The 57,671-nt window shown below is 44.5% G+C and carries 40 protein-coding genes (2 of these 40 cut by a window edge); 18 read left to right on the top strand and 22 right to left on the bottom strand.

Annotated elements, in window-relative coordinates:
• Positions 1 to 291, top strand: partial view of an RluA family pseudouridine synthase gene (locus V7Q33_RS03670; protein ID WP_333818941.1) — the 3' end only. 738 nt of this gene lie to the left of the window's left edge; 291 of the gene's 1,029 nt are visible here — the last part of the coding sequence; its start codon lies beyond the left edge, outside the window; the stop codon is at positions 289 to 291.
• A 315-nt stretch (positions 292 to 606) separates the two neighbouring features.
• On the opposite strand, the gene V7Q33_RS03665 is transcribed toward V7Q33_RS03670, so the two are convergent.
• The 5 genes from V7Q33_RS03665 to V7Q33_RS03645 all read right to left on the bottom strand — a co-directional run bounded on the left by V7Q33_RS03665 (position 607) and on the right by V7Q33_RS03645 (position 6,826).
• Entirely contained in the window at positions 607 to 810 is a 204-nt protein-coding gene (locus V7Q33_RS03665; protein ID WP_331983955.1) for a hypothetical protein, read from the bottom strand.
• Positions 811 to 975: 165 nt separating this feature from the next.
• A complete protein-coding gene (locus V7Q33_RS03660) occupies positions 976 to 2,169 on the bottom strand; it encodes a homogentisate 1,2-dioxygenase (RefSeq protein ID WP_333818940.1) in 1,194 nt (397 codons plus the stop codon).
• Between the two features lie 163 nt (positions 2,170 to 2,332).
• Positions 2,333 to 3,670 carry a Gfo/Idh/MocA family protein gene (locus V7Q33_RS03655; RefSeq protein ID WP_331983959.1) on the bottom strand — a complete coding sequence of 446 codons (1,338 nt, stop codon included), beginning with the start codon at positions 3,668 to 3,670 and terminating at the stop codon, positions 2,333 to 2,335.
• A 61-nt stretch (positions 3,671 to 3,731) separates the two neighbouring features.
• The gene (locus V7Q33_RS03650; RefSeq protein WP_333818938.1) at positions 3,732 to 5,087 is read right to left on the bottom strand and encodes a 3-keto-disaccharide hydrolase; all 1,356 of its coding nucleotides are present in this window, start codon (positions 5,085 to 5,087) and stop codon (positions 3,732 to 3,734) included.
• A gap of 44 nt (positions 5,088 to 5,131) precedes the next feature.
• Positions 5,132 to 6,826 (bottom strand): GMC family oxidoreductase, encoded by a 1,695-nt coding sequence (locus V7Q33_RS03645; protein WP_333818937.1) that lies wholly within the window; start codon positions 6,824 to 6,826, stop codon positions 5,132 to 5,134.
• 231 nt (positions 6,827 to 7,057) lie between these two features.
• Between V7Q33_RS03645 and carB the strand changes: the two genes are divergently transcribed.
• The 6 genes from carB to V7Q33_RS03615 all read left to right on the top strand — a co-directional run bounded on the left by carB (position 7,058) and on the right by V7Q33_RS03615 (position 17,743).
• Positions 7,058 to 9,874 (top strand): carbamoyl-phosphate synthase large subunit, encoded by a 2,817-nt coding sequence (gene carB / locus V7Q33_RS03640; protein ID WP_331983965.1) that lies wholly within the window; start codon positions 7,058 to 7,060, stop codon positions 9,872 to 9,874.
• A 193-nt stretch (positions 9,875 to 10,067) separates the two neighbouring features.
• A complete protein-coding gene (locus V7Q33_RS03635; RefSeq protein ID WP_331983967.1) occupies positions 10,068 to 10,256 on the top strand; it encodes a hypothetical protein in 189 nt (62 codons plus the stop codon).
• A gap of 58 nt (positions 10,257 to 10,314) precedes the next feature.
• On the top strand, positions 10,315 to 11,088 hold the full coding sequence (dapF, locus tag V7Q33_RS03630) for a diaminopimelate epimerase (protein WP_331983969.1): 774 nt from the start codon (positions 10,315 to 10,317) through the stop codon (positions 11,086 to 11,088).
• A gap of 135 nt (positions 11,089 to 11,223) precedes the next feature.
• Positions 11,224 to 14,592 (top strand): preprotein translocase subunit SecA, encoded by a 3,369-nt coding sequence (gene secA, locus V7Q33_RS03625; RefSeq protein WP_331983971.1) that lies wholly within the window; start codon positions 11,224 to 11,226, stop codon positions 14,590 to 14,592.
• 1 nt (position 14,593) lies between these two features.
• Positions 14,594 to 15,112, top strand: a complete 519-nt coding sequence (locus V7Q33_RS03620) for a hypothetical protein (RefSeq protein WP_331983973.1) — start codon at positions 14,594 to 14,596, stop codon at positions 15,110 to 15,112.
• 132 nt (positions 15,113 to 15,244) lie between these two features.
• Positions 15,245 to 17,743: an AsmA-like C-terminal region-containing protein gene (locus V7Q33_RS03615; protein WP_333818936.1), complete on the top strand. Its 2,499-nt coding sequence runs from the start codon at positions 15,245 to 15,247 to the stop codon at positions 17,741 to 17,743.
• Between the two features lie 42 nt (positions 17,744 to 17,785).
• On the opposite strand, the gene V7Q33_RS03610 is transcribed toward V7Q33_RS03615, so the two are convergent.
• The 5 genes from V7Q33_RS03610 to hemE form a co-directional block, all read right to left on the bottom strand.
• The gene (locus tag V7Q33_RS03610; protein WP_333818935.1) at positions 17,786 to 20,263 is read right to left on the bottom strand and encodes a leucine-rich repeat domain-containing protein; all 2,478 of its coding nucleotides are present in this window, start codon (positions 20,261 to 20,263) and stop codon (positions 17,786 to 17,788) included.
• The gene (locus V7Q33_RS03605; RefSeq protein WP_331983979.1) at positions 20,217 to 21,047 is read right to left on the bottom strand and encodes a hypothetical protein; all 831 of its coding nucleotides are present in this window, start codon (positions 21,045 to 21,047) and stop codon (positions 20,217 to 20,219) included. The genes V7Q33_RS03610 and V7Q33_RS03605 overlap by 47 nt, the downstream gene beginning before the upstream one ends.
• Entirely contained in the window at positions 21,044 to 21,622 is a 579-nt protein-coding gene (locus V7Q33_RS03600) for a hypothetical protein (RefSeq protein ID WP_331983981.1), read from the bottom strand. The genes V7Q33_RS03605 and V7Q33_RS03600 overlap by 4 nt, the downstream gene beginning before the upstream one ends.
• A 22-nt stretch (positions 21,623 to 21,644) precedes the next feature.
• Positions 21,645 to 22,181, bottom strand: coding sequence for a nucleoid-structuring protein H-NS (locus V7Q33_RS03595; RefSeq protein ID WP_331983983.1), 537 nt, complete (start codon positions 22,179 to 22,181; stop codon positions 21,645 to 21,647).
• 393 nt (positions 22,182 to 22,574) lie between these two features.
• Entirely contained in the window at positions 22,575 to 23,597 is a 1,023-nt protein-coding gene (gene hemE / locus V7Q33_RS03590; protein WP_333818934.1) for a uroporphyrinogen decarboxylase, read from the bottom strand.
• Between the two features lie 130 nt (positions 23,598 to 23,727).
• Here hemE and V7Q33_RS03585 point away from each other — a divergent pair, with 130 nt between their 5' ends.
• On the top strand, positions 23,728 to 26,409 hold the full coding sequence (locus V7Q33_RS03585; RefSeq protein WP_333818933.1) for an alpha/beta fold hydrolase: 2,682 nt from the start codon (positions 23,728 to 23,730) through the stop codon (positions 26,407 to 26,409).
• A 73-nt stretch (positions 26,410 to 26,482) separates the two neighbouring features.
• On the opposite strand, the gene V7Q33_RS03580 is transcribed toward V7Q33_RS03585, so the two are convergent.
• Positions 26,483 to 27,358: a DMT family transporter gene (locus V7Q33_RS03580; protein ID WP_331981707.1), complete on the bottom strand. Its 876-nt coding sequence runs from the start codon at positions 27,356 to 27,358 to the stop codon at positions 26,483 to 26,485.
• A gap of 96 nt (positions 27,359 to 27,454) precedes the next feature.
• Positions 27,455 to 28,450, bottom strand: coding sequence for a tRNA dihydrouridine synthase DusB (dusB, locus tag V7Q33_RS03575; protein ID WP_333818932.1), 996 nt, complete (start codon positions 28,448 to 28,450; stop codon positions 27,455 to 27,457).
• Positions 28,451 to 28,476: 26 nt separating this feature from the next.
• Here dusB and V7Q33_RS03570 point away from each other — a divergent pair, with 26 nt between their 5' ends.
• A complete protein-coding gene (locus V7Q33_RS03570) occupies positions 28,477 to 29,397 on the top strand; it encodes a CPBP family intramembrane glutamic endopeptidase (protein WP_333818931.1) in 921 nt (306 codons plus the stop codon).
• An 80-nt stretch (positions 29,398 to 29,477) separates the two neighbouring features.
• On the top strand, positions 29,478 to 30,314 hold the full coding sequence (locus tag V7Q33_RS03565) for a phosphatidate cytidylyltransferase (RefSeq protein WP_331981699.1): 837 nt from the start codon (positions 29,478 to 29,480) through the stop codon (positions 30,312 to 30,314).
• Positions 30,315 to 30,319: 5 nt separating this feature from the next.
• Here V7Q33_RS03565 and V7Q33_RS03560 read toward each other — a convergent pair whose 3' ends face one another.
• Positions 30,320 to 31,735, bottom strand: coding sequence for a N,N-dimethylformamidase beta subunit family domain-containing protein (locus V7Q33_RS03560; protein ID WP_333818930.1), 1,416 nt, complete (start codon positions 31,733 to 31,735; stop codon positions 30,320 to 30,322).
• Between the two features lie 116 nt (positions 31,736 to 31,851).
• Here V7Q33_RS03560 and V7Q33_RS03555 point away from each other — a divergent pair, with 116 nt between their 5' ends.
• The gene (locus V7Q33_RS03555; protein ID WP_331981693.1) at positions 31,852 to 32,487 is read left to right on the top strand and encodes a WbqC family protein; all 636 of its coding nucleotides are present in this window, start codon (positions 31,852 to 31,854) and stop codon (positions 32,485 to 32,487) included.
• A 100-nt stretch (positions 32,488 to 32,587) separates the two neighbouring features.
• Positions 32,588 to 35,131 (top strand): ATP-dependent Clp protease ATP-binding subunit, encoded by a 2,544-nt coding sequence (locus V7Q33_RS03550; RefSeq protein ID WP_331981690.1) that lies wholly within the window; start codon positions 32,588 to 32,590, stop codon positions 35,129 to 35,131.
• An 86-nt stretch (positions 35,132 to 35,217) separates the two neighbouring features.
• Here the strand turns inward: V7Q33_RS03550 and V7Q33_RS03545 are convergent, their stop codons facing one another.
• On the bottom strand, positions 35,218 to 36,570 hold the full coding sequence (locus V7Q33_RS03545; RefSeq protein WP_333818929.1) for a N,N-dimethylformamidase beta subunit family domain-containing protein: 1,353 nt from the start codon (positions 36,568 to 36,570) through the stop codon (positions 35,218 to 35,220).
• A 356-nt stretch (positions 36,571 to 36,926) separates the two neighbouring features.
• On the opposite strand from V7Q33_RS03545, the gene V7Q33_RS03540 reads away from it, so the two are divergent.
• A complete protein-coding gene (locus V7Q33_RS03540) occupies positions 36,927 to 40,430 on the top strand; it encodes a two-component regulator propeller domain-containing protein (RefSeq protein ID WP_333818928.1) in 3,504 nt (1,167 codons plus the stop codon).
• Between the two features lie 68 nt (positions 40,431 to 40,498).
• Here V7Q33_RS03540 and V7Q33_RS03535 read toward each other — a convergent pair whose 3' ends face one another.
• Both V7Q33_RS03535 and V7Q33_RS03530 read right to left on the bottom strand, forming a co-directional pair.
• Positions 40,499 to 43,066: a phosphoenolpyruvate carboxylase gene (locus V7Q33_RS03535; RefSeq protein ID WP_333818927.1), complete on the bottom strand. Its 2,568-nt coding sequence runs from the start codon at positions 43,064 to 43,066 to the stop codon at positions 40,499 to 40,501.
• A 154-nt stretch (positions 43,067 to 43,220) separates the two neighbouring features.
• Positions 43,221 to 43,883, bottom strand: coding sequence for a 3-hydroxyacyl-CoA dehydrogenase family protein (locus tag V7Q33_RS03530; RefSeq protein ID WP_333818925.1), 663 nt, complete (start codon positions 43,881 to 43,883; stop codon positions 43,221 to 43,223).
• A 71-nt stretch (positions 43,884 to 43,954) separates the two neighbouring features.
• Between V7Q33_RS03530 and V7Q33_RS03525 the strand changes: the two genes are divergently transcribed.
• From V7Q33_RS03525 to V7Q33_RS03505, 5 genes are all read left to right on the top strand, one after another.
• The gene (locus tag V7Q33_RS03525) at positions 43,955 to 44,335 is read left to right on the top strand and encodes a RidA family protein (protein WP_331981677.1); all 381 of its coding nucleotides are present in this window, start codon (positions 43,955 to 43,957) and stop codon (positions 44,333 to 44,335) included.
• A gap of 133 nt (positions 44,336 to 44,468) precedes the next feature.
• Positions 44,469 to 46,004: a glutamate--tRNA ligase gene (gene gltX, locus V7Q33_RS03520; protein ID WP_333818924.1), complete on the top strand. Its 1,536-nt coding sequence runs from the start codon at positions 44,469 to 44,471 to the stop codon at positions 46,002 to 46,004.
• Between the two features lie 105 nt (positions 46,005 to 46,109).
• Positions 46,110 to 46,334, top strand: coding sequence for a hypothetical protein (locus V7Q33_RS03515; RefSeq protein ID WP_331962252.1), 225 nt, complete (start codon positions 46,110 to 46,112; stop codon positions 46,332 to 46,334).
• 110 nt (positions 46,335 to 46,444) lie between these two features.
• The gene (locus V7Q33_RS03510; RefSeq protein ID WP_333818923.1) at positions 46,445 to 48,064 is read left to right on the top strand and encodes a M14 family metallopeptidase; all 1,620 of its coding nucleotides are present in this window, start codon (positions 46,445 to 46,447) and stop codon (positions 48,062 to 48,064) included.
• A 5-nt stretch (positions 48,065 to 48,069) separates the two neighbouring features.
• Positions 48,070 to 48,843, top strand: a complete 774-nt coding sequence (locus V7Q33_RS03505) for a TIGR00266 family protein (RefSeq protein WP_331981671.1) — start codon at positions 48,070 to 48,072, stop codon at positions 48,841 to 48,843.
• Between the two features lie 88 nt (positions 48,844 to 48,931).
• Here the strand turns inward: V7Q33_RS03505 and V7Q33_RS03500 are convergent, their stop codons facing one another.
• The 6 genes from V7Q33_RS03500 to V7Q33_RS03475 form a co-directional block, all read right to left on the bottom strand.
• On the bottom strand, positions 48,932 to 52,522 hold the full coding sequence (locus tag V7Q33_RS03500; RefSeq protein ID WP_333818922.1) for a S8 family serine peptidase: 3,591 nt from the start codon (positions 52,520 to 52,522) through the stop codon (positions 48,932 to 48,934).
• Positions 52,523 to 52,685: 163 nt separating this feature from the next.
• A complete protein-coding gene (locus V7Q33_RS03495; RefSeq protein WP_331981666.1) occupies positions 52,686 to 53,981 on the bottom strand; it encodes a DUF58 domain-containing protein in 1,296 nt (431 codons plus the stop codon).
• A gap of 36 nt (positions 53,982 to 54,017) precedes the next feature.
• Positions 54,018 to 54,995, bottom strand: coding sequence for an AAA family ATPase (locus V7Q33_RS03490; protein ID WP_331981664.1), 978 nt, complete (start codon positions 54,993 to 54,995; stop codon positions 54,018 to 54,020).
• Between the two features lie 53 nt (positions 54,996 to 55,048).
• A complete protein-coding gene (locus V7Q33_RS03485; protein ID WP_333818921.1) occupies positions 55,049 to 56,248 on the bottom strand; it encodes a DUF4350 domain-containing protein in 1,200 nt (399 codons plus the stop codon).
• Positions 56,245 to 57,021 carry a DUF4129 domain-containing protein gene (locus tag V7Q33_RS03480; protein WP_333818920.1) on the bottom strand — a complete coding sequence of 259 codons (777 nt, stop codon included), beginning with the start codon at positions 57,019 to 57,021 and terminating at the stop codon, positions 56,245 to 56,247. Before V7Q33_RS03480 ends, V7Q33_RS03485 begins: the two co-directional genes overlap by 4 nt.
• Positions 57,008 to 57,671, bottom strand: partial view of a hypothetical protein gene (locus V7Q33_RS03475; RefSeq protein ID WP_333818919.1) — the 3' portion only. Its footprint extends 344 nt past the window's final position; 664 of the gene's 1,008 nt are visible here — the last part of the coding sequence; its start codon lies off the right edge, out of view; it ends in the stop codon at positions 57,008 to 57,010. The genes V7Q33_RS03480 and V7Q33_RS03475 overlap by 14 nt, the downstream gene beginning before the upstream one ends.

The following is a 57,671-nucleotide window of genomic DNA, read 5'->3' as shown; positions in this document are numbered from 1 at the left end:
CTTGAAACCGGGCGAACACACCAGATACGGGCGCACATGAAATATATAGGCCACCCGCTGTTTAATGATGCTACTTATGGTGGCGATCAGATATTGAAAGGCACTACCTTTTCAAAATACAAGCAATTTGTGGAGAACTGCTTCGAGGCTATTCCTCGGCAGGCGCTGCATGCCAAAACACTGGGTTTCATTCACCCGGTAACCAAACAATTCCTCCAATTTGATTCAGCCCTGCCTCAGGATTTTATGGATGTATTGGATAAGTGGGAGAACTATGTGAAGTATAATTGAGATGGCTGCTGGCCACTAGCTGCAGGAAGTGTGAGAGTGAGATGTTGTTAACTTCAAAGTCCGTTAGCCGATGTTCCTTGTTCAATTTACAAGGAAGGTGCGGAAGATGTACTACTATATCTTTGTGTAACTTTGTGCCTTCTTCGTGCACTTTGTGTAGCTGGATTTGATTTTCCGAGAACGTATAACGGCCAACGGTCACTCCAGAAAGTAAAAGACACTGTTCGATGTGTAGACACATCAACAGGAAAGAAGCAACATGTCTAACCTTGTCAGTTTAGAATATCGCTATAGTTCTTTAGCTTAAAGCGGCCTTTAAAAAGCCGGTCTTAGCTTGCGGTTATTACCCAGCGCCTGACTAATCTCCTTCAGCGCTTCGCGTTTAAATTTCTGGTAACTGGCTTCATCGAGTGTGGTGTAGCGGAGGCCTTGTATATACTCCAGTACTTTCTCGGTTTGTACCTGATCAAGAGAAGCAAGCGACTCCATGATCTGATTTTTTTTACTTGCGGTTGTCATACATGTATGTGGTTGTTGACTATACAAATAACGTAAATCATGAACAGGATGTTCAATTGCTATATGGTCTATTAACAGTAATACAACACGGTGGTAATATTTAGGCGGAAAAAGTTAAAAATCATATATAGTTAAATACTTATCCTAGTCTATCAACCTGAAAAATTAGGGAGTATTTACTTCATGATATCCCCCGGTATTGTTGTCTGTCCAACTCATGGGGTAATTGTGATCAACAAATTCCAGCGAATCTTCGGTCAGGTATAGCGGGTGGAATGTATCAACCATTACGGCCAGTTCATGCGTTTCTTTCGCTCCTATACTTTTCTCTACGGTGCCTGGATGCGGGCCGTGTGGCAACCCTCCGGGATGAAGGGTGAACGACCCGCGTTCAATGCCCCGGCGGCTCATAAAATTGCCTTCTGCATAGTATAGAACTTCGTCAGAATCGATGTTGCTGTGGTTATAGGGTGCAGGTATAGCCTGTGGGTGATAATCAAACAGACGCGGCACAAACGAGCATATCACAAAATTATGTCCCTGAAACGTTTGATGCACCGGAGGTGGCTGATGAATGCGACCTGTGATAGGCTCGAAGTCGTGAATAGAAAAAGCGTAGGGCCACAGAAACCCATCCCATCCGACAAGATCAAGCGGGCTGTAATCGTATATATACTGATGCAGATACCCCTGCTTTTTTATTTTCATCAAAAATTCACCGCGTGTTGCATCGGTAACAAGTTCGTGCGGAGGACGGATGTCGCGCTCGCAGTAGGGTGAATGTTCGAGCAATTGGCCGAGCTGATTTCGGTAACGCTTTACTGTTTCTACCGGAGAAGCCGATTCAATGATCAACAATCGCAGTGGCCCTTCTTCAAACTCAAGTCGGTATATAACCGTGCGTGGTATAACTACGTAGTCGCCCTGGTGAATTTCGAGCTTACCAAAAGGAGAAATGAGCGTACCCTTGCCATCGTGTACAAACAGTACTTCATCGCCTTCGGCATTTTTATAAAAGTAATCCATGCTGCGCTTGCGCGGAGAACAGATGGAAATTTTACAGTCGTTGTTCATGAACAGTGTTTTACGCGCATCGAGGTAGTCATCGCCGGTAGTACCCACGTTGGAAGTGTTAAGGTGTGTATGGCGCAGCGCATAATCATCAATCTTTTTGGGCCCATACGGCACAGGGTCTTTCAACTGTTTAATGCGTGTAGGCGGGTAGATGTGATACAGGGTAGAATATATACCAGAGAAGCCTTCTGAGCTCACGAGTTCTTCCTTATACAGACTTCCATCAGGTTGACGAAACTGTGTATGGCGCTTGGGTGGAATATTGCCGAGTCGATAATAGTACATACCAGTGAAATTGATTTACGATAAAATTACGCAATCGACTGGAGCCAATATCGTGTTCCAAAGCCTCTTTGGTAAAATCAACTTTTGCAAAATAAAAAACTCCTCTGCACGCACCAGGCGAACAGAGGAGCTATTACTTATTTGGGAGTATATCTCGGTGCGATCAGTATTTGAATACTTTGCCGTTGGCCATTACTTCCTGCGTCTTCTCATCGAAGGTAACTTTTGCTCCGGTATGTACGGCAGCATTGGTCATGATGGTAGCAATAGAGTGCATATAACCTGCTTCCACCGGTGCATTCGGCTGCTGGCGACTGCGCACACATTCCATCCAGTTGCGCATGTGCGCGGATGTGAGCGCATCACCACCGGTGTTGGCAGATGCTACTACCTTCTCTGCATTCTGGGCGATATCAAGTTCAGGCAAAAGATTGGCCTGCATGTTCATGGCCTTGGCGTGGTTTTCACGAAGCCCGCCCTTGGGTGAAAGTTTATTGGTGTTTAGATTCAACTCGCCTCCGTTGGAATAATATATCTCAGCAGGACTTTCATCACCGTTCATCATGCGCGATGTAAACTGTACCTGGAATCCTTGCTTGTCATCACCGTAATCAAATACGGCTGTAGTGGTGTCCCAATTCTTACGGCCGTCTTTCCAGAAATATACACCACCGTTGGCTACCACACTGCGTGGATGTTTAAGACCGCTGAACCAATGCACTGTATCGATCTGGTGACTCATCCACTGACCCGGCATACCGGAAGAGTATGGCCAGAATAAACGATACTCCAGGTATTTACGCGGATCGAAATTCTCGAACGGGCGGTTCATCAGGAAGCGCTTCCAGTCTGTATCCTGCTCGCGCAGTTCGGCTACCAGGGCAGGTCTTCTCCAACGGCCGGGCTGGTTCACATTCCAGCTAAGCTCTACCATTACAATCGGACCAAATTTACCGCTCTGTATATATTCTGCAGCTGCATGATAGTTAGCACCGCTTCGGCGCTGAGATCCGATCTGTACAATCTGTTTCGACTCTTTTACCGCCTTTAATGCCGCACGGTTATCTTCCATTGTTTCGGCAAAAGGTTTTTCGGTATAAGTATCGCAGCCTGCCCTTACGGCTTCAATAGTATGCAACGCATGTTGAAAGTCGGCCGTGCTGATGATTACAGCATCCAGGTCTTTAATCTTGTAGAGCTCGTCATTGTTAATACAAGCCTGTATGTCGTGACCCATTTTTTCTTTGAGAAAGGCTTGTCCTTCTTCTCTTCTTTTTTTCCACAGATCCGATACGGCTATAATATCGAAATTCAATTCCTGGCAGTGATTTTGAAAGGCGGGGAAGAGCGACTGACGGAAACGATCGGAAAAGCCGACAATCCCTACGCGAACGCGATCATTCGCCCCTATAATATTAGCATAACTTTTAGCCGAAAACGCCAATGCTCCAAGCGATGCGGCTGCCGTTTTCTTAATAAATGTTCTTCTCGAGGTTTTCATATTAACGTATGGTTTAGATCTGAGTCATTTCCTCGTGCCCTGCATGAGCCGGAAGTATATATTATTTTAATTCTTTGATCTTGATGCTTCGGAACGAAACATAGTCGCCATGGTCCTGCAGCAGAATGTGGCCTTGCTCGGCCATACCAAAATTATCCCACTGCGCATATTTGCTGCGTGCCACCAATGCCCTGTAGATATTATTTCCGCGGATATATTCCACTACTTTATAGCCATTGAGCCAGTGTTCTACGTGGTTATCGGGATATACAATTACGCGACCCTGGTTCCATTCGCCAATCTTTTTTATACCTCTTGGATTTTTGTCGGCCGGTATCAGATCATAAAGTGATCCCAATGTACGGTTGCCTACAGCACCAAGCTTTGCGTCCGGATGTTTCTCATCATCCAGAATCTGAAATTCAAGTCCTATAGCAGAACCCTGGTTGTTCTCTTTTTCAGTAACGAAATACTTTACTCCGCTGTTGGCACCTTCACTTAATCTGAATTCAAATTGAAGATCGAAAGCTCTAAATTCAGGTACCGTTACTATATCACCACCGTTTTGCGATTCCCCACCGGCAGACTTGATTACGCTGAGCGTGCCATCTTTGATCTCCCATCCTTTTTCCGGAAATTTATCTTTATAAGCACCGCGCCAGCCTTGTGTTGTTTTGCCGTCCCACAGAAAAGCATAACCATTCTTTTTTTCTTGTGTGGTGAGTGTATTCGGAACAAGATTTACTACATATATAGCATCATCCGGTGAAGGCGTGAGGTTTTCGGTTTTAATGCGAATGTTTTTGAACCAAACATGTTTGCCTGCTTCTTCCGGTTTGCCGATTGCGTGTACCTGCAATGCAATGAAACCTTTCAGCGTCATATCATCCACCACATTGGCGCAGGGTATATTATTTACCCACGTACGAAGCGAATTGCCGATTGCTTCAATGCGCATGGTGTTCCACTCGTTGTTGCGATAGGCATTTTTAGCGAGTGTATTTAATTCAAGCGGGTATAGCCACAGTCTTCTCGATTCATCATATATACCGCCACACCACTTGCGTGAAGAAGGGTCTATATCCAGCTGGTACCCAAAGACTTTTCCATCAAGATAATCCGGCTTGCTTTCACTGCGAAACTGCACACCTGAGTTGGTGCCATCGTCCATTTTAAAATCCAGCTCCAATATAAAATCACCAAAGGTTTCTTCGGTAACAAGAAACGAATTGGGAGAGTCCTGTATAGTAGTGCCTACAATCATTCCGTTCTCTACAGTATAAGGTGCTTTGCCATTTATCTGCTTCCAGCCTGTAAGATCTTTCCCGTTAAAAAGTTTACGCCAGCCTTTATCGGCCTTCTGTGCATGGCTCAGAAGAGATGCGAAAACAAATAGGAGTGTAACGATTCTTTTCATGATGCGTGTGAAAAAAGTTTAAAGTTTAGTTGCTATTGCGTTAACTATATATTTAATCGGTTAAGTTCTTTTACGGCATGGTCGCACGCCCGTGCCGTGAGTGCCATATAGGTGAGCGATGGATTAACACTGGCATTGGAAGTCATGCATGCACCATCGGTAACAAAAACATTTTTTGCTGCGTGCACCTGGTTGAAGGCATTCAATACGGATGTTTTCGGATCGCGGCCCATGCGCGCTGTACCCATCTCGTGATTTGCATTGCCCGGGAAAGAAGTATTTACATACGGCCGTACATTTTTATACCCCACCGCTTCCAGCATTTCCGCAGCCGAGTTAGCCATGTCTTGTTGCATAGCCAGTTCGTTGGCTCTAAACGCGCAATCAATCGAAAGCGTGTTGCGTCCGTATTTATCTTTCTGTGAAGTGTTCAAGGTTACGCGGTTATCCTGGTAAGGAAGGCATTCACCGAAAGCGCCCAGCCACATGCTCCATGGCCCAGGGGTCTGTACGGCTTCTTTCAATGCCTCTCCAATATTATCAGACTCCAAATAGCTCTTCCAACCCTGACGCGAGGCCCCGCCCATGATGCCAAAACCTCGTATATAATTCATTTCAGTTTTGTGAAGGTTGCGAAAACGAGGTATATAAATACCGTTTGGCTTTCGCCCGATGTAGTATTGGTCTTCAAATCCTTCAATGGTGGCGTTGGCCCCTGCAAATTTGTGATGGTCCATCAGGTTGCGGCCCAACTGGTCGCTATCATTTCCAAATCCGTTCGGGAACCGGTTTGAGATGGAGTTTAGCAGAATGAAGGTAGTGCCCAGTGTAGAAGCATTCAGAAAAATGATGCGGGCATAGTACTCGGTCACTTCATTCGTTACAGCATCTGTAACTTCTACTCCGGTTGCTTTGCCTTTTTGTTCATCGTAAAGTACTTTGTTTACAAGCGAGTTGGCGCGCAGCGTGAGATTGCCCGTAGCAAATGCAGCAGGTAATGTGCTTGAGTTACTGCTAAAGTATGCTCCATACGGACACCCGCGATGACACAAGTCTCTGGTTTGACAGGCACCTCTCCCTTTTTTTGGCTGCGTGAGATTCGCTACACGCCCGGGAGTAATTCTTCGATCCGGAAAGATTTTTTCGGCAGTTTCCTTGAAATGTTTCTCCACGCAGTTCAATTCCATCGGAGGTTGATATTTCCCATCCGGGAAATGCGAGATTCCTTCTGCCTGTCCATTCACACCAATAAATGTTTCTACATGATCGTACCATGGAGCGAGATCTTTATAGCGTATCGGCCAGTCTACACCATGGCCATCTTTAAGGTTGGCTTCAAAATCAAGATCGCCCCACCGATAACAGTGTCGCCCCCAAAGAACAGAGCGGCCACCCACTATATTTCCCCGAATCCAGTCGAAGCGTTTCACTTCGGTATAGGGGTTTTCTACGTCATTGATGTAGTAATGCTTATTATCGGCCCGAAAAGAATAATGTCGTGTTTGGATGAATGAATTTTTCCGATCCTGTTGCGTAAGCACTCCGCCATGATCAATCTGCCAGGGATCTTTTGTTGCTGTCGGGTAATGAGGATGCACCAGCTCCGTGCCCCGTTCCAGCATCAACACTTTCAATCCCTTTTCGCAAAGTTCTTTGGCTGCCCAGCCTCCACTAATTCCGGAGCCAACAACAATTGCATCGAATGTGTTTTGCTCACGGGCTTTTCCGTTCAGGTTCATGTACTTCAATTTCGTACTCTAAAATTCTAAAATCCTGGTTACAGGAGAAATAAGTTTTTCAAACGGTAACGGGATCGGTCACAACGTGCTATAAGCCCCTCTGTGCATTGCCTGCGAATAGCCTATCAGATGTAAGTATTTTTAAATCGAATTAAATTTTTCCATTTCCTTTAGCATTCGACCTCATGTTATATTTTTGCGCAATTTTGTACATACCACTCCACTACGAAAATGCCAAGAGACAGAAGTATTCGCTCCGTACTGATCATCGGTAGCGGCCCCATTATTATTGGTCAGGCTTGTGAATTCGATTATTCCGGTTCGCAGGCTGCACGCTCACTACGTGAAGAAGGAATTGAAGTCGTGCTGATCAATTCTAATCCGGCTACGATCATGACCGACAAAGTCACGGCCGATCACGTGTACCTGAAGCCGCTCACAAAGAAGTCGATCCGGGAAATTCTGGAGAAACATCACATCGATGCGGTACTGCCCACCATGGGTGGACAAACTGCTTTGAACCTTTGCATTGATTGCGACAAAGCAGGTATCTGGCAACACTACGGTGTTCGCATTATAGGAGTTGATATCAAAGCGATTGAAACCACGGAAGACCGCGAGAAATTCCGCCTCAAAATGCTGGAGCTTGGCGTGGGTGTTTGTAAAGGCGGAACAGCCTCTTCATTCCTTCAGGGAAAAGAGATAGCGCAGGAAATTGGCTTCCCGCTGGTGATTCGTCCTTCCTATACACTCGGTGGAACGGGTGGAGCTTTTGTAAATGATCCGGAAGATTTTGACGAGGCGCTTAACCGTGGCTTGCATGCTTCGCCTATTCACGAAGTGCTGGTGGAGCAAAGTATCATGGGCTGGAAAGAATACGAGCTTGAATTGCTGCGCGATAGCATTGGCAACGTGATCATCATCTGCTCGATCGAAAATTTCGATCCCATGGGTATACATACCGGAGATTCGATCACCGTGGCTCCTGCCATGACGCTGCCCGATACGGTATACCAAAAGATGCGCGACCTCGCCATCAAAATGATGAATGGTATTGGTCAGTTTGCCGGTGGATGTAATGTGCAGTTCTCACTCAATCCGGATAATGACGATGACATTATCGGTATCGAGATCAACCCGCGTGTGTCGCGCTCTTCTGCGCTGGCATCAAAGGCAACGGGTTATCCTATCGCCAAGATTGCTGCCAAACTGGCCATTGGCTACAACCTCGATGAATTGAAGAATGCAATTACCGGAACCACTACTGCATACTTTGAACCTGCTATTGATTATGTAATCGTAAAAATACCGCGTTGGAACTTCGATAAATTTCACGGTGCAGACCGCAGGCTTGGTTTGCAAATGAAATCCGTAGGAGAAGCGATGGGTATCGGAAGAAATTTCCAGGAAGCTTTGCAGAAAGCTTGTCAGTCGCTCGAGATCAGAAGAAACGGTCTGGGTGCCGATGGAAAGTCGCTCACCAAGCAGGATGAAATTTTATACAGCCTCGAGAATCCATCCTGGAATCGCATCTTCCATATATACGATGCACTGAAGCTCGGTATACCGATGAAGACGGTTCAGAAATTGACGAAGATTGACCGCTGGTTTTTGAAACAGATCGAAGAACTGATCGAACTCGAAAAAGAAATTGAGAAGCATACCATTGAAAATATACCGGCATCACTGATTCGCATCGCGAAAGAAAAAGGATATGCCGATCGCCAGATCGCACACCTGCTCGATTGCTACGAAAGTGAAGTTCACAAGAAGCGCATGGATCTCGGCATCAAGCGCGTGTACAAGCTGGTAGATACCTGTGCTGCTGAGTTCGAAGCAAAAACTCCATACTACTATTCAACATTCGATTCTGAAAACGAATCGCAGGTTTCAAACAAGAAGAAAGTAGTGGTGTTAGGTTCAGGCCCTAACCGCATTGGGCAAGGTATAGAGTTCGACTACTCTTGTGTGCATGGTGTACTCGCTGCCAAGGAGTGCGGCTACGAAACGATCATGATCAACTGTAACCCGGAAACAGTTTCTACAGACTTTGATATTGCTGATAAACTATATTTCGAACCGGTATTCTGGGAACATATATACGACATCATTCAGCATGAAAAGCCCGAGGGTGTAATCGTTCAGCTTGGTGGACAAACCGCGTTGAAGCTGGCAGAGAAACTCGAGAAGTACGGTGTGAAAATAATCGGGACATCATTCGAGGCACTTGATCTGGCCGAAGACCGGGGCCGATTCTCTACGCTGCTGAAGGAACTCGGTATACCCTATCCTGAATTTGGTGTTGCAAAGAATGCGGATGAAGCGCTTGAAGTCTGCAAAACGATAGGCTTCCCGTTGCTGGTGCGCCCTTCGTATGTACTCGGCGGACAGAGTATGAAGATTGTGATCAACGAGCAGGAGCTTGAGCATCACATCCTCGACATCTGGAAACACTTGCCGGATAACAAAGTGCTGCTCGACCACTTCCTCGATGGTGCAATTGAAGCCGAAGCCGATGCAATCTGCGATGGTGAAAATGTATATATCATCGGCATCATGCAGCATATAGAGCCCGCCGGTATACACTCAGGCGATTCGTATGCTGTGCTGCCCCCGTATAACCTGGGCGATCTGGTGATCAAACAAATTGAGCACTATACACAGAAGATCGCCGTAGCGCTGAAGACCGTTGGTCTGATCAACATTCAATTCGCGATCAAGAACGATAAAGTATATATCATTGAAGCAAACCCGCGTGCGTCCAGAACGGTACCGTTCATCTGCAAAGCATACGATGAGCCGTATGTAAACTATGCTACCAAGGTGATGTTGCGCGAGAAGAAGGTGACCGACTTCACATTCAATCCTACCCGCAAAGGATACGCGATTAAAGAACCGGTGTTCTCTTTCCACAAATTCCCGGAAGTAAACAAGGAGCTCGGTCCTGAAATGAAGTCAACCGGTGAAGCCATTTATTTCATCGATGACCTGATGGACGACTACTTTATGAAAATATATTCAGAACGAAATCTGTATCTGAGCCGTTAAACAGACGTGACTTATTGGTGATACTTCATGGCCCTGAAAATTTTTTTCAGGGCCTATTTTTTGGGTAGGCGGAATCAAATTCCTGAATTTTGCAACGCTGCGTAAAGCCATGATTACATCAACTTTACCCAATTGCTAATTCCCCGCGAACCTCTACCTTTGTATTCCTGTTTAGGGTTAAAACAAGCGCGCTATGTTACGATTCCTCATCATACTTGGTCTTATCGTATATGTCTTTTACAAAGTCGGTTCTTTCTTCTTTCGCGCAGGAGCAGCATCGCAGGAACTGAAGGCCTACAAGCAGCGTGAAAAAGCTGCCACACAAACCAAAAAAGGCAAGGTTAAAGGTGGCGAGTATGTTGATTATGAAGAAATAAAATAATCCCCCGGCTATTCGCTCGCGTTATCCCTTCATCTTTTGATTTTTATTTTCTTTCTGCATGAAATTCCATTTTTATAAATACCAGGCAACCGGCAACGACTTTGTAGTGATCGACAATCGCGACAACAAATTGTCTTTTACCCGCGAGCAGATCGAACGCATCTGTCATCGTAAGTTTGGTGTTGGGGCCGATGGTCTCATGCTGATCGAGGAACATCCTTCTCTCAATTTCAACCTGGAATATTTTAATAGCGATGGCTCCCAAAGTCTCTGTGGCAACGGCAGTCGTGCGGCGGTGCATTTTGCATCGCAGCTGGGTTTGGTAAACGGCCACTCCAGCTTTCAGGCTTATGATGGGCCGCATGTGGCAGACTTGTTGCCATCGGGCATAATCCGGTTAAAAATGAATGATGTGTCTGAAATTAAAACAATGGGCAACGATCACTTTTTAAATACCGGCTCCCCGCACTACATACGCTTTGTCGAAAATATCCATCAATACCCGGTGGTGGAGGAAGGCAGAAAAATCCGGTATAGCGATGCATTCAAACCGGGCGGCACCAATGTGAATTTTGTAGAGCGCCTGTCTGACAACACCATTTTTGTTAGAACCTATGAACGTGGCGTAGAAGATGAGACGCTTTCTTGTGGCACGGGTGTTACGGCAGCTGCGTTAGCCGCATCTTTATCAGGATATTCTTCGCCAGTTAACATTAAAGTAATGGGGGGAGAACTCTCGGTTGAATTTAAATCCAGCCAGTCCGGCACATTCTCCGAAATTTACCTCATCGGTCCTGCCAAAATGGTCTTCGAAGGCGACTTGGAATTATAGTTGATAGTCGTCTTTCTTGTGGCCGGAGAAATATTTCCCACGACAAACAATTTACTAACTTTGACGCCCCTGAGTCCTGCTGCAGGCTTTTTGACCTGTTCAATACTCCGGTGTTTTTTAACCATTTATTAGCTCATGCTGAAACTCATTGCCAAATTATTCGGAACCAAGTCGGAGAAAGACATCAAGCGCATGATGCCGCTGGTGGAACAGACCAAGCAGGAAGGCGAAAAACTGAAGTCACTAAGTCACGATGATCTTCGTCTGGAAACGAAAAAGATCCAGGACTTTATCAACGAAGAACTCAAAGATATAGATGATCAGATAGCATCCCTCCATAAAAAGATTGCTGATAATCCTGACCTCGAGATAAATGATAAAGACGCCATCTTCCAGGAGATCGATAAGATTGAAGAAGACCGTAACAAGGAGCTCGAGAAAGTGCTGATGAAGGTTCTGCCAAAGGCCTTCGCAATAGTACGAGAAACTGCAAGGCGTTTCAAGGAAAATGAATACCTGGAAGTTTCTGTGCAAGACTACGATCGCCAGTTTGCAGTAGGGCGTGAGAATATCAGGATCGAAGGCGACAAAGCGCGCTGGTATAATAAATGGATGGCTGCCGGCAACATGATTACCTGGGACATGGTGCATTACGATGTGCAGGTAATTGGTGGTATTGCCCTCCACGAAGGTAAAATTGCTGAAATGGCGACCGGTGAAGGTAAAACCCTGGTGGCTACATTACCGGCTTTCCTCAACGCACTGGCCAAGCGTGGCGTTCACATCGTAACGGTAAACAACTATCTGGCCACCCGCGACAGCGAGTGGATGGCTCCCATCTTCCAGTTCCACGGCATCAGCATCGATTGTATTGACAAGCATGAGCCGAATTCTACAGCGCGCAGAAATGCGTATCGTGCCGATATTACGTATGGAACCAACAATGAATTTGGTTTTGATTACTTGCGCGATAACATGGCGCGCGATCCTGAAGAGCTTGTGCAGCGTTCGCACCACTATGCCATGGTGGATGAGGTTGACTCTGTATTGATCGATGAAGCCCGTACACCCCTCATTATTTCCGGACCAGTTCCGCGCGGAGATCAGCATGAATTTTACGATCTCAAGCCACGCATCTATAAACTCGTGGAGGCTCAGAAGAAGTTGGTGAATGATTATCTCACCGCTGCCAAAAAACAATTATCGGAAGGCAACGAAAAAGATGGCGGACTTTCATTGTTCCGTGCTCATCGTGCAATGCCGAAATATAAACCGCTGATTAAATTCCTTAGTGAGGCAGGAAGTAAAGCTGTTCTTCAAAAAACCGAGAACTATTACCTGCAGGACAACAAGCGCAATATGCCTGAGGCCGACAAGCCTTTGTATTTTGTGATCGATGAAAAAGATAACAGCGTTGAACTGACTGAAAAAGGTATAGATCTGATTACTGGTGAAGGCGAGGATCATAACTTCTTTATACTTCCTGAAATTGGTACAGAGCTGAGCAAGCTGGAAAAAGATACATCATTGGATGATGCTGCAAAATTCCATAAGAAAGAAGAGCTTATTCGCGATTATCAGGTGAAGTCGCAGCGCATTCATAGCGTAAACCAACTGTTGAAAGCCTATACATTGTTCGAAAAAGATACCGAGTACATCATTGTAGATGGCAAGGTAAAGATTGTAGACGAACAAACGGGTCGTGTGCTGGATGGAAGACGTTATTCAGATGGCTTGCATCAGGCCATTGAAGCAAAGGAAAATGTGAAAGTGGAGGATGCAACACAAACATACGCAACCATCACATTACAAAACTACTTCCGTATGTATCACAAGCTTGCAGGTATGACCGGTACGGCAGAAACGGAAGCAGGTGAATTGTGGGACATATACAAACTTGATGTAGTAGTAATCCCTACGAATAAGCCGGCCGTTCGTAAAGATTATGATGACCTCGTGTATAAAACCATGCGCGAGAAATTCAATGCTGTTATCGATGAGGTTGTAAAACTTACCGGCGAAGGACGCCCGGTGCTGGTGGGTACTACTTCAGTAGAAATATCCGAGATCGTAAGTCGCATGCTGCAGATGCGCAAGATCAAGCACCAGGTATTGAACGCCAAGCAACACCAGCGCGAAGCGGAGATTGTAGCGGAAGCAGGTAAGCCCGGAACAGTAACGATCGCTACCAACATGGCGGGTCGTGGTACCGATATTAAACTTACACCTGAATCAAGAGCTGCCGGTGGCTTGGCCATTATCGGTACAGAGCGTCACGAGTCAAGGCGGGTAGACCGCCAGTTGCGTGGTCGTTCCGGCCGCCAGGGAGATCCGGGAACTTCACAGTTCTATGTATCACTGGAAGATAACCTGATGCGTTTGTTCATGCCCGAGCGTATAGCTCGTATCATGGATAAACTTGGCCTTAAAGAAGGCGAAGAGATACAGCACTCGATGGTAACAAGCTCTATCGAGCGTGCTCAGAAAAAAGTAGAGGAAAACAACTTCGGCATACGCAAGCGCCTGCTGGAATACGACAACGTAATGAACTCGCAGCGCGAAGTAATATACAAGCGCAGAAAGAATGCATTGTTTGGCGAGCGCCTGGAGCTGGATATTCTCACCATGCTGAACGATACGTGTGAAGACATGGTGATCAACGCAAAAAATGGTAACGACTATGAGAGCCTGCGCCTGAATGCATTGAGCGTACTCGGCCTTGATTATGAGATTACCCGTGAGACTTTCGAGAAGCTCGATCAGGATAAACTCTCAGACGATCTATACCATAAAGCGCTGGAGCATTACCATAGGAAGAACAAACTGGTTGCTGAAAAAGCACTCCCGGTAGTTCGTGAAATATCCAAGACGCGTGGCGCTACGGTAGAAAATATACTGGTGCCTTTCGGCGATGGTCAAAAGCAGATTGGAGTAGCAGCAAGTTTGCAGAAATGTGTAGAGACCAACAATGCAGAGCTGATTAAGTCGATGGAGAAGATGATCACACTCGCGATCATCGACCAACTCTGGAAAGAGCACTTGCGTGAGATGGACGATTTGAAACAGTCCGTACAAAATGCAGTATACGAACAGAAAGATCCGCTGTTGATCTATAAGTTCGAAGGCTTCGAGCTCTTCAAACGCTTTATCGCGAAAGTAAATGAAGACACCATCTCTTTCCTGCTGAAGGCTGATATACCGGTGCAGGAAGCTGAAGATGTGCAGGAGGCGCGTGTTACCCGTTCGCGTGTAAGACTCAATGAGCAGAAAGAAGAATCAAGATCGTTGCTCAGCGGTGGTAGTTCAGGCGATGGAGGTGGCAACCAGCAGGCGCAGCCGAACCGTCCGCCACAGGAGAAAGTGATGCCCGTGAAATCTGAGAAAATTGCCAATCGTAATGACAAGGTAAGTGTTCAGTACCCCGATGGTCGCGTGCTTCGCGATGTGAAGTATAAGAAGGTTGAGGACGATATCATGAACAATCGCTGTGTCATAATCGACTAACATGTTATTGAGAAATTCACTTTATATAATCGTTGCTATATCCCTGCTGGGAAGTTGTGCTACTCAAAAGAAGACATCCACAACTTCCCAGGGGAGTAAATATTCTGAAGACCTGTCGGTGTGGCGTCCCAAAGTGGAGGCTCCTGCGGAAACGACAATCAATACTTCTGTCAATACCAATAAGCCAGCCGCTCCAGTAAATGTAGAGCCCAGGCTTGCTGTGAATAAAAAGCTGGACGCAGTGCTCGACAGCATTGATCATATTAATCTGAGCCGCAAGTTTGTGGAGGGATATACCATTCAGGTATATTCTGGCAGACGCGAGGAGGCTCTCAGTGCCAAGAAACAGATCGCCATGTCTCTTCCCGGCCTGGATGCTGAAGTACAGTTTACGGAACCAATTTTTCGCGTGAAGGTGGGCAAATACTATAGTCGCATGGATGCCCAGGAAGACTATGCTGCCGTAAAGCGCTACTTCCCGGCTGCTATACTTATCCCGGAGAAGATTGCTATTAATTAGGCCCTGTTTGCCGTATATCGACTATATACCATGGCTTAAAATATAGCGAAAGCCTTCAATAAGCTTAAAAATCCAACATCATCGCGTAGGTTCGATTTTTGACGCGTATTTTTGGTAAATCATTTTTTAAGCTTGAAAACTTTTAAGAAGATACTTTTTTACACCGGGCTCACGCTTGCAGTCATGTTCGTGTCGGTGGTGGTATCCGTGTTCCTTTTCAGGGATAAGATTATTAATCAGTTCGTTCAGCAAGCCAATAAAAGCCTTAATACACCGGTTAATATTGGCAAGATGGACGTTTCCATCTTCGAGAAATTCCCCCAGTTGTCTATTGTATTTACCGATGTATACGTGGAAGACAGTCACCCTGGTAAATATCCGTTGCTTACTGCCAAGACCATCTCTTTCCAGTTAAACCCGGTAGAGGTATGGAAAGGTATATATACCATACGGGGTTTACAGATTCGCGATTGCGAAGCCAGCCTGAAGATTGATGCGCAGGGCCGGAATAATTATACTATCCTGAAAGAAACTACAGACGATAAACAAGCGTCATCCGGAACGGTGAATTTTGAGCTCAAGAATGTTGGTCTGAAAAACATAAAAGTACACTATGGAAATATAGCGGCTTCAGAAGATCTTACTTTTACCAGCGAAGCACTCACCGCCTCCATCACTACTTCTCATAATGTATATACGATCAATGCAGACGGACAGCTGACTACCGAAAAAATCAATATTGATGGCAATGCATACCTGGGACGTAAATCCTTTGACATAGCCAGTACGCTGGTATACAATGATCCAAACCGGAACCTTACTATCAATCCATCTACATTAAAATTAAAGCAATCGTCCTTTATTGTGAGTGGTACCTATAGCTGGAAGGGCGAGAATGTTATTGATCTTCGAACAGAAGGACAAGATACCGACATCCAGACTATATTTTCGTTGCTGCCGGAATCGGCCGTTAAAAACCTTGAAAAATATCAGAGTAAAGGTGATGTATACTTTAAGGCTAAGCTGAAAGGCGAGATAAGCAAACGCAGGAGCCCTTCTTTTTCCGTAGACTTTGGGTTTAAGGATGCCACTATCTTTCATCCTGATTTCAAAACCAGAATTGAGCGCGCAAGCCTTGAAGGATCGTTTGCCAGCAGCGAAATTTCTAACCTTCGCATGGCTACGCTGGTGTTAAAGAATATAAAGGGCGATTTAAATGGCGAGTCTTTTACTGCCAATTTTGTAATGCAAAACTTTAAAGATCCGGAAGTAATCTGCGATTTTAAAGGACGCATGGATGCAGCATCGGTGTTGGACTTTTACCCTGTACAAGCGATCAGGAATGTATCCGGATCATTGCTTGCCGATGTATCGTTTGAAGGGAAGATATCTTTTCTGAAAAAGCGTACTACTGCGCAGCGCGTTTCTACACAAGGTAATATTGAGCTGCAGGATATAAATTTAGTATATGGCGATGATAAGGTGCCGCTGCAGCATTTAAAGGGAAGCTTACAATTCAGTAACAACGATCTGGCTTTAAGTAACGTGAGCTGCAAGTTGGGCAACAGCGATTTTCTGCTCAATGGTTTTTTTAAAAATGTAATTACCTTCCTGTTGTTTGAAGATCAACCCATCGGTATAGAAACCGATTTGAAATCCGATTACCTCGATCTTAATCAATTGTTTGCTATCGGTTTTGGTAATCCGGCATCCGGTAAAGATCAGCAGTATGCATTCAATATATCACGAAACATTAATCTGAACTTTAATTGCGATGTAAAGTCATTACGGTATAAGCGCTTTCATGGGCGAAACCTGAAAGGTGATCTGTTGGTGAAAAATGAAATGGCTGTTTCGCGCAACATTACTCTCCATACCATGGGCGGAGATCTTACGCTCTCTGGTATATTAGATGATAAGAATAAGAAAGCTATTGATGTAGTAACTACGCTCAAGCTTAATGGCATTCATGTTGATAGTGTATTCTATGTGTTTGAAAACTTTCATCAGGACTTTATACAAGATAAACATTTAAAAGGCGAAGCTTTTGCAGATGTAAACCTGGAAATGGTATTGAAGCCCGATCTTCACCTTTTCTCCGAAACGTTAATAGCCGATATTGGTGCGGTGATCAGGCATGGTGAGCTCAATGACTTTGAGCCGATGCAAAAACTGAAACGCTATATAAAAGACGATGGACTGAACCATCTCCGCTTCTCTGATCTGAAGAATGAAATACACATCGAGAAGAAAACGATCTATATACCTCAGATGGAAATTCGTACAAATGTTACCAGCCTGAAAATAAGTGGCACGCATACGTTTGACCAACAGATAGACTATAGAATCATTACACCGCTACGGCAAACCAAACCAGTTGACCTGGAAGCCAAGGATGCGATTGAAGATGATGGCACGGGAAGTAAGCTATATTTGAAAATAGTAGGAACGACAGACAACTATCGCATTCAATATGATACTGAAGCTGTAAAGAAGAAGATTGTAAACGACCTCAAGAACGAGGTTAAGGAACTTCGCGAAGCTTTTAAGAATAAAGGCACGCAAAAGAAAAAGGAAGTGGAGCTGCAGAAAGACGAATACTTTGAGTGGGATGAGCAGCCGCAAAATTGAAAGATATATATAATAGCAAAAGATAATTGCAGGAGTGCCATGCTAGTAGTAAACTATATGGCACTCCGGCTTTTTCTTTTTAAAGCTTGCTATACTTTTGCCGGATATTTTAGTGTTGTAGCACTTTAATGTTTTAAGCGGAAGATTTTCCAGTGGAGTAACTTTTTTTACTCTGGTGTTGGAGCAGTCTATATAGTCTAAAACCTGTAGGTTTTCCAGCGGCGACAGATCATCCACCTGGGTGCCGGAACAGTTTAGCTTCTTGAGGTTCTCCAGGGTTGACAGTGGCTTTAGCGCTTCCACCGGCGTACCGGAGATATCGAGTTCTTCTATTGTAGTGAGCCCGGCCAGTGGGTCAAGCTTTCGCACAGGGCTGTTGGTAATGTGTAAAGACTTGAGTGTTTTTATAGCAGTTAGCGGTGTAAGATCGCTTACCGCGGTGCCGGCGAGATGTAATTCTTTTAATCGCACAAATGGCTGAAGCGAAGATAGATTGCTGATGGCTGCATCATTAAAATGCAAGGCCTCCAATTCTATCAGACGGTGAAGATCATCGCGTTCCGATGTTGCATCGATTTTTACCTGTACTTTAAATATACTCTTCCATTCGTCCGATAGTCCATTCCACCACTGTTGCAGACTATCGCTTTTATAAACCACCAGGCATTTTGGGTTTTCTCTGAGGAACTCCTGAATATTTTCAGTATCAATTTGCGTGTGATCTACCGACAGCTTTTTTAAAACTGTGTTGCCCGAGAGCGGAGCAATGCTTTGAATTTTAGTATTATCTGCCTGCAATACCTGTAATTTCTGAAAGTGCTCGATCGTAGCTATATTTTCTATCGGGTTATCGCTGATGTTCAGTATACGAACTTCTTTCAGATCACGAATAGGCGACAGGTCTTTGATAGATGTTTTATTTGCGATGATCACTTGGAGTTTTATCAATTTGCGAAGCGGCTCAAGGTCGTGCAGATAATTTCCTGACAAATTTATTGAGTCAAGATTAGTGACTTTAGCAAGCTCTTCTTTTGTAGGATTAGCGCTGGTCTTTATAGCGGCACTCAAAATATTTTTCCATTTATCCGAAAGTGCATCCCACCAGGTTTTTAAATCTTCGGTATCGAAAATAACAAGTACGTTGGGATGAGCTGCCATGAACGCATCCGCCTGCACCCGATCGATTTGTGTACGATCGCAATACACCCGTTCCAATGTTGTTAATTTCTGCAGTGCATTCAGATTGGTTATAGCGGTATAGTTGGCATATAGAATTTTTAGTTTTTCCAGGTTTGCCAACGCATTTATATCAGCGATGCCGGTGCTGTCAATGTGAAGTATAGTTAAGTTCTTTAAGTTGCTTAGCGGAGTGAGGTCGGCAACCATTGTTCCGGAGAGGTCCAGTTCGCTTAGCTTGTTTAGCGTGCTGATAGGCGTTACTGTAGCAACACGACAACGCTTTGCATTCAAATACTCCAGTTCGGTTGAAGTGCCAAGTGAGGCAAGATCCGTAACACCCGTATTGTTCATGTCGAGTTGCACAAGTCGTGGCATCATTTGAACTACTTCTATAGTATTTACGGCAGTATTGCTGATGTTGAGCTTAGCAAGTTTTTCCGCATAGCGCAATGGAGCCAGGTCGATAACTTTTGTGTTTGCGATGTTCAGCTCCTGTAGTTCGGTGAGATTCCGTAGAGGGCTAAGGTCAGCGATTGATGTGTACGATAGATTGAGCGATCGTAGATTGGTAAGTTGTGTGAGCGGCTCTATATCCTGTATATAGCGGTTGTGGCTGAGATCGAGTCTGTCGATGGCAATGATATCTTGTATATCTTCAAGGTCAACGCTGTCGGCAATGTTCATCTGTTTTTCCAATATAGATTGCCATTCGTACGACAATTCATTCCACCATTGAGCCAATGCTTCTTTCTCGTTAAACACTTTGGTATAAATGCTTACGATTTTCAGGTCCTGGTCTTTCGGATCATAGTTGATCTCAATATACCGCGGAATGGTGTTGCTGATCGTTTTACCTTCAGAAGTGGTTCCTTTCATGTTGCGCAGCAGCGATACTTTATAGAAAAGTGTATTGTTCGCATTCGTGCGCCCTTGTATGTCTTTTATGGTAAACTCAAACTTTACGTTTTCAAAGAAGAAATCAACGTCTTTCAGGTAAGCCCGTACATCTTTGTTAGTGATCACGTTTCTTTTCTCTACGAGATCGTCTTCAATTTGAACTTTGGCATCTCGGAATATTTTGGTATAGCTCTGGGTGATCAATACATCTTTGTCGCGCATAGGCGTACTACTGCTGCCCAACGTATTGAGCACGTATTCCAGGAAGGCAACCATATCTTTTACTTTTTGTTGATGCTCTGCTGTTGCGTCCGGCTTGGCCTGTACCTTTTGCTTCTTTGCCTGGCTGAGCCCTGAAGTATACAGGCAGAGTAAAAGAGAGAGTACAAGCAACAGCTTACTTCCCTTCGTAGTAGAGATATTTTTTGAGAAGATTTTTTTCATTCTCGTTATTTACTTTAACCAGATTTGAAATAAGCCATCCTGTATTATACCCGGGCCGATTAAATTGGGAGAGTTCAAAATACCATCCATCAATCTGAAAGAAATGAAACTTCACTTCCTCTACCGTCTTGAACTTCAGGGTTCCTTTCTTCACTTCGTACAGGAACAACGAGAGATGGTCAGGCACAAATCGTTTGGTTGTAAACTGGCTTACACTGTCGTTACTAAATACTTTGTGCAGATTCATGAAGTCGAGCTCATGACTTAGAGGATGAATAAATTTACCCACCCGTGTGGTATCTCGCTTAAAATACGGATCGAACATGTCTGCATGGACTTTGCTGATCACCCATTTGCTGCCGAGATGATCGTTCTCCAATTCCATAAACAGAATCACCGTCTGGTTCTTGCCATTCATCGTAAAGGTAGTGTGGACTTCAGAGAACCAGTTGCCACCATGGAAATCAAGTATAGCAGGTTTTGTTTTGTCCAGCACCTCCTTGGCAAACTGCACTTTGAGATCCTGCTTTATGCCATTGTTGCTGTCATCGAACAATATACCCAGGTATTTCTTGCGCAGCTTTTCACTCCGGTATAATTTATCTTTCGGATAGTAACGCTCTCCTTTCTCATCTTCTTCTCCGTTAAACCTTCTGAAGAATTGATTGACCTGCTTGGTTTCAGCATAGAGTTTACTCTCATCATCTTTATCACCCGCAAGCTGTGCCTGCAGGTGATAAGATGATAATAAAGCGATAACGCCAATTATACTTTTTACTCTCATGCGCTAGTCTCTGTCACGCGGATATCGCCCAGCAATACATCCCAAAATTCAATAATTCTACCCTGTATCTGGGTTTTCTTGCGTTCAACGTATATAGTGATGTCCTTTTTCGTAGTGTCTTTATACTTCAAGCCATCGTCCGATGTGCCTTCGAACCGCTGGTAGATTGTTACTACGCCAACGTATCGACCGTCCGGCTGTCTTTCAAGATCGCTTATATAATGAATGTTATACCAGCTGATCGTTACGCGATCGTAGTTCAATGCCATGAGCCTTTCGAAGTACTTGCGGACTTTATAATAACTGACTTCTTTGCGATTTAATGATGAAACGCCCATCTCACTGTCTGGAGCGAATAGTTCTTCTGCGCGATCCATTACGCGGTTGGCTTCGAGGAATGGCGTCTTCTTATTGCCAATGATGCTGATATATTTACTGAGATCTCTCACTTTCTCCAGTGCAAGTGAGTCGATAGCCTGTTTGCGTTCCGGGCTGATATCATCCTTTTGCGCCACGATATCGCCTGCTATAAACAAACTGAAAACGAGCGCTGCTATATATTTATACTGAATCATGGTTTGTTGGGTTTAAAAATGATTACTTCTGTTTTGTCAGTTCCAGTTCCGTAATTCTCCCTGCGCTGTCGAACTGAAGGTTGCTGATCGCATTGAAATTTTTCTTCTGATCTTTCAGATAGTTCAGGTAATCGCGGATAGTAGTAGGGCGGTCGTAATCTTTCTGACCTCCGGATTCGTGGATGACAATCAGAACAGGCGTATCACCTGAAGCAAACAACGATAAAGCTTCATTGATGCTGCTGTTGGCAGACGAGGCATTTGAAGAAGTTGCTATAGCGTTGAAGTATTGTTCGAGCCTCGCTTTCGGCTCACGTGCTTTCGCTTCAGACTCGCGTCTTGCGCGCTCTTCTTCAGCCAGTGCTTTTCTTCGCTCCTCTTCTTCTTTTTCCTTGCGAAGTTTTGCTTCCTGCTCCTGCTTTACTTTTTCGATGGAAGCATTTTCACGTGCTGTAGCTTCCATGGCTTTTTTCTTGCTTTTGCAACCGACAGCAGCCATTGTAATAATAAGAATAGCTGTTGCGATTAATCTTGTGGAATGTTGGATCTGAGACGTCATGGTTGTTCTTGTTTTATGAGGAATCTTTTCCAGAATATTGGCAGGCATAAAATATTATGCCATCACCCGGCATGTGCTGTTCTGGCTTAAACGAAATGATTATATCCATTATTATACAGCGCACACTACCCACCTGTAGAGAAACCCCTACCGCCCTGGTTTTACGAAGAAAGCGAATGTATAGATAAGCCTGTTGATAGGAAATTCGATGGCGCTATATATAGCAGCGTTTAGTCGTGGATATGTAGGGATGAAAATTAATCATGACTTCAATAATAGTTAAACTAACGGCAAATAAACATTAGCACTCATCCCGATAAAGTGCGGAGTGTTATGATAACATGACCTATAGCCATAGTAAATAAACAGCTGAAGAACTTTAAACTTTGAACGTTAAATTTTAAACTCTTTCACCGTATCAATAAAGCATTTCACTTTATCTACTTCCGTATCCGGATATAGGCCGTGGCCGAGGTTGGCTATATGCCTGGCATTACCAAAGGCCTGCAGCATTTTTTTGGTTTCGCGCTTTACATCTTCAAGGGATCCGTACAGAGCGCAAGGGTCAAGATTGCCTTGCAAAGTTTTATTCGGGATCAACTGTCGTGATTCTTGTATACCCATATTCCAGTCGAGGCCTACAACATTGCAATTTATAGTATTCATGCTGGCGCGGGCGAAGAAAGCTCCTTTGGCAAATACAGTCTTGGGAGCTTCGGGTATAGCATCGCATATCTGAGCTATATATTTCAATGAAAATTCTTCGTATTGATCGGGGCTTAGCACACCTGCCCACGAATCAAAGAGCTGAACAATATCAGCACCGGCCTTGATCTGGGCTTTCAGATATTTAATGGTGCTTTGCGTGATCATAGACAAAAGTTTATGAGCAAACTCCGGTTGAGAGTATAAAACCTTTTTAGCAGCGCTGAACGTCTTGCTTCCGCGACCTTCTATCATATACGAGAAGATTGTCCAGGGAGCACCGGCAAAACCGATCAGTGGAACGCGACCGTTGAGTTCGCGTTTGGTTAAACGAATAGCTTCCAGTACATAGTTGAGCTCTTCTGCATCGCATACATGTATAGAGTCAAGATCCTTCGGTGATTCAATTCGCTTGGGAAACACCGGGCCTTTGCTTTCTTCCATTTCATAGTTCAATCCCATAGCCTCCGGAATCACCAGAATGTCAGAAAAGATAATGGCAGCGTCTACGCCTAAAATATCTACAGGCTGGATTGTTACCTCGGTGGCAAACTCGGGTGATTTTACCAGTGTCTTGAAATCTTTGATGGACGCACGCACCTTCCGGTATTCCGGTAAAACACGCCCTGCCTGGCGCATTAGCCATATCGGTGTGCGTTCTGTCTTTTGTCCGAGTGCTGCGCGAAGTAATAGATCGTTCTGAAGCTGCATAATGCCTTAAAATAACAGCCGCAAAAGTAGAAGGGTTTTTTGATTTTTAAATCTTTCATTCTCAACTGTAATATTTTAATCTTCTTTTCAACTAACTAATTTGTATGTCCATTAACCCCGTTAAAACCCTATGAAAAACCCCATCATTCTTATCATGGCGGTCATGCTCATGTTTCATGGAGCGCTGGCCCAGAAAAGCAAAGCCGGTAAAGAACCTCCTATTATCGATCGCGAACTTTTCTTTGATAACCCTGAAATCGCTGGCGGACAACTCTCTCCGGATGGCACCATGATCAGCTTCCAGAAAGTGTATAAAGGTAAGATGAACGTCTGGGTAAAGAAGTTCGATGAACCTTTCGAAAAAGCGAAGCCTATTACGGCTGATACACTAAGACCGATTGGCGGATACTTCTGGACATATGATAGTAAGTATATCTTATATGTGCAGGATAAAGGAGGTAACGAGAATTTTAACGTATATGCCGTTGACCCTGCTGCACCTGCCGAGAAGAATACAGGTGTGCCAGTGGCGCGCAACATTACTCCAATGGAGAATGTGCGTGCGCTGATATATAATGTTTCGCAAAAGAATCCGGATGTATTGTGGGTTGGTTTGAATAATCGCGATCAGGCATGGCACGACCTCTATAAACTGGAGATCAGCACCGGCAAGCTTACGCTATTGAAAGAGAACAAAGATCGCCTTACAGGATTTTATTTTGACTGGGATGAGAACATCAGACTTGCTACGCGCTCTGCCGATGATGGTAGTACCGAAATACTCCGTGCCGATGCAAGTGGTTTTACAAAGATATACGATTGTGGTCCGATGGAAAGCTGCGGCCCTGCTGGTTTCTTCGATAAAGAGAACAAGAACTTTTACCTCGAATCGAACAAAGGCGATGCAGAGGATCTGGTAAAATTATATTTGCTCAATCCTGATTCAAAAGAGATCAAGCTCGTAGAAGGCGATCCTTTTAATAAAGTAGACTTTGGTGGAGTATATGTATCCGATAAAACGCGTGAGATCATCTATACCACCTATACCGATGCCAAAGCACGCTGGTATTTTAAAGACAAAGCTTCTGAAGCGAAATATAATTTTCTGAAAGCTAAATTTCCCGGAAAAGAAATAGGCTTTGCATCGCGCACAAAAGATGAAACGAAATCATTGATCTCTGTGTATAGCGATGATGATCCCGGTTCGGTTTACTTCTTTGATGAAGTAAACAAGAAGGTGATCAAGCAATACACACCGCGCCCTAAACTGCAGATGCTGCCGTTGGCCAAGATGGAGCCTATAAGCTATAAATCGTCCGATGGATTGGAGATACCGGCTTACCTCACATTGCCCTTGGGAAAAGAATCTAAGAATTTACCGCTTATCGTATTGCCACACGGTGGTCCGTGGGCACGCGATAATTGGGGCTTTAACGGATATGCACAGTTCCTGGCAAACCGTGGTTATGCCGTGTTAACACCAAACTTCCGTGCTTCCACCGGTTATGGCAAAAAGTTTTTGAATGCCGGTAATTTACAGTGGGGTGAGAAGATGCAGGACGATATCACCTGGGGTGTAAAACATCTTATCAGCAAAGGTATAGTAGATGCAAAACGCGTTGGTATTATGGGCGGATCGTATGGCGGCTATGCAACGCTGGCTGGCCTGGCATTTACACCGGATGTATACGCTGCCGGTGTAGATATAGTCGGCCCCTCCAACCTCATCACATTGCTTAACTCTATTCCACCGTATTGGGAAGCTATACGAAAAGTATTTTACATCCGCATGGGCGATCCTTCTACGCCGGAAGGAAAGGCAAGACTGGAAAAGCAATCTCCTCTCTTTTCCGCAAGCAAGATCAAAGCTCCTTTATTGGTAGTGCAGGGTGCCAATGATCCACGTGTAAAGAAAGCAGAATCTGATCAGATTGTATCGGCATTGCGCGATCTCGGTATAGCGGTAGAGTATATATGTGCTCCCGATGAAGGCCACGGTTTTCGTAACCCGGAAAACAATATGGCCATGCTGGCGTATGCTGAGAAATTCCTGGCAAAACATTTAGGTGGCCGTTACCAGGAATCACTGAAACCTGAGCTTGCTAAAAAACAACAAGCTATACTGGTAGATATAAAAACAGTAAAAGCTCCTGAGAAGGTATCGGTATCCAAAGAAGTTCCGAAGCCAGTATCCGACCTGCAGGTCGGTAAATATAGTTATACATTTACCATGACGATGGGTGCCCAAAATATAGCGATGGATATGAATCGTGAGGTTAAGATGGATAATGGAAAGTGGTCTGTAACGGATGCGGTAAAATCGCCAATGGGCGAGATGAAAGATGAAAGTCAAATCGAATTGAAAACACTGAAATGCCTCCATCGCAATGTAAAACAAGGGCCCGTAACGTTAGATCTTAATTATACCAAAGAGGCGGTAACCGGTTCCATGGACATGGGCAATGGTAAAACTAACCCGATCAACGTAAAATTAGAGAACCCGATTGTCATTGATGGTGCCGGCTCAGATCTGGTGATAGCGCGCCTGCCATTGAAGCATGACGAATCAACCATTATTGAAATGCTGGATATACAAACCTCGCAGGTGAAACGATACGAGTTAAAATTAGCAGGCACAGAAAAGATCACCGTGCCGGCTGGTTCGTTCGATACTTTTAAGATTACCATGAATCAGGTGGATGGCGGAGAGAAAACTACATTCTGGATTTCTTCATCTGACAAAAACATGATTCGCACCGAAGCGATTGTTCCACAAATGGGCAACGCGAAAATGGTAGCTGAATTGAGGTAAGTTATACGTTACAGGTTAATTGTTATCTGTATAGCAGGATAATGATTAACCTGTAACTGATAATGGTTCTCGTTTATTTCCGGTTGGCGAGATATACTCCGCCTATAATAGCTGCCATACCAATGAAGTGACCTACGCCTAATTGTTCTCCATCCAATACACCCCACATAACTGCCACGATTGGTAAAGCATACGTTACGGAGCTGGCAAACAACGCTGTACTCAATTTTACCATGCGATTGAAAAGTATGGTGGCTATAGCGGTGCTCATTAATCCCAGCAATACTATAAATCCAAAGGCCTTCCATGCACCCGGTTCAGTTGTGAGCTTTGTTGTAAAGTTGGAGAAGCCGAATAAATAAATCAGCGCCAATGGACCAATCAACAGCAGGGAGACACTGGTGATTGTGAGTGAACCAAGATCAGGTATCTTGAATTTTATCAGGTTCAGGTTGGAGCCATAACAGAAGCAGGCAAGCACGATCAATAGTGCAAACAGGTTGAAACTTACCGAGCCATCAGCTCTCGAAAACCCCAAAATAACACCGCCGGCAAACCCCAGCAGTATGCCAACAATAGCAATGCTTTTAAAACGAAGCTTGAAAATGACAGCACCAATGATCATGGTAAAGATCGGCGTAAGTGTATTCATGATGCCGGCTACCGAACTATCCATGCGTGTTTGTGCTGTGGCAAACAGGAAGGCAGGTATAAATATGCCGAGCATACCCGAAGCAAACAGTTTCGTGTAGTGTTGAGGTTGTAACTCTTTTAAACGCGGAAATGCCAGAGGCAATAAAAACAAGGAAGCAGAGGCTACGCGGATCGCACCTACTTCATCAGGAGAAAATACTTTAAGACCTTGCTTGATCAGGATGAAGGATGTTCCCCAGATCAGTGTTAATGAAACAAAAAGTAAAACGGCTTTACTACGATTGGAATCAGACATACAAAGAGGTTGGGTATAATTTAGAAGAGTACGGCTTTCTGAAAGCAAAAGTTCAGGAAGTAGCAGTAAAATGAAACCCGTTTCTTGCTGTTTCTATCAGGCGGCCACAGACGATGCGGAGTAAGCGCTAACTACCTCATCGAGTATAGCCATTACTTCTGCTTCCGTAGGTGCTTCCACCAGCTTCATTCTGAATGGCTTGAAGTCGTTGATGCCTTTAAAATAATTGGTATAGTGCCTGCGCATTTCAAACACACCAAGGCGATCACCTTTCCAGCGGATAGAAAATTCCAGGTGTTTTTTTGCTGCACGCACGCGTTCGCGCATGTAAGGAGGAGCAGGGCGCTCTCCATGTTTGACAAAATGTTTGATCTCGTTGAAGATCCAGGGATAACCGATGGCAGCACGGCCGATCATAATGCCATCTACGCCATAACGATTTTTATACTCCAACGCTTTCTCGGGCGAATCGATATCGCCATTGCCGAAGATCGGTATCTTGATGCGCGGATTTTCCTTTACTTTTCCGATCAACGTCCAGTCGGCTTCACCTTTGTACATCTGCACGCGGGTGCGGCCATGAATAGATAATGCCTGAATGCCGATGTCTTGCAAACGCTCCGCTACTTCCAATATGTTTTTGGTAGACTCGTCCCAGCCCAATCGTGTTTTTACAGTCACGGGCAAATGCGTGCATTTTACAATTTCAGCGGTCATCTTTACCATCTTCGGTATGTCCTGAAGTAAGGCTGCACCGGCACCACGGCAGGCTACCGCTTTTACAGGGCATCCGTAATTAATATCAATCAAATCAGGTCGTGCAGCCGTAGCTATTTCAGCCGATTGTACCATATTACCAATGTCACCCCCAAATAATTGAATGCCGATGGGGCGCTCATATTCAAAGATGTCGAGTTTTTGCCGGCTCTTTGCCGCATCGCGGATCAGGCCTTCAGAAGAGATAAATTCGGTGTACATCAGGTCTGCACCACCCTCTTTACATACCGCACGGAAAGGCGGATCGCTCACATCCTCCATGGGTGCGAGCAACAAAGGAAATTCTCCAAGCTCTATTTGACCGATTTTCACCATATTAGCCCGCAAATTTAAGCAGAAATATGGAGCTGGAAACACGCGCCCGTCAAACACACCCGGCCGTGGTGATTATTATAACTTTGGTAGCTGTACTCCTGGGTTTCCAGGTTATCGGACCCATGATCGGCTTTTTTGTGGCTCTTCCGTTTTATCCAGGCTCTCTGATGGAAATGACGGAAGCATTAAAAGATCCTATGCACGATGCGGGTATGAAAATTCCGTTGTACCTAATGCAGGGTTTTGGAACGTTGTTCGGCCTTATTGTAGTGCCCACAATCATGCTTCGAAAATTCCGTGATCCGCTTACCAGTCTCTTCAGCAAAGACATTCCGGTTCAGGCTGTGGCCCTCGTGATACTCATCGTTATGGTGTTCATGATCACTAATTCTTTTTTTATTGAATGGAATCAACACATCACACTTCCTCCTGGTATAGAGAAATGGGCAAAGGCTACAGAAGAACAACTGGCAGAGCTTACCAAGTACCTCACGCAGTTCGATTCGTCTGCACAGATAATCATTGCATTGATTGTGATTGCCATTTTGCCGGCCATCGGTGAAGAGCTTGTGTTTCGGGGCATACTGCAAAAAGAATTTTATCGCGCTTCTAATAACATTCATGTTGCCATCTGGGTATCGGCCGCAATTTTTAGTGCCATTCACCTGCAGTTTTATGGCTTTGTTCCACGTATGTTGCTGGGAGCGTTGTTTGGGTATGTATATTACTGGTCTGGTAATTTATGGATACCCATACTGGCTCACTTCGTGAATAATGGTTTTACTGTTGTTGCCATGTATCTTTACCAGAAAGGCACCGTGGAAATGGACATTGAAAGCTCGAAGGCTGCGCCCTGGCCAGCCGTTGCAGGATGTGGATTAGTTACGGTACTTCTGCTGTATATTTTCAAAAAGATATATGAAAAACATAAGCCACAGAAATTCTAAACAATACAAATCACGACCAAACGACTCTTATCCCAGAGCATTTATATTTTAACGCATCGCTAACCGACCATCAGAAATTTGTGACTGAATCTTTAACCAAAAAATACAATAATCTAACCCTTCGTATCATTACCGGTTTGCTCGGCTCCGCCGGTATTATTACAGCAATATGTGTGAGCGAATGGGGATACTTTGCCGTTTTCTTTATCATCTGTTCTTTTACGCTCATTGAGTTCTACAAACTGGTAGGCCTGGATGGGCTGGCGCCTCAGAAATTCATTGGCACACTGGGCGGTATATTGATATTTATACTGTCGTTTCTTATTGAGGGACACTTGATATCGTACCGGTTTTATATCATCGTCTTTCCGATCATATCGCTGGTGTATATGATTAAACTATATAAGAAGTTTGAGCGTAAACCATTCACCAACATCGCCTTTACCTTTCTCGGTATATTTTATGTAGCCGTGCCGTTTGCTTTGTTGAACATTGCCGTGTTTGAAGAAGGTATATATCACTATGAGATCATTTTTGGTTGCCTCTTTATCTTGTGGGCAAGTGATACCGGTGCCTATTTTGCCGGAACGTATTTAGGAAAGCGCAAACTCTTTGAGCGCATATCGCCTAAAAAGTCGTGGGAAGGTTTCTTTGGAGGTGCATTGCTTGCCATGATCTTTGCCTTCGGCATGTCGCGTTATTTTGATTTGCTTTCTGTATGGCAATGGCTCACCATCGGCGTAATCATTGTTGTGGGCGGAACTTTTGGTGATCTTGTTGAGTCGTTACTCAAGCGCAGCATTGAAATAAAAGATTCAGGCTCAAGCATTCCCGGCCATGGAGGTTTCCTCGATCGCTTTGATGGCTTGCTCATATCGGCTCCTTTCATTGCAACCTACCTGGAGATAGTGAGGTGAAAGTTTTACTGCGAGAATACATTTTCATCATTCAACAGCTTGTGAATGGCGTTGGCGGTGATCTTTTTGATTGTGGTTCCGGATGCTCCGCCCATGCCGTTGGTCGAACACCAGTCGGTTGTACCTGCATTGATAATAATGCCTGATGATTTTGATCGTTTGTATATCAGCAAGGTTGGATACGTATCAGCAGCATTCCGGAAACCTCTGTCGAAAGCGATGATCTCGGCCTGGTCTGCCTGCAGCGCCTTTCGATTGAGTATAGGGTAATTATCCATATCGAATCCCGAAAGCGGGGCACCATCATACTCAGATGTGGGCATGGAAATGATATCCCCTTTCTTCAGTCCTGTGCCTTCAAACAAAGGCGATGTTGGTTTCATAACCTTGTAACCATCCCATCCCTTGTCTGTTTTCAATCCGTATCCACCCAGATCAAAGTCAGCACCAATGCTGGAGATGATCGGATAACTGAGTGAAGCATTATTCCACACGATGGTTTTGAGTGAGGCATCACTTACAGGATCAATATCGGATTTATAGCAGACCAGTTGACTCTGATCATCCGAGTAACGCACTTGCCACCACATGGTGTTTCCCGATAAGATGAGTGCATCGTGCCCGCTGTCAACAAAGGCATCAAAATTTTTTCGGGCCTTTCGTGTCCAGTATTCATTGTGACCAACAATCGCGAGAATCTTTGCATCTGCAATGTTCGAGTAATTTTCGAGGTCTATATCAGCAATGTATCCAATTTTTATTCCCGGGAATTTATAGAACCATTGGAGACACACACTCGAAAATGGCTGCAACGCTATTGGGCGGTGAAATGATACTGCAGAACCTTTGTTGGATGTGTACAAGCTCTTTCCGCCACTTTGCTCGTATGCATTCGCGGTGTTGGAAGGGTATACAATCAACAGATCAACAGCGCCCGGTGATTTTACAATGAATGGAATTTTATTCTCGATCATGTATAAACCACTCGGTACGTTCGAAGGAATTTCTATCTCAACTGTGGGGCTAAACCCAAAACCATCGATAGCCGGATCACTGGTAGCAATAGACTGTGACTTGAGTGACGTCTTTACAGAGAATATAGAATCGGCTGTTATACTATAAATATTCAAGCGACATGCAGCGGTTGGGGTGGCTGTATGAAGATATACAGTAACTTTTTCTGAGGAAGAATAAGAAACCTTATCGGTATAGCCGTATGCTACTTTCGCAGTGCAGGCAGCAAGGTTTTTTAAATCCACGTCAGGATCAGGCTCCGGATCAGGTATAGTAGGAGTAACAGGAGGTGGATTCTGGGGACTTTTCTCATCAGAATTATCGGAACACGAATAGAAAGATACAGAGAAGTAAAGGAGTAAAAGTACAGGCAAGACAGGGCGAGCCTGCCGCTTGAAATATTGCATACAGGTTTTAAGGACAGAGTAGTTTACAAGTATAAACTAAAATCCTGAACTGTTTTGTTACTTGTGATCAGAAATCCGATGTTGCCGGTAAATTTGATTACATACACCCAAACAGCGTGAGCGCCCTTATAGAATTACATTACCTTCCTTCTATTGCGTACTTCTCGGCATTGTCGTCTGTAAATGATGTTATAGTGGAGCGACATGAGCATTATGTTAAACAAACTTATCGCAATCGATGTTACCTCAATACCTCACAAGGTGAAACCCACCTCACCGTGCCGCTGGCAGGTAAACATAACAAGGTTGTAATTACAGACATACGCATAGACTACTCGCAGAAATGGTTAAACAATCATTGGCGCACCATTCAGTCGGCGTATGGAAAGGCTCCATTCTTCGAGCATTATGCAGAAGATCTTGAAAAAGTACTTTTCAAAAAACATGAGTTTTTATACGATCTTAACCTTCAGCTGCTGTCATTGTGTCTTGGATGGCTACGATGGAATGTGAGTGTCAGAGAAACTCTGTCGTATGAGAAACAGCCGGCTGAAGGTATACACGACCTGCGATCGTTGGTAAATCCTAAAAAAAACGATCTTTTGGCAAAGTTTTATAATCCCGTTACGTATACTCAGGTGTTTGGCAATGCGTTTGTAAGCAATATGAGCCTTATCGACCTGATCTTTTGTGAAGGCCCCTCGGCTGCCCGTGTTGTGAGAGCATCTGCAGTAAAAATGAACAAATGTTAAATTGAACGTGTTTCTTACGCAGTATTAAATCTTCAGGCTACCGTAGCATTGAACAAACAAAAACTTTTACATTTACACTAATCATTCTTGACTTTCTCTTATGGAGGCAAAATTTTCCAACCGCGTTAAAGAAGTTATATCACTCAGCCGGGAAGAAGCACTTCGGTTAGGCCATGATTATATTGGCACTGAACATCTTATTCTTGGAATGATACGTGAAGGCGAAGGTGTAGCCGTTGGTGTGTTGAAGAAGTTAGGTGTACCGATGGACGAACTCCGAAACGAGATCGAAAAAATTTCCAAAGGAACCGCTACTCATCAAATCAAGAACCTGGCAAATATTCCCCTTACAAAAGCTTCTGAAAAAGTACTAAAGATCACATACCTCGAAGCAAAAATATTCAAGGCCCAGCTTATAGGCACTGAGCATTTGTTGCTCTCTATACTGCGTGATCATGATAATCTCGGCACGCAGATTTTAAATAAGTTTGACGTAAACTACGAGACAGTGAAAGAAATGCTGGAATACCAAAACGAAGGTCCGATGGCCTCACAGGATACGGACGATCCGGATGATGATTCATCCAAAATCTTTGGTGGTGGAGCCCAGGGTGGCGCTGCCGGTAAAGAGAAAAAAGGAACAGAAAAATCCCGCACGCCGGTGCTGGATAACTTCGGCCGCGACCTTACTCGCCTGGCAGAGGACAATAAGCTCGACCCCATTGTAGGTCGTGAAAAAGAAATTGAGCGCGTAGCGCAGATACTTTCCAGAAGAAAGAAAAACAACCCGATCCTGATTGGTGAACCTGGCGTTGGTAAAACAGCCATTGCCGAAGGTCTGGCGCTGCGAATCATTCAAAAGAAAGTATCGCGTGTATTGTTTGGCAAACGTGTAGTGACGCTGGATCTGGCATCACTTGTAGCGGGTACTAAATACCGCGGTCAGTTCGAAGAGCGTATGAAAGCTGTGATGAATGAACTGGAGAAATCTCCGGATGTAATTCTCTTTATAGATGAGCTCCATACTATTGTAGGAGCCGGAGGCGCTTCTGGTTCACTCGATGCTTCGAATATGTTTAAACCGGCCCTTGCCCGCGGAGAGATCCAATGCATTGGCGCCACTACATTAGACGAGTATCGTCAGTACATTGAAAAAGACGGTGCGCTGGCCCGCAGATTCCAGATGGTGATGGTAGATTCTACTTCACCAGAAGAAACTGTGCAGATTCTCGAAAACATTAAAGAGAAATATGAAGATCACCACCACGTGATCTATACCAAGGAAGCGATAGAAGCATGCGTGAAGCTTTCAGACCGCTATATCAGCGACCGTTACCTGCCCGATAAAGCTATCGATGTGATGGACGAAGCGGGAGCACGTGTTCACATCAATAACATTCACGTGCCGGAAGACATTGTGAAGTTCGAGGAGGCTATTGAAGATGTGAAAAAAGAGAAGAATCGTGTTGTAAAGAGTCAGAAATACGAAGAAGCAGCTCAACTGCGCGATCGTGAAAAGAAACTGATCGAACAACTCGATATCGCCAAAGCAAAGTGGGAAGAAAAAACCCGTACAGAAAAATATACTGTAAACGAGGATAATGTTGCCGATGTGATCGCAATGATGACCGGCATACCAACCAAGCGTATCGCTCAGAAAGAAAGCAACAAGTTGCTGAACATGGGCGAAGAGCTGAGCGGAAAAGTTATCGGTCAGGATGAAGCGATCAAGAAGCTGGTAAAAGCTATTCAGCGTACCCGCGTTGGATTGAAAGATCCCAAGAAGCCGATTGGTTCATTCATATTCCTCGGCCCTACCGGTGTAGGTAAAACGGAATTGGCAAAAGTACTGGCTACATACCTCTTCGATAAAGAAGATGCACTGGTGCGCATCGATATGAGTGAGTATATGGAGAAATTCTCTGTATCACGCCTCGTAGGAGCGCCTCCCGGATATGTTGGATACGAAGAAGGCGGGCAGCTTACGGAGAAAGTAAGACGCAAGCCTTACTCTGTAGTATTACTCGATGAAATCGAGAAAGCGCACCCGGATGTATTCAATATTCTGTTGCAGGTGTTAGACGATGGTATATTAACCGATGGACTGGGCCGTAGAGTAGACTTCAGAAATACGATCATTATCATGACATCAAACATTGGTGTGCGCGATCTGAAGGATTTTGGAACCGGTATAGGCTTCGCTACAGCGGCCAAGCGCGAGTCTGAGGAAGAGCACATGAAGCTCACGATTCAGAACGCGTTGAAGCGTGCATTCTCTCCGGAGTTCCTGAACCGCCTGGATGACGTGATCGTGTTCAACTCACTGCAACGCGAACACATCCACAAAATTATTGACATCACCCTGCGCAAGTTGTTCGACCGTATCATCCAGATCGGTTACAATGTAGAACTTACCGATAAGGCTAAAGATTTCCTCGCAGAAAAAGGATACGATCATCAATTTGGAGCTCGTCCGCTGAACAGAGCAATTCAGAAATACCTGGAAGACCCTGTAGCCGAAGAGATTCTGAAAGGTGAAGTAGAAGAAGGCGGCACTATACTGGCCGACCACGATGGTAAAGCCGATGTACTCACCATTAAAGTGAAGAAAGCGAAAGCTTCTTCAAAAGAAAAGAAAGAGTAAAAGCAACAGCTTATAAATGAAAGGACGGTGCGAGCCGTCCTTTTTTCGTTATCTCAGTTAAAAATTATAATTGCTGTCTATACAGATCAATTCGCAAAGCTGGCGGGTTCTTTTGATGTCTCCGGTGAGAACACATACTCATGATTCAGTAGCCTGGTGATCATGGTGCGCGTAATGGTTTGTATATCCGGGTTGCTGCCAATGCCGTGGCGTGAGCACCAGTCGGTAGAAGCCGTATTGATCACGATACCGGAAGAACGATTCGCCTTAAAGACAATCCAGGTAGCCACACCATCAACGCCTCCTCGTGCTACGTGATCATACCCGATGATCTCTACTTTCTGAAATCCCAATGCCTCCTGGTTGATGATGGGTATACCATTTTCGAAGCCGGATAATGGAGCGCCATCCAGTTCATCACTCGCGCAGGAGAGTATATCTCCATCTTTCAATTTTGTACCTTCCAATAAAGGCGATCGCGAAGCTATGACCTTATAGCCATCCCAGCCTTTATCTGCTTTTCGGCCATAGCCTGCCAAAGTAAAATCTGTTCCGAGCGAGCGCAGAATCGGATAGTTGAGCGTTATTTCATTCCAGTTGATAGTTTTAAGCTTGGTTGATTTTATGGGATCTTTATCAGCATTCTTATAGCAAATCAATTGATTGCGATCTTTACTGTAGCGAACCTGCCACCACATGGTGTTACCGGAGAGCACGAGTGCATTTTTTCCATCGCCAATAAACCTGTCAAAGTTTTTGCGTGCCTGCAGTGTCCAGTACTCGCTGTGGCCGGTAATGATCAGGAGAGATGCCCTCTTGATTTCCCTGTATTCATCCATATCCATGTCGGTGATGTATCCTACATTCTGAAAATCCTGTTGCTCCATCCAGCGCAAAAATTCCATGGAGTGAGGTTCTATTGACATCGGTCGAAGAAATGAAACTATCGGGGAAGCTGCTTTGTCTGACGAATTAAAACTATACAGGCTTTTTCCTCCTGAATTGCAATATGCATTCTCAGTATTGGATGGATATAGCACTATAATTTTAGCCGTGGAGGATTTTACAATCATGGGAATTTTATTTTCCCACAAGTATACCCCGCTTTTTAGTGTTGGTGGTAAATATACTGTTGTGGTCCGCTTGTATCCGAATCCATCCTCATACGTGTTTTTTGAATCCGATAATTGTGGGGAAACCGTAGCCTGACATTGCAATACTTCTTGCCCTTGCAGCGTATATAGCTTGATGGTATAGCCTGGAGTGGTTTGGTAAGCGTTGAGATATAAAGTTATTGAATCACCAGGGTATACTGAAAGGTGATTGGTATAGCCATCGGCAATGTCGCCGAGTGCATACGCGGAGGAATATACGATGTTGCCAACAAGCAAAAGGAGAATAATACGCGAAAACGCAGCCATACAGGAAATTCGTAACATGGTTATAAAGAAACGCTATTTAAAATTTGGTCAGATCTTTAAATACAAAAAAAACTTACAAAGGTAAAAAGCAGCTTAAAGCGAAATTAAATCTGCGTTAGATATAGGTTGTCTGCAGCCGATTAGTGTTCGTTTCTTTGATTTGCGCGGTTATATGCCTGAGTTTTTCGATTTGATTTTAATCCATAAATTCACTCCTGGAAGTAACAAAAAGCGCATAACGATCAAATCAGTCAGTTTCACAAGTTTCTGTTTACCTGAAGAGATTGCTTCATCCCGCTGACATGTTCGTTTTGATGGATTAACGCTATTCAATTACTTCAATCATAGAAAGACGATATCACAAATACTTGACGATGCGATGGATAAAAATATTCCTGGCGATTTTTGTAGCATTACTTCTTTCATCTTTCTCTCTGAAGGAGCCTAAAAGCAAAGTCACAAAATATACTACCAAAAGCGGGCTTCCGCTAAAGGTAATCAATTCCATTACGCAAGATCGCGATGGATTTATGTGGTTTGCGGCTGAGGATGGTATTGCCCGTTTTGATGGACGTACTTTTAAGGTGTTTAACAATAACCCGGAAAACCCATTCAGTCTTTCACATAATTATATTTACTGGATTATTGCCGATTCAGAAGGCACCATCTGGACGTCCTCGCGAAGAGGAATAAATCACTTTGATTCCAGGACCGAACGATTCATCCGTTATCAACATGATCCAAAGAATTCCAATTCATTAGTAGGTGATGACGTGTCGCATATATCAGAAGGACCCGCCGGAAATTTGTGGGTGTCATCCTGGAGTGCCGGATTCACCTATATCGACAAGCAAAGAAAAAAGTTTATTCAATACTCACAGCGAAACCTGCCCGGGTTGTCAAGTCAAAAGGTAACGTGTGTATACGAAGATAAAGAAGGGCTTTTATGGGTTGGCTCGCTGGAAGGAGGCTTGGATGTTTTTAAAGTAAAAAATGGTATTGTGACAGAGAAGGTGCCAGCGCTCTCCAATACACCCATAACCTTATTGCAGAATGTGAGAACTTTAAGTCCAGGTCCAAATGGAAATCTCTGGATTGGCACCACCAAAGGCCTGGTATTTTTCAACCGAAAGCAGCGCAGGTTTATGCAGCCGAATATGAAAGGGAGTGCTATAGATGGCATTGCGATACGTTCCCTTCTGGCGGATAGCCAATATAATCTGTGGATTGGGGCAGAGGATAGGGGGCTTTACAGAGCTACACTGAAGGATATGGACGAAAATTCACTTACTGATTTCTCTGCAGAACGAGTAAATGGCGAAGGCGATTATAGTATATATAAACATTCTGTTCATTGTATTTATGAAGACAGGGATAAAAATATATGGCTGGCAACGAATGGTGACGGTGTGCAGATGATCAACAGTGTGAAAGAGAAATTCATGCGCATTGAAGTGAAGCAAGCGGGAGAGTATGACAGATTGTATTTGCGTTTTTGGGGTATATGCAGCGATGAGAATAATAACCTTTGGCTGGGATCAGATGGTGATGGTATTTATAAATACAATCGTGACGGCGATTTGCTGAAACATTATCGTGCAGATGGTCGAAACGGAAGCCTCACGGACAATGCTATTTTATGTTCTTATCGCGATCGTTCAAATACGTTATGGTTTGGAACATATTCGCAAGGACTATTTCGCTATAATAAGGCCACCGATTCTTTCACACACTATAAGCACGATCCGGCCGATCCTTCCAGCTTAGGGATTAATGACGTGCGGGTAATTTTTGAAGACTCGAGGCTTAATATGTGGATTGGTACCAACTGGGGTGGTCTGAATCTTTTGAATAGGGCGACAGGAAAATTTACGACTTACACGCCTGAGAATAGTAAAATCGGCAGTGGGGATATAAGAGCAATTGTTGAAGATAAACATGGCGGGTTATGGATTGGCTGCTCGCGTGGTGGCCTAAATTATTTGAATCGGGATAAGAAAACTTTTCAGCAACTCTTTAACAACCACGAAAGCAAAGTAGACCTTTCGGAGAACATGATCTACGCACTTTGTCTTGACAGAGATGAAAAACTGTGGATAGGAACAGAAGGTGCAGGTCTTGCTATTTATGATTTAAAAAAACAGGAGGTTCACCAGGTAAGTAGCGAGGACGGATTTGACTGCAGTACGGTGTTTGCTATACAGGAAGACATCGCCGGTAATGTATGGATGAGTACAAATACCGGTATAGTAAAATGGGATAGAAAAGAAAGCAGATTTTACGCTTACGATAGCTCTGATGGTTTACAGAATGGACAATTTAATTCCTGTTCGTTCATGTACGATAAAGTTTCAGGACTGATGGGGTTTGCGGGCACGGAAGGAGTAACTCTTTTCTATCCGGACCAGGTAAAGCCTAACGTTCAGCCTCCTGCTGTTGTGATCACCGGTTTCCAATTGTTCAATAAACCAGTGGAAATAAACCCTTCTGATAAAAATGCCACGCTAAAAGAAGCCATTGGTAAAACAAAGGAGATTACGTTACAATATAATCAGTCAATATTCACACTTGAGTTTGCTGCGCTAAGCTATACGTTGCCCGAGAAGAATATGTATGCTTATAAAATGGAAAATTTTGATGATGACTGGAATTATGTTGGCACAGTTCGAACAGCAACGTATACCAATCTTGACCCCGGAGAGTATATTTTTAAAGTTAAGGCATCAAATAGTGATGGTGTATGGAATGATCAACCGGCTTCACTGGTAATTCGTATTATACCACCGTGGTGGCGAACGTGGTGGTTTAGAGTATTTGCTATTGCTGTATTAGTGGGAACAGGTGTTGGATATTATAAGATCAGAACCGGATCAATTCAGGAACAGAATAGAAGGCTCGGAGAATTGGTACTTGAAAAGACAAAGCAATTGCAAAGTGCCAACAACGAATTGCTTGCTCGCGAAGAAGAAATCAGAGCGCAGAATGAAGATTTGTCAGTACAAAATGATCAATTGATACAGCGACAAGAAGAAATAAAGGCGCAGCGCGACCTACTTACCGAGCAAAACAAGAAATTGGAAAGTGCGTGGAAAACAATCGAAATGCAAAACAAAGACATCCTGTCGCGTAACATGACGCTGGATCAGGAAGTGCAGGAGCGAACAAAAGAGTTGGTTGAGTATAATCAGCAGCTGGAACAATTTGCATTTATAGCAGCACATAACTTGCGGGCACCTGTTGCGCGCATTTTAGGATTGGGTCAGGTACTGGATATTTCGCAAGGCAATCGTGATGAAGAAAAAACAATTATAAATCGGTTGGTTTACACTACCGAGGAACTTGACAGGGTTGTGAGAGACATTAATACGATTCTCGATATCAGGAAGAACAACACCCAAGTACTTACCAAGGTAGAACTTACAGAAGAGCTGGAAATAATTAAAGCCAACCTGGAATATGAGATAGCTGAAACTCAGGCGGAGATCCGTGAAGATTTTTCGGCCGCCAATATACTATATACCGCCAAACCTTACCTGGACAGCATTCTGCTTAATTTGATTCACAATGCTATTAAGTATCGCGACCCCAACCGCAAACCCTGCATCGAAGTGAAATCAACTGCGCAGGATGAGTATATATGTTTGTCGGTAAGTGATAATGGACTGGGCATCAATCTCGATATGCATCGCCGGAATATGTTTAATCTATACAAACGCTTTCATTCTCATGTAGAGGGTAAGGGCATGGGTTTATACCTCGTTAAAACACAGGTGGCAGCGCTGGGAGGAAAAATTGACGTGGAGAGTGAAGTAAATACAGGTACAACGTTTAAGGTATACCTGAGGAGAGGCGATGCAAATGAACAAGACGTATCGTAACAAGGATAAATACAAAAGCGGTATATATCAAAAGATAAACACCGCTTTTGTATTCTATTAGCTGCACATCATGCCGAGTTGCGTGCGGCGTTAATAATGCCAAACATACATCTCAGCACAAGCTTGCGATATTGTTTCTCGAACGTTTTGTCTTTATCTTTTTCATCAGGATCTCGCAGTTGCTGTAAAGCAAATTGCTGGATAGTGATCAACGGTAATACAATGCGCTCGCGCAATTTTACCGAGTCGCGGTTTACAGGAGTATTTTCCATCAGTTCTGATAATCCCGATACTTCCAGAATCATTTCGCGCGAAAGCTTGAATTCTGCATTCATCTTCTTCCAGAAATCACCAAAGTCTTTATCCTTCGCCAGATACGAAGTGGCAGGGTAATAACATTTAGTAAGCGACATCATACTGTTACTCAACAGCGTGCGGAAGAAGAGAGATTGCCTGAACAACGCTTTCAGCTCGCGAAGTTTACCTTGTTTTTTCAACTCGCGTATAGCCGTGCCCACCCCATAGAATCCGGGAATGTTCTGCTTCATCTGTGCCCACGCACTTACGAAGGGTATCGCACGAAGGTCTTCGAATTTAAGACTACCTGAATTTCTCTTTACCGGACGCGAACCAATGTTGGTATCGCCGAAGAAAGCAAGCGGAGTAATTTTTTCGAGATAGGGAACGAACTTCGGGTGTTGCTTCAGATCCAGGTACGCTTTGTATCCTTCTTCTGCCAGAAGATCCATCAACGCCTTCTCATTTGCTTCGAACGTATCGATGTTTTTAAACACTGCGTTTTCTATGCCGGCTGAAAGAAGTTGCTCAAGATTATAACCACATGATACAGGCTTACCAAAATTAGAACTGATGGTTTGCCCTTGTATTGTTACCTGTACTTCTTTGTCTTCGATCGTATCGCCTAACGATGCATAGAAGTCGTGTGTGTTTCCACCACCGCGTGCTGGAGGACCACCGCGACCGTCAAAGAACACCGTGATGAATCCTTCCTCACGACTAATGCGTGTCAGGTTTTCTTTTGCCTGGAAGATAGACCAGTTTGCTCGCAGGTATCCTCCGTCTTTTGTACCGTCAGAGAAGCCGAGCATGATAGTTTGCTTGTTGCCTCTGCGTTTTAAATGTTCACGATATGCAGGAATGCTATAGAGTGCCGCCATTACTGACGGAGCATTGGCGAGGTCTTCGATCGTTTCGAACAACGGTACTATATCCAGCTTCAGATCGTCTTCTTTGCCGAGCACAAGTTGAGCGAGTCTGAATACCCGTATTACATCCAGTGCCGACTGGCAATTGCTGATCACATAGCGATGGCAGCCTTCTACGCCATTCTGCTCCTGTATCTGTCCGATCACATCTATACTTTCGATCAGCTCCGTTACAAACTCATCGTCAAATTTCAGCGAAGCCGGTTTGAAGTTGAGCGATAGCAATGTGTCAATCTTCTCGCTTTCGCTAAGTTTATCGAAGTTCTTTAGCTTTTTGTTTTTACTCTGCAGCTTCTCGATACATGCTTCCCACGCGTATGCATGCTTACGACTGTCCTGCCGTATGTCCATGCTGGCGAAATAGAAGCCGAATATTTTTACTTTCAATATAAAGGCATCAAGCAAGTCGAGAAAAAGTCCGCGGTGATCATTAATCAATACATCGCGTGCTTCAAAAAGATCATTGAGCAGCTCATCAGGGTGATGGTATATTTCACCGTAGCCACCGTAGGCTATCGGGTATACTTTACTTTCAGCACGGCCAATGATATGATCAACGCCTTTGAAAGTAAGTCTGCGCTTGAGGAAACGCAGGTCACGGTGATAGCATTTCAGTAAAGTCTCCTGTAAACGCTGCGCTACTTTAAGCGTGATCTCATGTGTAACGAACGGATTGCCATCGCGGTCGCCACCGGGCCAGAAGCCAATCTTGATCAGGTCAAAATTATTCCACGCTTCCAGTTTAATGTTCAGGCCCGACATTAACTTTTCAATGATCTCAGGTATAACCGGATAAAATACATTCTCCAGGAACCAGCACAAGCTGATCGCTTCATCGAAAGGTGTTGGCTTCTCTCTGTTGATGAAAGCGGTTTTCCCCAACTGGCGAAGCAACAGATTTATATCTTCAAGTCTGTTCTCACGAATGGTTTGCTCCAGATCGTTGATAATGCCGAGCACGTTACCCGGATAGAATTGTGTTGGATGCGCAGTTAATACAACGCGCACACTGAAGTCTTCGAGCTTTTTCTTGAGCTCTTCTTCCACGCCTTCAGCAGCGGCACGAAGCAACAGGGCTGATACAGTACCCTTGCCGTACAGGTCGTTGATTTCATCGAAGGCAGCATCTTCAATGGAATCGAACAACACCACCTGGCGCTCTACGTATTGAATGAAGTTGAAGAGCAGATCAATTTGCTCTTGCTGCGTTGCCTGCGGTGTAAAGTCACTGAAGAATTTACGGATAATCGTTCTCGGATCTTTCCCTTTTTCATACCCTGCTTCGCACGATTGCTGGAGCAGCGGTAGCAACGTTCCCGTGCGATAAATGCCGCTGTACGGGAGGTTAAGAAAAAGACTGTTGTACATGTGGTACCGTGTGGAAACAGTCTTGTTGAACTCACTCGCCATGATATAAATTTAGAAACCTGACAAAGTTATTAAATAGTGCTTTGGTGGACGGAGGGGCAAGATATATTGCAGATTTTCTTTCCGAAAACGTTTACGGAATAGAAAAGCTCTTTGATGAAACTTAAAAAGTAATGACCAGTATAGTGGGTAATGACTACTGGCGGAGGTATTCTTTTTTTAGCAACGGACATATCTTATAGCGCTCATCGCGGGTGTCTTCATACAACGCTTCCAACAGTTCATACACATGTGTAATGCCAATGCGCCTGCACCACTCAAAGGGTCCGAAAGGATAATTTGTGCCCAGCTTCATGGCCATGTCTATATCTTCACGAGTGGCGGTGCCTTCCATCACTGTGTAGTAGGCTTCATTAATAATCATGCAAATCACCCGCGGAGTAACCAAGCCCACGCGATCGTCTACGATGAGATATTCTGTGTTCAAGGCATCGCATACTTTTTTAAGATCTGCTTCACCGGTAGATCGCCAGAGGCTAACTTCCAGGATGGGCCGGTTGATGAAAGTAGGCAATCCATTAAAGCCAAAGATGCGGCTTTGCAGATTGTGACCCACCATAAACGTGAGCTCACCGAGGCTTACCTTGCAGGTGTTCAAAAACACCGTTGCGTTTTTATCAACATATATTTCAAAGCGCGCAGGTTCTTCATCGATAATAAAATCCATTACCAGGTCGTGGCTCTCCAGAAATTTCTCCGCTTCACGATGCTCACCTACAAGCGAATAGCTGTGATGCTCACCAAACTTCTGCAGGGTCTCTTTATAATGGGCGTTTTCACCAATGATTAAAATATTCATGCACTTCAAGTAAATCCGTTGCCGGATGCTATTTTTGACGAACCCTAAATTAAATTTTAATCTTAAAAAACATGTCAAAATCAGTTGTTTATTCTGATCAGGCTCCTGAACCGATCGGGCCGTATAGCCAGGCAGTGCTGGCCGGTAACATGCTCTTTATCAGCGGACAGATTGCTATCGACAGATCTTCGGGAAACATTATTACTGCGGACATAGAAAGTGAAACACGCATGGTAATGACTAACCTCGAACATGTATTGAAAGCAGCCGGTCTGGATTTCTCGCACGTAGTGAAGAGCGCTATCTTTCTGAAAGACATGAACAACTTCCCGAAAGTAAATGCGATCTATGGCGAGTATTTCAAAATTAATCCACCTGCACGCGAAACGGTGGAAGTAAGTCGCCTCCCCAAAGATGTTAACGTAGAAATCTCCTGCATTGCTGTAAAGTAATGTACATACCCTGTATAATGTGGGTCGGAATACCGGCTCACAACCTTTCCATTCAGCCGTAAATTCATAGCTCTTTCCTCGCAAATCGACCCTCCTTTCTTACCTTTGCAGTCCAATTTTGTTTTTTGAAGCGATGAGAGAAGTACGCGTACGATTCGCCCCAAGTCCCACGGGCGCACTGCATATAGGAGGCGTAAGAACGGCCTTGTATAATTACCTGCTGGCACGTCAGCATAACGGTACCATGATTCTGCGTGTGGAAGATACAGACCAGACACGCTTTGTGCCGGGTGCAGAAGACTATATCCGCAAATCATTAGAGTGGGTAGGCATCAAGATCGATGAAGGTGTTGGTGTAGGCGGCCCCCATGAGCCCTATCGCCAATCGGAGCGCAAGCCCATGTACATGCAGTATGCAAAACAATTGATCGATGCCGGCCATGCATACTATGCTTTTGATACTGAACAGGAACTCGAAGCCATGCGCGAGCGATTGAAGCTGGCCGGTGTTCCTTCACCACAATATAACAGTATTACACGCACGCAGATGCGTAACTCGCTTACACTTCCGGAAGATGAAGTAAAAGAATTGCTGGCATCCGGAGTGCCGTATGTGATCCGTCTGAAAGTGCCTCGTAAAGAAGAGATCAGGTTGAATGACCTCATCCGCGGCTGGGTAATGGTGCACTCCTCACAGATAGACGATAAAGTATTGATGAAGAGTGACGGCATGCCTACCTATCACCTGGCAAACGTGGTGGACGATTATCTGATGAAGATATCGCACGTGATACGCGGTGAAGAGTGGCTTCCGTCTGCACCGTTGCATGTGCTGTTGTATAAATACCTTGGCTGGGAAAATGAAATGCCACAGTTTGCACATTTGCCGTTGCTGCTCAAACCTGATGGCAATGGTAAGTTGAGTAAGCGCGATGCCGATCAGCTTGGCTTCCCCATCTTTCCGCTCACGTGGAAAGATCCTCATACCGGCGAAGTAGCCATGGGTTATAAAGAGACCGGATATTTACCGGAAGCGCTGGTAAACTTCCTTGCCTTTCTCGGATGGAACCCGGGCACTACGCAGGAGATTTTCTCGATGGAAGAATTGATCAAAACATTTTCCGTAGAACGCATCGGCAAGGCAGGAACGAAATTTGACATTCATAAAGCACAATGGTTCAATCAACAGTATCTCCGCTCGAAACCAGATAGCGTACTGGCGGAATATCTGCTCGAATCATTGAAGCAGGAAAATATAGCATGCTCACCCGAGAAGGCAGCGAAAATCGCGGCAGTAATGAAAGAGCGTGCCACCTTCCCGAAAGATTTTTGGGAGCAGGGTAAATTCTTCTTCTTCGCGCCAACAACGTTCGATGAAGGTGTGGTAAGCAAGAAGTGGAATGATGATGCAGTAAAAGTTTTATCGGCCTATAAAGATGCAGTTGTTGCATTACCCACCATAGATGCTACAACGGCTAAGGCTACACTTGAGCAGGTAACGGCAAGCCTTGGTATAGGCACTGGCAAAATTTTGCAGGCACTGCGCGTGTCCATTACGGGTGCTGGCGCTGGGCCTGACCTGATGATGATCATGGAAATCATTGGTAAAGATGAAGTAGTAAAGAGAATAGAGTACGCACTGCAAACCATCAAGGTAAAAGTTGCGTAAAAACAGGTTAGAGGTTTAAAGTTCAAAGTTTAGGGTTAACATTCTAAGAAGTAAACCTTGAACTTTAAACCTTGAACCTGAAAATGGAACTTTAAACTTCGAAACATGTCAAAGAAAGAAAAGAAGCCTGCCAATACACCCAAGCCGCGCGTGCATAAAGAGCTGCAAGGTTTGGATATAACCATTGATCAGTTTGGTGAGATAAAGTCGAATATGAACATTGAGAAGATTAACGACTTTCTTGATAAAAATGTAGACGACAAAAAGCTCGCAGAACGCGATGACTATGATGAAATGAAAAAGGGTAAAAAGAAGCCCAAGAAATCGTAAGTCTGAAAACAACGTTGTACACGATTCGCGAATAGATTTTCCTCCTTCCGTCACAATCCGTTTCATCTCCGTCAGCAAGTTTTTAATATTGTAGTGCACAACCCCGCACTATGAAGAAATACTATACCCTGTTACTGTTCTTGTTACCGCATGTTCTGTTCGCACAACATACCTGGCCGGAAGAATTGATCATTACTCCTGAGAAAACCAATTTTGAAAAGACCTCTACTTACAAGGAAGTCATAGACTTCCTGCAATCCATTCAAAAGCTGAGCAAAGAGGTAAAAGTAATTTCCATGGGCAAGAGCCTGGAAGGAAAGGAAATTCCTGTAGCTATACTTTCAAAGTCGGGTATTGCATCGGCAGAAGAAGCAAGGAAGGCAAATGCGTTCGTTATTTATATTCAGGGAAATATACATGCCGGCGAAGTGGAAGGTAAAGAAACCGTGATGATGCTGATGCGTGATATATTACTGGGCCATAAACATTATCTGTTGGATAACCAGGTAATTCTGTTTGCACCGATCTATAACACCGACAGCAACGACAAAATGGAAAAAGGCAGGCGGCCATCACAAGAAGATAGTCCGCTGGAAGTTGGTATACGCGAGAACAGCCAGGGGCTCGACCTCAACCGCGATGGTATAAAACAGGAAGCACTGGAAACACAAGCTTTGTTTACCAACATCATTACTCCCTGGGACCCGCAGGTATTTGTTGATCTCCATACCACCAACGGAACGTGGCATGCATACTCACTTACCTGGGCACCAAGCTATCATTATGCAGGCGAGTATGCCACCTATAATTATACCAACAACGTAATGCTGCCTGCGCTTACGGAGTCGATTCACAAGAAGTATGGATTGCGTCTCGGACCGTATGGTGATTATAGTTTAAGTGAAGGGTGGCCGGTAAAGAATTTTTATACCTATAATCATCATCCTCGATATCTGATTAATCAGTTCAGTTTGCGTAATCGCATGGCGATTTTAAGTGAAGCATTTGCACACGAGCGATTCTATCAACGGATAAATTCAACGCGAGCATTTGTGGCAGAGATATTGGAATATACTCATCAACATGCCGCCGAAATTCGCCAGGTAAATAAAAAAGCTGAAGACGATGCTGTTAGAAAAGTAAAAGAGCAAGCCGGCAAAGCAAAGAAGGGCGTGCGATTCAAAATGATCTCCAATGAAAAACTTCAACATTTCTTAACCTACGATTATACCGGCTATAAAAAAGAAGACGGCACCACAGCGTGGTTCCGCACTGGTAATATTGTGGAGTATAATGATGTGAATTACTTCGACCAGTTTGAAGCTACGGTAGAAACAACTATTCCTTCTGGCTATATTATTCCTGCTGCATTTGCAAACATTGCCGCGCAGCTAAAAAAATCAGGTGTAACTGTAACACAACTGAGCAAGTCAGCGACCTATAGCGGAGAAGTATTTATCATTGAGAAGTTCAGCAAAGCAGAGCGTAAATTTGAAGGACACTTCATGGCGACTGCGGAGGGTAAGTATACTTCTGCCACACGAAAGTTTAAAAAGGGCGATTATCTCGTAACCATGGATCAGCCGCTTACAAACCTGATATTGTATATGCTCGAGCCACAATCGGATGACGGGTTGATCACCTGGAATTTCTTTGACGACTACATCGAAAAGCAAGGAGTTAACAACAAGTTGGTAGAGTATCCCGTATTTAAGTACTATAAAAAATAATCCACATGACATCATCACACGAAATTGATTATCACATCCGCGGTGAAAGTATTCAGATCGTTGAAATAGAACTTGATCCGAACGAGACAGTTATTGCCGAAGCTGGCGCCATGTTGTTCATGGAAGACGGGATAACGTTCGAAGCGAAAATGGGCGATGGTGCAAATCCCGGACAGGGCTTATTTGATAAACTTCTCTCTGCTGGTTCGCGCATTCTTACGGGTGAGTCATTGTTTATGACGCACTTTACCAATCGAGGTAATCGTAAAGCGAAAGTAGGATTCTCTGCACCATATCCCGGCACTGTAATACCGGTTGATCTGGCACAGAGCCCGGGTCACGAGCTGATCGTACAGAAGGATGGTTTCCTGTGTGCGGCGTATGGAACAAAAGTATCGATCACTTTTAATCGTAAGCTCGGTTCAGGATTAGTAGGCGGCGAAGGATTTATACTGCAGAAACTGCAAGGCAACGGTAAGGCGTTTGTGCATGCAGGAGGAACAGTAATTGAACGTACACTCAACGACGAGACACTGCGTGTTGATACCGGTTGTGTAGTAGCGTTTGAATCGCAGATTGATTTTGATGTGCAGACTTCCGGCAGTCTTCGCTCTATGATCTTTGGCGGTGAGGGTATATTTCTGGCAACGTTGCGAGGCACCGGTAAAGTCTGGTTGCAGTCTATGCCGATCCGTAAGCTTGTGCAGGCACTGGCACCTTACGGCCGTAACAGTGCCAAAGAATCAAGCTCACTGCTGGGCGGATTTTTTGAAGAGTAATATATAGTAAAGAATATATTTGCGCTCAGTCTCGCTGAAATTTCAAGAGAAGCTGAGCGTTTTTATTGGACAGGGATGCAAGTGAAAATTATCTTACAATCGAAATCTTTTTCACCACCATTCGCCCATCGAGTTGCGTGGTAACGAAATACATGCCTGCAGCATAGTTAGATGTGTTTATGCTGTGACTGAAAGAATCGGTTGTATCTGTAAAACTTTGGGTATACAAGCTTGTTCCTTCCGTTGTGAGAAGAGAAATGCGAAGATTCCTTGTCTTGATGCCGGCGATCGATACGATTACCTCCTGTTGTATAACGGGTACCGGATATATAGTTACAAAACGATTGAGATCCTTTTCAATACCGGTGATAACGGAAATATCTTTTGAGGAGGTGTCCTGGCAGCCGTTGACCGCCGTTACTGTGAGGGATACATGAAATACATTGCTGGAGTCGTATGCATGTTCCGGATTTGGTTGCTGGCTGGTTGAGCCATCACCAAAATTCCAGAACCAGGAGGAGGCATCTGTGCTGTGATCGGTAAACTGTATAGATTCACCCACCACAAAATTTTCTGAAGCCAGCGTAATCGCAAAAGCAGATATAGGACGAGGACGAACTGTTACTACTACTTCATCGGAAGTAGACACGCAGTTTAATGTACCGTCATCGTATTTTACCATAACACTGTAGGTACCTGCTTCTCCTACCTTGATGGACTGCGTTATTTCGCCATTGCTCCAGGCATATTCGCTTGCTTCTTCTACAGAGAGTATAACAGTATCTTTGGCACACAAGGCCGGAGAGCGCGATGTGAGAATGGCTGGCTGTGCACGAACAACAATATGTGCCGGTGTACGCACACTCTCATACGAATGTGTTGCATTGGAAACATATAGCGTAGTATCGTTCGTTACATTGGGAATTACGAGTTGAGATCCTTGCGCTACGGCTGTTCCTCCGGTAAAATCACGATACCAGTTATACTTGGTTGCCCCGGTGGCCTTGAGTGTAGCGTTGCTGCCGTAGCAAGCCTGTATCGTATCGACTGCCGGCATAGTCGCAGTTAATGTATAGTTATATACCGAATCCGCATACCTGGCAGAATGGATGATTGCATCGTAATTCTCAGCAGCGTGCAACGCAAAAGCAATCTTTACTTCTTCGTTTGGATTAAGATTGAATGGCCCTGCCGATACAATGTGGCTCACATCATTGCCGGTGCGGCTGGTGCCGGCTGCAGCACGCGTGGTAGATATACCGGTAAATTTCTCTGTATCGCTGAAGCCATCATATATACCGAACGATGCTCCTCCGGCAATAGAGGGATCATTGTCTATAGCATAATAGCTGCCAACCGGTGTGAGCAGTTGTATGCCAGCATGCGGAAGATCAGATGATTGCTTGGGAAAGACGTAACCGAGTTTGGTAGCAGCGTCCCACTGTGCAGCATCTTGCGCACCATTCAAACTGATATCCCAATCGGCAAACATGCCGAAGTAGAAATTGTTGACCGCTGTTGCCTGTGTATTTTTGATCGTATATTCTACAATGATAAAGCGATCGTATGGAGCATCGGGCCATACCAGCGTGTGATATGATACTTTTACTTTTTGTTCAGATTCTGTTGTTGAGTTGGAGAAGGCTCCGAATATTTCTGAGAATGAACGCTCGCCCGGCATATCCTCCTGCATGCGGCTTACCGTAACAAAATCCTGGTCGAATCCATTGTTATTGTTGCGCACGGTGTTGAGAATAGACGAAGAAGAATTCCCCAAGATCACACCCATCTCGTACAACATGGATTTACCATCAAACACAAAGCCGCTTCCTTCCTGTGAATTGGCAGTGTCTTCATAACCCCATCTTCCGGAAGAAGAAATGGTAGTGGTAATTTTGTTTTCGTCAATATCGCGATAAGAAGGATTGGGCACGAAGCTGAACGTTTGTGTATCACTATAAGCTCCATCGGTATAGGTTATCAGCAGATCAACTTTGTTGTTCTCCGGTACACTTGCACTTAGCGTAAGTTCGAAAGGCGAAAGCGTATTGGTAATGGTTTCGCCCGATGGAATAGAGCCGGGCTGTATACTACCTTTGGTAATAGAAATATAGGGCGAAATGGTAGAGATTGAAATCTGTAAACCGGAAGATGTAGCATGCAGAAAATTTTTGAACTCAAATGTGAGTGAAGCATTTTCACCAGGTGCAGCCGGCTGACCTTTGGCGTTGAGTAATTTATAGCTCAGTGCACGAATGGAGGGCGATTCTAATGTAAGCGCCTGCTGTATATCTAACCGGCCTTTGCCAAGCATGTTTAGGTATGCAGGATTATTGTCGTAATAACTCGCATCGGCTGATACTCGTATTTGCTCGGCCAATTCCAATGGACTGTATTCAGGGTGATAAGCCCATACAAGCGCAGCGGCACCGGCTGTTATGGGAGATGAAAACGATGTGCCCCCGGTAGTATAATAATCATTATCGAAAGCGGTCGTGTATATATTTACTCCAGGTGCACTCAGATCAACAGCATGGTTGTAGTTTGTAAAGGTTGCACGCATATCGTTCTGGTCAGACGCAGCTACCGATAAAACATAATCGTAGGATGCGGGGTATAGCATGGTGGTGGTGTTGTCATTACCAGCGGCTGCTACTACCAAACAACCAAGATCCAGCGTTACATAGGTAATAATGTCCTGGTACACCTGGCTTCGCACACTTGATCCCCACGAGCAATTAATAATGCGCGCTCCATTATGTGCTGCATACAATACACCTAAATATAGGTTGGAGCTATAGCTCCGGTCTGATGATTTTTGGTTGTCGGCATAATGCTTTGTATAAAGCAGCCTGGTTTTGAAGCCAACACCTGCCATACCGATTCCATTGTCAGTGGCAGCGCTGGCGCATCCGCCTACCTGAGTTCCATGCGTAAAGCCGGGGCCGTTTTTATAAATAGCAGGATCGTTATCGCCGGCATAATTCGGGTTCAGAGCATTTAACGTATCGGCTCCTGAAAAATCCCATCCGTTAATATCATCTATATACCCGTTGTTATCATCGTCTACACCAGCGATACCATTGAGCTCTGCTGCATTCTTGTAAAGTTGACTCGCAAGGTCAGGGTGATTAATATCTACTCCAGAGTCAACAATGCCGATCACCATATCTTCACTGCCTTGCGTAATGTCCCACGCTTCAATTGCTTTGATCTTGGATAAATAGTATTGTGTCAATACACCCGGATCGTTTGGTGTAAACTGCATGCGTTCGCGATATACCGGTTCCGCAAGTTCTACATATCCGCTGGCATAAAGAGAGTATATATAGTCTTCTACAGGCTTTGATGGATCGAAGCTCAGCTCGAAGTACTGGGTTATATCAATAGCCGGCTTATAGGCTTGCACCCGAGCCGATGATCGCTTCACAACTCCGGCAGGAGCCAGCGATACTACGCGACTGGCTCCCAAGGGCGCAGCAACGCGGCCATTGGCTTTGGTGCTTTCCTGGAATAGTGCTTTATACTGCTGCTTGATCTTTACCAGCACCTTTCCCGCATGATAATCATCGGGCGCGACCGAGCGTGAAAAGGAAGATTTTGGTATTTGATTTTTTTGCTGTGCCTGCAAAGAAGATGCGCACAGTACAGCAAGAACACATGCCAGAGAAAGCCGCATAGACCAAGGTGTTTATAAACAAAAATAGTGAATATTAAGTCCGTAAAAGGGGGGTATATGTAACCAATAGATGAAAAGGATTTTTATCTGTTGGCACGTAAATACAGAAAAAGCTTAAAGCGGAAAGCTTAAAACAGAAAGATTAAGGCAAAAGCTTAAAGAGCTAGATCATGCCTCTGGCTTTCAATTCCAGGTATTTGTTGATGGTGTTTACGGTTAAATGCTCAGGGGCTGTGAGAAGTGCCTGTATGCCGTGTTTGGCGAGCTCTTTTACAATCAGCTTTTTGTCGTAACTGAATTTCTCGGCTACAGCTTTGTAATACACATCGTGCAAGGTGTGAGCCGGGTTGTTGAGCATCGCACGCATCTCTGTGTTCTCAAAGAATATCACTACCAGCAGATGCTGATTGGCCAGGCTCTTGAGGAAAGGCAATTGCCGGTGCAGACCATAAATGGATTCGAAGTTGGTAAACAACAACAACAGACTCCGCTGACTTACTTTTCTGCGGATGAAGCTGTGCAAGGTAGAGAAATCAGATTCGCGGTAGGCTGTTTTCTGATTATATAGCACTTCCATAATGTGCGACAGCTGATTGTTTCTCCGGTTCGCCGGCACCATCGTTCCGATCTTATCCTGAAACGTGATCAGCCCTGCCTTATCTGATTTCTTAATTGCTATATTCGATATTACCAGGGATGCATTGATCGCGTAATCCAGCAGGCTCATGCCGTTAAAAGGCATTTGCATCACACGCCCTTTGTCGATGAGTGAGTATACCTGCTGCGAACGTTCATCCTGAAAGTGGTTTACCATCAGGTTGGTTCTGCGTGCTGTAGCTTTCCAGTTTATCGTGCGGATGTCATCGCCGCTAACATATTCTTTGATCAGCTCAAACTCCTGGTTGTGGCCAATGCGTCTTATTTTTTTGATGCCGATTTCGGTAAGTTTATTCGAGATCGCCATCAATTCGTATTTGCGCATCTGTATATAGGAAGGATATACCGGTACCAATGCATCGGCAGAGAACCTGAACCTGCGGGACAGGAATCCGATTGGCGTAGTAACAAAAACATTTACAGCCCCGAATGAATATTCTCCGCGCTTTACCGGGCGCAGGTAATATCGAATGATCTTCCTCTCACCAGAAGGTATATCAATCTTGAAGTTGAGATCACGCCGCTGAAACTGGTGCGGTATCTCGTCAATCACGGTGAGAGATGCTTTGAAGGCATAGAAATTATCCAGCTGAATACGTACTTCATTGTCATCGCCATTGGAAAGCTTCTCCGGGTTGAGGCGCTCGCCAGATACCCCCTTGCGCGTTCGGAATAATAACAGCAGATCGGTTAATATTACGGCCAGCAATACCAGGAAAAGTATCTTAGGGATAACGATGGGTATATTCAGTATAAAACTGGCAACAAATGCCACCACTACTATACTGATAGCAGTAAACAACCTGCTGTTTAAATATAGGGCACGGATCAGCTTCACTTAGCGCGGAACTTCTACTTTGTCAATAATCTGTTGAACTACTTCATCGGCAGTAATGCCTTCCATCTCTTTATCAGGAGTAAGTACAATGCGGTGGCGCAGCACTGGCAGCGCTACAAACTTTATATCTTCCGGCGTAACAAAATCGCGGCCGTTTACGGCTGCAAAGGCTTTGGCGCTGTTGAGTATAGCGACAGAAGCACGCGGTGACGCACCCAGGAAGAGTGCCGGGTTGTTGCGCGTTTCATGAATGATCTGCGCTATATACCGGATCAGGTTTGCCTCAACGTGTATTTGCTGAACGGAGAGGCGATAATTTCTGATCTGCTCGGCAGAAAGTATAGCACTTACTTCACTCACTGCCTGCTGCCCCTTGCGTTGATGATGCCCGGCAATGATCTCTATTTCCTGTTCCAGCGCCGGATAGGTAACGCTGATCTTGAAGAGGAAGCGATCGAGCTGTGCTTCCGGCAAACGATAAGTACCTTCATGTTCGATCGGGTTTTGTGTGGCCACTACCATGTAGGGATGTTCGAACGGATAGGTGGTGCCATCGATCGTTACCTGGCGCTCTTCCATTACCTCAAATAGAGCGGCCTGTGTTTTTGCAGGCGCACGGTTGATCTCATCGATTAACACTATGTTGGAAAATATAGGCCCTGCCTTGAACTCAAACTCTGATTTCTTCATGTTGAAGATCGATGTTCCCAAAACATCAGAAGGCATCAGGTCGGGAGTGAATTGAATACGTGAGAAATTTACCGAGATAACTTTCGACAGAAGTTTGGCAGTAAGTGTTTTGGCAACGCCCGGCACACCTTCGATCAATACGTGGCCATCCGCCAGAATAGCGGTGATCAACAAGTTTACCATCTGCTCCTGACCCACAATTACTTTAGCGATCTCCGACCGGATCTGCTGTATGCTCTGGTTTAGTGCGCTGAGGTCAACGCGATTCTCAAAAATTCTTTCTTCCATAATGATCGTAAGTTGTTTCTGCGCAACGCTGGCTGTGCGCTATTCTTTTTCCGTTATAAATGTGAGTTGAACTTCTCTATTTTTTCATTCAAGTCGATTAACCGATCGACTGCAATTTGTGGTTGCGATTGGATCAGCCGTATTAACATGATGAGCGAGCGTACTTCGTCTTCCGGCTTGCCCGACTTTTTCGACAGCGCCACTATAAAGTTATCATCCAGCCGACTGGTGCCCAGCCAATATTTTGTTCGGATTTGTTCAAAAAGGTAATGGATTTTCTTCTCGGCAAGATCTTTATGCTCGCCCTGCTGATAGTATAGATTGCCAATAGTTTTTACAAACTCCAGCGTGGTGTTGCCCAGTGGCTTAATTACCGGAATAATGCGCTGCTTTCGTTTTACTTCAAAGAGTATGAACACGATAATCGAGAGAATAGTGATGAAGTAAGCCCATCGCAATGATTCTGTATTTAGTATAAACCGCAATGGCGTTGTTGCCTCCATTCGACCAAGGTGATAGTACTCCGTCCAGATTACATCGTTTACCGGCAGATACGACAGCGTAGTGGCAGCAAACCGGCTGTTATCACCAGACAACAGATAGGCGTTGGTAAAAGTCATAGGGGTGCAATTCAAAATGATGGTTCCTTTGCCCCAGGGTATAGCGAGCGTTACCGGTAAGTGCACATCATTCTCGGCTACAGCTTTTGCATGCAGCGAATCGGAGCGCAGTATAAAACGCTCATGAATGTTTTTGCGCGGATATATATATACCCCTGTATCATGCAAGGCTATGTTGGTAAAACGCAGTCGCGAAGAATCTTCTTTATCGGTAAGGAAATGGCGATGCTCATTTTCGAAGTAATAGTCAGACGTGCCGATCTTCAGGGTATCGGCAAACTTGCCATAAAAACCATGGGCCGATATTAAAGCTGAACCACCACGGGCTACGTTTTTCAGCAACGCATTTACATCATCATCCGGAGGACTGAAGTCGGTTGATATACTGATAAAATTTACCGGCTGGTGTATGGTATCGTACAATTCGTAAATGGTGGCATTGTTTTGCAGCACACGTTGCTCTGGAAACAAATCGTGAATCAATTCACTCAGAGCATATCCGCCAAACGGTATTTTGTGGTTGCGATGAAAAGTAATACGCCAGTCGAGCTGCCGCGGGGCCATCATCGAAAAGATGAGGTAAACCACCACAGCACCGGCAATGTATGCTATATATTTCCAGTCCTTCTTCAACGGATATTACTTTTCCAATTATTGAAAATGTTGTTCACCCGCCCGTACAGTTCATCAGTGATGACGAAGTTTCCATACCAGGCATATTCAAAGTAAAAATTCAGTTCATGAAAACCGCTCTTCAGTTCTTTTGCGGTTAATTCATTGAGATAGTCATGATTGGTTTTGCCGGGCTCCCAGGTAATATGATGATGATCGGCCAGCAGCTTGAGCCCATGCAAAAAGATCAATCGAATAGCAAGCCTGTATTCTTTCCGCAACAGCGCTTCCTGTATCAGCTTCTCGAAATCCATTTCATGAATATTCTCTTCGATTACTTCATGCACCATGGCAGTTTTATCCGCCTTTGCATAGAATATTTTTAGTGCATCGATTTTGAGCAAGCGCAAAATCACATAGATCAACACCGACACTACTAATATTCCTACAATCACATTTCCCCAGTCGGTAGATTGGCCCATATAAAATAACCAGCTCAGCGCTGCGATCAGCCACATCTTGATACGATCCCACAAGCTTACAATGGCTGGACTATCCGTTCCATAATCCATTTCCGGATCCTGACGCATTTCTTCAATCTTGCCCTCATCTACTTTGCGTATGTCAACAACGGTGCTGTCGGCAGCAGGAATAATTTCGGGTTCATCTTCGTCCTGCTCATGAAAGAGGCTATCGATATTTTCCTGCAAAACCGGTGGTGCCGGATCTTGTGCGAAAGAACCAACAGCATAAAAAAGAAATATACCTGCCAGTAAAAACTTAGTAATGCTCATCGTTTTGTGGTTGAGCAGTGCTTTGCCCGAATGTTTCAATACTGCTCATCAGTCCTTTCGATTCCTTCAGCTCCACCAGGTTGTAGTATTGAAAGGCAAGTGCTACCAACGGCAGCGAATAAAGCAGTGTGTTGCAAACAAAATATAGAATGAGGAATAAGGAATTTACGGCAGCCATAACACCCCCCGGTTCTTCATATACTTCGCCTTTAGCCTGGTGCAGCATGGATACGATAAAGCTTATATACCACGGAAGGAAGAAGATAAAAGAAACAGTAGATTGGATCAGTGTATTGATAAAACCAATACCGGCGGTACTCCACATTTTATTCTTGACAAGATAGAACAACCTGGAAAGGCCATCGAAGAAACCTATATGTTCTGATTCGCGGATAATGAATACGAGCGACATGTTTATGCTGAGCACGAACGCAAACAGGTAAAAAGCCAGCACTCCGAAAATGGTAAGGAACGGACTGATGAAACTTGCAGCGCCCATAATTAACCCAAGCGGTATAGCGAGTATAACAAACAACACGATCATTACAATTACATACAATGTTAAAGTACCAAAGTGCATCCAGAACGTTCTGCGCACCTGTGCCCACACTTCACTTACTTCAATAGAGGAAGTTCGTTTCTCGCTGTAA

It is taken from the genome of Ohtaekwangia sp. (assembly GCF_036786105.1).
Lineage (GTDB): Bacteria > Bacteroidota > Bacteroidia > Cytophagales > Cyclobacteriaceae > Ohtaekwangia.
This window is presented reverse-complemented; position numbering and strand designations above follow the sequence as displayed.

Bases quoted from the DNA above. Each gene is read 5' to 3' on its own strand.
- V7Q33_RS03585 (WP_333818933.1), top strand. From the start codon at position 23,728: ATGAAAAACCCCATCATTCTTATCATGGCGGTCATGCTCATGTTTCAT.
- V7Q33_RS03545 (WP_333818929.1), bottom strand. From the start codon at position 36,570: ATGTTACGAATTTCCTGTATGGCTGCGTTTTCGCGTATTATTCTCCTT.
- V7Q33_RS03580 (WP_331981707.1), bottom strand. From the start codon at position 27,358: ATGTCTGATTCCAATCGTAGTAAAGCCGTTTTACTTTTTGTTTCATTA.
- V7Q33_RS03605 (WP_331983979.1), bottom strand. From the start codon at position 21,047: ATGAGAGTAAAAAGTATAATTGGCGTTATCGCTTTATTATCATCTTAT.
- V7Q33_RS03560 (WP_333818930.1), bottom strand. From the start codon at position 31,735: ATGCAATATTTCAAGCGGCAGGCTCGCCCTGTCTTGCCTGTACTTTTA.
- V7Q33_RS03620 (WP_331983973.1), top strand. From the start codon at position 14,594: ATGTTATTGAGAAATTCACTTTATATAATCGTTGCTATATCCCTGCTG.
- secA (WP_331983971.1), top strand. From the start codon at position 11,224: ATGCTGAAACTCATTGCCAAATTATTCGGAACCAAGTCGGAGAAAGAC.
- gltX (WP_333818924.1), top strand. From the start codon at position 44,469: ATGAGAGAAGTACGCGTACGATTCGCCCCAAGTCCCACGGGCGCACTG.
- dapF (WP_331983969.1), top strand. From the start codon at position 10,315: ATGAAATTCCATTTTTATAAATACCAGGCAACCGGCAACGACTTTGTA.
- V7Q33_RS03610 (WP_333818935.1), bottom strand. From the start codon at position 20,263: ATGAAAAAAATCTTCTCAAAAAATATCTCTACTACGAAGGGAAGTAAG.
- V7Q33_RS03650 (WP_333818938.1), bottom strand. From the start codon at position 5,087: ATGAAAAGAATCGTTACACTCCTATTTGTTTTCGCATCTCTTCTGAGC.
- V7Q33_RS03505 (WP_331981671.1), top strand. From the start codon at position 48,070: ATGACATCATCACACGAAATTGATTATCACATCCGCGGTGAAAGTATT.
- V7Q33_RS03645 (WP_333818937.1), bottom strand. From the start codon at position 6,826: ATGAACCTGAACGGAAAAGCCCGTGAGCAAAACACATTCGATGCAATT.
- V7Q33_RS03635 (WP_331983967.1), top strand. From the start codon at position 10,068: ATGTTACGATTCCTCATCATACTTGGTCTTATCGTATATGTCTTTTAC.
- V7Q33_RS03540 (WP_333818928.1), top strand. From the start codon at position 36,927: ATGCGATGGATAAAAATATTCCTGGCGATTTTTGTAGCATTACTTCTT.
- V7Q33_RS03595 (WP_331983983.1), bottom strand. From the start codon at position 22,181: ATGACGTCTCAGATCCAACATTCCACAAGATTAATCGCAACAGCTATT.
- hemE (WP_333818934.1), bottom strand. From the start codon at position 23,597: ATGCAGCTTCAGAACGATCTATTACTTCGCGCAGCACTCGGACAAAAG.
- carB (WP_331983965.1), top strand. From the start codon at position 7,058: ATGCCAAGAGACAGAAGTATTCGCTCCGTACTGATCATCGGTAGCGGC.
- V7Q33_RS03660 (WP_333818940.1), bottom strand. From the start codon at position 2,169: ATGTACTATTATCGACTCGGCAATATTCCACCCAAGCGCCATACACAG.
- V7Q33_RS03655 (WP_331983959.1), bottom strand. From the start codon at position 3,670: ATGAAAACCTCGAGAAGAACATTTATTAAGAAAACGGCAGCCGCATCG.
- V7Q33_RS03480 (WP_333818920.1), bottom strand. From the start codon at position 57,021: ATGAGCATTACTAAGTTTTTACTGGCAGGTATATTTCTTTTTTATGCT.
- V7Q33_RS03530 (WP_333818925.1), bottom strand. From the start codon at position 43,883: ATGAATATTTTAATCATTGGTGAAAACGCCCATTATAAAGAGACCCTG.
- dusB (WP_333818932.1), bottom strand. From the start codon at position 28,450: ATGGTGAAAATCGGTCAAATAGAGCTTGGAGAATTTCCTTTGTTGCTC.
- V7Q33_RS03490 (WP_331981664.1), bottom strand. From the start codon at position 54,995: ATGGAAGAAAGAATTTTTGAGAATCGCGTTGACCTCAGCGCACTAAAC.
- V7Q33_RS03600 (WP_331983981.1), bottom strand. From the start codon at position 21,622: ATGATTCAGTATAAATATATAGCAGCGCTCGTTTTCAGTTTGTTTATA.
- V7Q33_RS03535 (WP_333818927.1), bottom strand. From the start codon at position 43,066: ATGGCGAGTGAGTTCAACAAGACTGTTTCCACACGGTACCACATGTAC.
- V7Q33_RS03525 (WP_331981677.1), top strand. From the start codon at position 43,955: ATGTCAAAATCAGTTGTTTATTCTGATCAGGCTCCTGAACCGATCGGG.
- V7Q33_RS03515 (WP_331962252.1), top strand. From the start codon at position 46,110: ATGTCAAAGAAAGAAAAGAAGCCTGCCAATACACCCAAGCCGCGCGTG.
- V7Q33_RS03550 (WP_331981690.1), top strand. From the start codon at position 32,588: ATGGAGGCAAAATTTTCCAACCGCGTTAAAGAAGTTATATCACTCAGC.
- V7Q33_RS03665 (WP_331983955.1), bottom strand. From the start codon at position 810: ATGACAACCGCAAGTAAAAAAAATCAGATCATGGAGTCGCTTGCTTCT.
- V7Q33_RS03500 (WP_333818922.1), bottom strand. From the start codon at position 52,522: ATGCGGCTTTCTCTGGCATGTGTTCTTGCTGTACTGTGCGCATCTTCT.
- V7Q33_RS03510 (WP_333818923.1), top strand. From the start codon at position 46,445: ATGAAGAAATACTATACCCTGTTACTGTTCTTGTTACCGCATGTTCTG.
- V7Q33_RS03570 (WP_333818931.1), top strand. From the start codon at position 28,477: ATGGAGCTGGAAACACGCGCCCGTCAAACACACCCGGCCGTGGTGATT.